The sequence below is a fragment of the Pseudoduganella sp. R-32 genome, from assembly GCF_049913245.1.
Taxonomy (GTDB): Bacteria; Pseudomonadota; Gammaproteobacteria; order Burkholderiales; family Burkholderiaceae_D; genus Rugamonas.
Map to the genome: position 1 here is coordinate 4,531,404 of NZ_CP183987.1, position 57,671 is coordinate 4,589,074.

At 62.3% G+C, this 57,671-nt stretch carries 36 protein-coding genes (2 of these 36 cut by a window edge); 10 read left to right on the forward strand and 26 right to left on the reverse strand.

Going from position 1 to position 57,671, the window contains the following annotated elements:
- Positions 1–540 (forward strand): IS3 family transposase gene (locus ACN9MU_RS20550; protein ID WP_426336026.1) (it extends 1,028 nt beyond the left edge of the window). Within the gene, positions 1–540 belong to an annotated coding region that runs on past the window's edge; the region does not span the whole gene.
- A gap of 51 nt (positions 541–591) precedes the next feature.
- Complete coding sequence (locus tag ACN9MU_RS20555) at positions 592–1,293, forward strand: integrase core domain-containing protein (protein ID WP_426343381.1); 702 nt, start codon at positions 592–594, stop codon at positions 1,291–1,293.
- 473 nt (positions 1,294–1,766) lie between these two features.
- Here the strand turns inward: ACN9MU_RS20555 and ACN9MU_RS20560 are convergent, their stop codons facing one another.
- The gene (locus ACN9MU_RS20560; protein WP_426318425.1) at positions 1,767–2,189 is read right to left on the reverse strand and encodes a hypothetical protein; all 423 of its coding nucleotides are present in this window, start codon (positions 2,187–2,189) and stop codon (positions 1,767–1,769) included.
- Between the two features lie 2 nt (positions 2,190–2,191).
- Positions 2,192–7,084, reverse strand: a complete 4,893-nt coding sequence (locus ACN9MU_RS20565) for a hemagglutinin repeat-containing protein (RefSeq protein WP_426343382.1) — start codon at positions 7,082–7,084, stop codon at positions 2,192–2,194.
- On the opposite strand from ACN9MU_RS20565, the gene ACN9MU_RS20570 reads away from it, so the two are divergent.
- Positions 6,989–7,405 (forward strand): integrase core domain-containing protein, encoded by a 417-nt coding sequence (locus ACN9MU_RS20570; RefSeq protein ID WP_426343383.1) that lies wholly within the window; start codon positions 6,989–6,991, stop codon positions 7,403–7,405. The genes ACN9MU_RS20565 and ACN9MU_RS20570 overlap by 96 nt on opposite strands.
- Positions 7,406–7,701: 296 nt before the next feature.
- On the opposite strand, the gene ACN9MU_RS20575 is transcribed toward ACN9MU_RS20570, so the two are convergent.
- The 4 genes from ACN9MU_RS20575 to ACN9MU_RS20590 form a co-directional block, all read right to left on the reverse strand.
- Positions 7,702–8,103, reverse strand: a complete 402-nt coding sequence (locus ACN9MU_RS20575) for a hypothetical protein (protein WP_426318428.1) — start codon at positions 8,101–8,103, stop codon at positions 7,702–7,704.
- Positions 8,100–23,159 (reverse strand): hemagglutinin repeat-containing protein, encoded by a 15,060-nt coding sequence (locus tag ACN9MU_RS20580; protein ID WP_426343384.1) that lies wholly within the window; start codon positions 23,157–23,159, stop codon positions 8,100–8,102. The genes ACN9MU_RS20575 and ACN9MU_RS20580 overlap by 4 nt, the downstream gene beginning before the upstream one ends.
- 5 nt (positions 23,160–23,164) lie before the next feature.
- Entirely contained in the window at positions 23,165–24,838 is a 1,674-nt protein-coding gene (locus ACN9MU_RS20585) for a ShlB/FhaC/HecB family hemolysin secretion/activation protein (RefSeq protein ID WP_426343385.1), read from the reverse strand.
- Between the two features lie 191 nt (positions 24,839–25,029).
- Positions 25,030–26,109: an alkene reductase gene (locus ACN9MU_RS20590; RefSeq protein WP_426343386.1), complete on the reverse strand. Its 1,080-nt coding sequence runs from the start codon at positions 26,107–26,109 to the stop codon at positions 25,030–25,032.
- 105 nt (positions 26,110–26,214) lie between these two features.
- On the opposite strand from ACN9MU_RS20590, the gene ACN9MU_RS20595 reads away from it, so the two are divergent.
- Positions 26,215–27,093: a LysR substrate-binding domain-containing protein gene (locus ACN9MU_RS20595; protein ID WP_426162282.1), complete on the forward strand. Its 879-nt coding sequence runs from the start codon at positions 26,215–26,217 to the stop codon at positions 27,091–27,093.
- On the opposite strand, the gene ACN9MU_RS20600 is transcribed toward ACN9MU_RS20595, so the two are convergent.
- From ACN9MU_RS20600 to ACN9MU_RS20625, 6 genes are read right to left on the reverse strand one after another with little or no spacing between them, the layout of a single operon-like run.
- Positions 27,053–30,220: an efflux RND transporter permease subunit gene (locus ACN9MU_RS20600; protein WP_426162283.1), complete on the reverse strand. Its 3,168-nt coding sequence runs from the start codon at positions 30,218–30,220 to the stop codon at positions 27,053–27,055. The genes ACN9MU_RS20595 and ACN9MU_RS20600 overlap by 41 nt on opposite strands.
- Positions 30,221–30,229: 9 nt before the next feature.
- A complete protein-coding gene (locus ACN9MU_RS20605; RefSeq protein ID WP_426162284.1) occupies positions 30,230–31,408 on the reverse strand; it encodes an efflux RND transporter periplasmic adaptor subunit in 1,179 nt (392 codons plus the stop codon).
- On the reverse strand, positions 31,405–32,634 hold the full coding sequence (locus ACN9MU_RS20610; protein WP_426343387.1) for a TolC family protein: 1,230 nt from the start codon (positions 32,632–32,634) through the stop codon (positions 31,405–31,407). The genes ACN9MU_RS20605 and ACN9MU_RS20610 overlap by 4 nt, the downstream gene beginning before the upstream one ends.
- A gap of 54 nt (positions 32,635–32,688) precedes the next feature.
- Entirely contained in the window at positions 32,689–33,009 is a 321-nt protein-coding gene (locus ACN9MU_RS20615) for a hypothetical protein (RefSeq protein WP_426343388.1), read from the reverse strand.
- Positions 33,010–33,018: 9 nt separating this feature from the next.
- Positions 33,019–33,513 (reverse strand): DinB family protein, encoded by a 495-nt coding sequence (locus ACN9MU_RS20620; protein ID WP_426343389.1) that lies wholly within the window; start codon positions 33,511–33,513, stop codon positions 33,019–33,021.
- Positions 33,514–33,528: 15 nt separating this feature from the next.
- Positions 33,529–34,212, reverse strand: coding sequence for a substrate-binding periplasmic protein (locus ACN9MU_RS20625; RefSeq protein ID WP_426162288.1), 684 nt, complete (start codon positions 34,210–34,212; stop codon positions 33,529–33,531).
- 135 nt (positions 34,213–34,347) lie between these two features.
- On the opposite strand from ACN9MU_RS20625, the gene ACN9MU_RS20630 reads away from it, so the two are divergent.
- Complete coding sequence (locus ACN9MU_RS20630) at positions 34,348–35,184, forward strand: universal stress protein (protein ID WP_426318435.1); 837 nt, start codon at positions 34,348–34,350, stop codon at positions 35,182–35,184.
- On the opposite strand, the gene hppD is transcribed toward ACN9MU_RS20630, so the two are convergent.
- Positions 35,185–36,252 carry a 4-hydroxyphenylpyruvate dioxygenase gene (gene hppD, locus ACN9MU_RS20635; RefSeq protein ID WP_426318436.1) on the reverse strand — a complete coding sequence of 356 codons (1,068 nt, stop codon included), beginning with the start codon at positions 36,250–36,252 and terminating at the stop codon, positions 35,185–35,187.
- A gap of 121 nt (positions 36,253–36,373) precedes the next feature.
- On the opposite strand from hppD, the gene ACN9MU_RS20640 reads away from it, so the two are divergent.
- Positions 36,374–36,892 carry an Lrp/AsnC family transcriptional regulator gene (locus ACN9MU_RS20640; RefSeq protein WP_426318437.1) on the forward strand — a complete coding sequence of 173 codons (519 nt, stop codon included), beginning with the start codon at positions 36,374–36,376 and terminating at the stop codon, positions 36,890–36,892.
- A 6-nt stretch (positions 36,893–36,898) separates the two neighbouring features.
- On the opposite strand, the gene ACN9MU_RS20645 is transcribed toward ACN9MU_RS20640, so the two are convergent.
- From ACN9MU_RS20645 to ACN9MU_RS20685, 9 genes are all read right to left on the reverse strand, one after another.
- Positions 36,899–38,611 carry an FAD-binding oxidoreductase gene (locus ACN9MU_RS20645; RefSeq protein WP_426318438.1) on the reverse strand — a complete coding sequence of 571 codons (1,713 nt, stop codon included), beginning with the start codon at positions 38,609–38,611 and terminating at the stop codon, positions 36,899–36,901.
- On the reverse strand, positions 38,608–39,300 hold the full coding sequence (locus ACN9MU_RS20650; protein WP_426318439.1) for a PepSY domain-containing protein: 693 nt from the start codon (positions 39,298–39,300) through the stop codon (positions 38,608–38,610). The genes ACN9MU_RS20645 and ACN9MU_RS20650 overlap by 4 nt, the downstream gene beginning before the upstream one ends.
- 94 nt (positions 39,301–39,394) lie before the next feature.
- Positions 39,395–39,748 (reverse strand): hypothetical protein, encoded by a 354-nt coding sequence (locus ACN9MU_RS20655; RefSeq protein ID WP_426162294.1) that lies wholly within the window; start codon positions 39,746–39,748, stop codon positions 39,395–39,397.
- Between the two features lie 6 nt (positions 39,749–39,754).
- Positions 39,755–40,102, reverse strand: a complete 348-nt coding sequence (locus tag ACN9MU_RS20660; RefSeq protein WP_426162295.1) for a copper-binding protein — start codon at positions 40,100–40,102, stop codon at positions 39,755–39,757.
- A gap of 1 nt (position 40,103) precedes the next feature.
- Positions 40,104–43,238: an efflux RND transporter permease subunit gene (locus ACN9MU_RS20665; protein WP_426343390.1), complete on the reverse strand. Its 3,135-nt coding sequence runs from the start codon at positions 43,236–43,238 to the stop codon at positions 40,104–40,106.
- Positions 43,235–44,716 carry an efflux RND transporter periplasmic adaptor subunit gene (locus ACN9MU_RS20670; RefSeq protein WP_426318441.1) on the reverse strand — a complete coding sequence of 494 codons (1,482 nt, stop codon included), beginning with the start codon at positions 44,714–44,716 and terminating at the stop codon, positions 43,235–43,237. The genes ACN9MU_RS20665 and ACN9MU_RS20670 overlap by 4 nt, the downstream gene beginning before the upstream one ends.
- Entirely contained in the window at positions 44,713–45,963 is a 1,251-nt protein-coding gene (locus ACN9MU_RS20675; RefSeq protein ID WP_426343391.1) for a TolC family protein, read from the reverse strand. Before ACN9MU_RS20675 ends, ACN9MU_RS20670 begins: the two co-directional genes overlap by 4 nt.
- Before the next feature lie 77 nt (positions 45,964–46,040).
- Positions 46,041–46,415 (reverse strand): hypothetical protein, encoded by a 375-nt coding sequence (locus ACN9MU_RS20680; RefSeq protein ID WP_426162300.1) that lies wholly within the window; start codon positions 46,413–46,415, stop codon positions 46,041–46,043.
- Between the two features lie 210 nt (positions 46,416–46,625).
- Positions 46,626–47,681, reverse strand: coding sequence for a LacI family DNA-binding transcriptional regulator (locus ACN9MU_RS20685; protein ID WP_426343392.1), 1,056 nt, complete (start codon positions 47,679–47,681; stop codon positions 46,626–46,628).
- A gap of 105 nt (positions 47,682–47,786) precedes the next feature.
- Here ACN9MU_RS20685 and ACN9MU_RS20690 point away from each other — a divergent pair, with 105 nt between their 5' ends.
- Positions 47,787–50,228: a family 20 glycosylhydrolase gene (locus ACN9MU_RS20690; RefSeq protein ID WP_426162302.1), complete on the forward strand. Its 2,442-nt coding sequence runs from the start codon at positions 47,787–47,789 to the stop codon at positions 50,226–50,228.
- A 103-nt stretch (positions 50,229–50,331) separates the two neighbouring features.
- Complete coding sequence (locus tag ACN9MU_RS20695; RefSeq protein ID WP_426343393.1) at positions 50,332–51,141, forward strand: pre-peptidase C-terminal domain-containing protein; 810 nt, start codon at positions 50,332–50,334, stop codon at positions 51,139–51,141.
- Positions 51,142–51,149: 8 nt separating this feature from the next.
- Here the strand turns inward: ACN9MU_RS20695 and ACN9MU_RS20700 are convergent, their stop codons facing one another.
- Both ACN9MU_RS20700 and ACN9MU_RS20705 read right to left on the reverse strand, forming a co-directional pair.
- Positions 51,150–52,685: a hybrid sensor histidine kinase/response regulator gene (locus tag ACN9MU_RS20700; protein WP_426336045.1), complete on the reverse strand. Its 1,536-nt coding sequence runs from the start codon at positions 52,683–52,685 to the stop codon at positions 51,150–51,152.
- Entirely contained in the window at positions 52,678–54,171 is a 1,494-nt protein-coding gene (locus ACN9MU_RS20705) for an ATPase domain-containing protein (protein ID WP_426343394.1), read from the reverse strand. Before ACN9MU_RS20705 ends, ACN9MU_RS20700 begins: the two co-directional genes overlap by 8 nt.
- Before the next feature lie 317 nt (positions 54,172–54,488).
- Here ACN9MU_RS20705 and ACN9MU_RS20710 point away from each other — a divergent pair, with 317 nt between their 5' ends.
- Entirely contained in the window at positions 54,489–55,664 is a 1,176-nt protein-coding gene (locus tag ACN9MU_RS20710) for an MFS transporter (RefSeq protein ID WP_426343395.1), read from the forward strand.
- 2 nt (positions 55,665–55,666) lie between these two features.
- Here ACN9MU_RS20710 and ACN9MU_RS20715 read toward each other — a convergent pair whose 3' ends face one another.
- Both ACN9MU_RS20715 and ACN9MU_RS20720 read right to left on the reverse strand, forming a co-directional pair.
- A complete protein-coding gene (locus tag ACN9MU_RS20715) occupies positions 55,667–56,356 on the reverse strand; it encodes a hypothetical protein (protein WP_426343396.1) in 690 nt (229 codons plus the stop codon).
- Positions 56,357–56,360: 4 nt separating this feature from the next.
- Entirely contained in the window at positions 56,361–56,975 is a 615-nt protein-coding gene (locus tag ACN9MU_RS20720) for a transglycosylase domain-containing protein (protein ID WP_426343397.1), read from the reverse strand.
- A 177-nt stretch (positions 56,976–57,152) separates the two neighbouring features.
- Here ACN9MU_RS20720 and ACN9MU_RS20725 point away from each other — a divergent pair, with 177 nt between their 5' ends.
- Positions 57,153–57,671 carry the start of a paraquat-inducible protein A gene (locus ACN9MU_RS20725; RefSeq protein ID WP_426162310.1) on the forward strand. 723 nt of this gene lie beyond the right edge of the window, so 519 of the gene's 1,242 nt are visible here — the first part of the coding sequence; its start codon is at positions 57,153–57,155; its stop codon lies beyond the right edge, outside the window.

Sequence of the window (57,671 nt, forward strand, 5' to 3'; positions counted from 1 at the left end):
GACCATGCCAGTCACTTGGTGCGCCGCACCGCATTGGCCGAAGGCGTCGCTATGAACCGCAACAAGCCAGTGCTGCATGGCGATAACGGTGCCACACTGAAGGCGACCACGGTGTTAGCCATGCTGCATTGGCTGGGCATCAAGCCTTCTTACTCGCGCCCGCGTGTGAGCGACGACAACGCGTTCGCCGAGGCACTGTTCCGCACCGCAAAGTATCGCCCGGAATTCCCATCGGGTGGCTTCGCCGATCTGGCCGCCACGCGCGACTGGGCCGCCCGCTTTGTGCAGTGGTACAACGTCGAACATCGACACAGCGGCATTCGCTATGTCAGCCCCGCACAGCGCCATGCTGGGCAAGACAAGGCTATTCTGGCAGCGCGGCATCAGCTCTATTTGGCTGCCCAGGCGCGCCATCCGGCCCGCTGGTCGGGCAATACGCGCAACTGGGCACCTTGTGGCGCCGTTACCTTGAACCCAGAGCGCGATCACGTCGTTTCCACCAGTGCAAAGGAGAGCCATACTCAGCAAATTGCTGCTTGAATCGGGCGACAACTACCTTGACACGCGCCGCCAAAGGCCAGCAACCGCGTGATGGCAGCCCAGTTCAACAGGTTCTATGCGGCATCGCGCCGCATGACCGTTTCCAGCTCCTATGTCCACTACACCGTGCGGGATAACCAGTTGGCCATTCTGCGAAAGCGCCGCGAAATCAAAGCGCAGATCCCATCTAACCAGCCCTGCAATGCGATCTGGGGTATCGACATGAGCGGCAAAGTCGACGCAGCGGGCACGCTTCACATGATGTTCGGCATTCTCGATCACGGCAGCAGAAAAGCACTGTCATTGGTCACCCTCCCTAACAAAACATCGTGGACGCTGCTTGGGTATCTTTGCCTGGCAATTGGACGCTATGGCAAGCCTCTTGCGATTCGCAGCGACAACGAGCGTGTTTTCACTTCGCGCGTGTTTCAGTGGGCGCTGCGCGTTGCCGGCATTCGTCATCAGCGCATCAAGGCTGGCTGTCCTTGGCAGAACGGCCGCATCGAGCGCTTCTTCGGCACACTGAAGCAATCACTCGATTGTTGGCAGGTGGAGAACCAGCGCCAATTGCAAAACGCGCTTGATGTCTTCCGCGATTGGTATTGTTGCATTCGTCCGCATGCACATTTGGACGGTGCGACGCCAGACGAGGTTTGGCAAGGGGTAGATCCGCATCGACGCATGCCAATGCGCGTGGAATGGTTCGCGGCGTGGGATGGCTTGCTGACTGGGTTTCAAATACGCCGACGGTGATGTAGTTCGCAGTTTCTAAGAGTGACGGCGCTGTCCACAGCCGCCAGGGAGGCGATCGTCAATTCATCGCGAACTATGGTGATCTGCTTAAAAAGTGGACAAAAAAATGGCGCGATCCTCGTGGGCGACCGGCTCGTGCCAGCCGGCGTCCACGAGAATCGCGCCTTATTTCTGAGAAAACGGACTATTCCATTGGCCCGCTTCCCTTATTGATCATTTGGACAGGACACGCAGCGGACTTGGAAGATGGCCGCCAACCAGTTTGCCATCCTGTTTGGGGAACGTTTTACCAACGCGATCAATTAACTAAACCGCGACCCCGGCACACAAAATTCCTGACAGGTCCCGTGGGCGACCGGCTCGTGCCAGCCGGCGTCCACGAGAATCGCGCCTTATTTCTGAGAAAACGGACTATTCCATTGGCCCGCTTCCCTTATTGATCATTTGGACAGGACAGGACAGCAAGCATTGAGCTAGCTCACTCCTTTTTCCTTCAAATGCAATTGATACAGAACGTCGGAAAGAAGAATTATGTCTCTTGCAGCGTCACGTTCCAGCGACGGAAGTTCGTTACGAATAATCTCCGTCGCCATTTGAAAATCATCGACCTCTCGCGCTTTCATCTCGAGCTGTGTCGGGTAAATGATAAATCTATTCTGCTGAAGTCGGTCAATTACCCATTTCGTCTCACCTCCATAGCAACGAATGCCTTCTTGCATCAGTAAGAAGATCCGGTCAGCATCCTCGGGGTGCATATGAAATGAGGCATACAACAATGCCATTCCATCATCTGCACTCGGCCCTGCTCCAAACCATCCTCTTCGTCCAACCTCACTAAGAAGATCCATAAAGATCCAAGCCGCCGACGTTCTCGCACTATATGGACGATCTCCCATTGTTAAAATCCTTTCTTTTGCAATTGCGGTACCTTGGGGTTTTCAAGATCTGGATGATAAGTCCTCCACGACACACCTTTCTCATTGAGTGATTTCAGCATTTGCAGGTACTCTGCTTGCGGAACCGGCGAATTAGAGAGCAGTGGATCGTAAAAGTAGCGACCATCAGTGTAGACCGTATGATATGAGAAGTTCAGAGTTCCATTCGCACCAGGTACATTGATTCCGTTACCCATTTGCCAATCGTACTCCTTTGGCCATTTGGCATCGCGGCCTGAGAACACAACGAGTTTTCCTTCTCCTCTGGCGGCCTTGCTTAACTCAAGTGCACAATCTGTGCAGTAATAATCCTTCTTCATAATCAGGCTGTTTGACGCCAATAGCTCGCTTGCACCCGCATTTGGCATTTTTGTAGGGCCGGATAGTTCAGCTAGCAACGAACTTGAGTCAAATGAGTAAGTAATCTCGACAGGAGCTACCCTCTTAGAGTTAGCTGCCGAAGCAATTGCTTCAATTGTTTTCGGAGCCGAGTAGTTAGGGACGGCAGTTGACTTTTGTGTTGCCTTAGCAACAACAGGCTCGCCAGTCGATACTTTCGGACCACTTCCCACCCATACCCCTGCTTTCGCTTCAGAAGTCGCGGCGCCAGTTGGAATTTCCCAGAACTGCGGTGCGGTGCCCAGTTCACGATCTAAGGCCATCCTTGCCATGCGCTGCTCGCCAAGGAATGCTTCTCCGAGGGTACCCAAGTATTTACTCCCACTCGCAGCAAACCTTGCAGGAATTAACACCGATACTTCACTCCCCAATCCGAGCAACAGCCCTTCCGAGGTGCTCTTGGACACCGTGTCGTGGAATGATTCAGGCCGCTGAACGGGCCCGATCACTGACATGTTCAAATCTCGAATCGGCCCTTTATCTGTGCTGATGGCATAGACCACGCCTCCATACGAACCGCTCACCAGATTACCCATTGCACTGGCTTGCCCGGCATAGAAGTTGCACTGCACCTGATTACCCGAAAGGCAAGCCTTCAGCAAGTTGTCATCACGCTGTCGCGAGCGCGAAGTCAGTTCATCGCGCGTCTTGCACGCATTGCTGTCACCCGAATTACAAGCTACAACTGCACGTTCGTAGCGTTCTTTCTCCGACAGAGTTACAAGGTTCGGTTTTTTGTGATCGAGGTAGTTGTTTTCGACAGCGTTTGTCGCAACTCTTCCGCCGACGGCTGCGTCATACATGCTGCCACCGGCGACTCCGGACAGCAACGCGCCGATCGCGCTGGACAGCGCCGTAACGTTGTTTGCTTGCTCCGGCGTGAGCTTGTCACGTTGCAGGACTCCGTTGGCATCGAATGCTTGCGGATACAGTTCCTTTGTCAGCACCTGGGCCGCGAGTTCGCCTCCGCCGCCGGCCAGCGCACCACCTCCAACGCTGCCGCCGTTCGCGTAGGCCAAGGCGGCGCCCAGCACCGCATGGCTCAAGTCCTGCAGCGTCTGGTTTTCGTTGCCCTCTTTCTTGAAATACTCGCCAATTTCAGCGGCAAGATATGGCGCGGCGGCATTCGCAGCGATCTGCGTAACGCTTTGCCCAGCAACCGATCCGACCAGGATGCCGGTGACGACATTCAGTGCGCGGCTCTTGTCGCCCCCGACGCCCCACTCCGCCTGGACCTGTTTAGCGGTATCAATTGTTTTTTCTGCTTCCGCTCTCTGCTCTGCCGTGATATTCGGTTTTTTCAGCGTTTCTTCCGCGTCCTTTTGCGCTTTCGCCGCACCGATTGCGATGTCACCGGCGATCTGCTTGCCGGTCGCAATCACGGTTCCCGTTGCGGCCGACATGGCCTGCTGATCTTTCAGGAGCTTCTGCAAGTCGGGCAGCTTGTCGAGCGCGGTGTTGGCCTTGCTCGCATCGGTGTTGATGCCCAGGTCCTTGACCGAATTGGTCGTCACGCCCCCGATGGTGATCTTGCCGTCGGTGACGGTGGCATACGTGGTGGAGCTGTCGCTGCCCTTCTCCACCATCGGCAATCCTGGCGCGACGTTGCCGTCCTTGGCCGTGCCGAAGGCCTGCGTCTGCTGGCTTACCGGCAGGATGTTGCCATCTTCACCCCTGAGCAACTTGCTGCCGCCGCCAGTGCCGCCAGCCACGCTGACGTTGCTGGCCGAGTAGGTCATCTTGTTTTCGATGTTGGACGTGGTCAGCTTGTTGGTCGTCAGCTCGGAAGCGGCTGCATTGGTGCTGGCGATGGCGCCGCCTTTCAGGTCGATCGTATCGGCCTTGACGTGGTAGCCGCCGTCACCTGCGAAAAGGCCCGATTGCTGGCCAACGCCGGCGTAGGTGCCTTTGCCGTTTTGTTGAGACACGTTGCCCGAAGCACTCCACGCGTTGCCGATCGCGACCTGCACGCGTACACCAACGTTGGTCTGCTTGCTGTCGAACGCACTGGTGTCCTGCAGGCTTTCCACGGCCAGCTTGCCGCCAACGTCGGTGTTGATCGTGCTGGCCGTTGCCGTTGCGCCTTTCAGCGTCGTGTCGCCCTTGCTGCGGATGTTGATCGTGTCGGCTTTAAGCTCGGTGTTGTTGTTGATCGTGCTGTCGTTCTTGTTGTGGCCCTTGCCCATGTTGGCTGCGGCGTAGACGTACACGCCGGTCTGTGCACCGACCTGGAAGCCAACACCCGCCTCAACGCCAGAGCTCTTGTTCTTGCCGTCGCTGTGCAGCGTGCTCTGGCTGGCGTCCAGCACAATGTTCTGTGCTGCGTCCAGGCTCAGGGTCTTGCCGGCATTGAGCGTGGCCCCGGTGGCGTGGATGTCGCCGCCCGTGGCCGTCAGGCTGACGTTGCGGCCGCCATTGATGGTGCTGCCCTGCGCGGTGCTGTCGCTGCCGTTGCTGGAGTTGCTGCTGCTGGCGAAGCCGATCCCGGCCTCGCCCTTGACCAGGATGCCGCTGCCGGCGCCACCGGTCATGCTGTTGATCGCGCTGGCTGCCTGGTAGGCGTTGGCGGTTGCCGCCATGCGCTGCATCTCTTTCAGTCGTCCGTCGGATTTGCGCGCTGCTTCCACGTTGTTGGCCAGGTCAATCAGCGGTGAGCTGATGCGGGCGAAGGTGCCGATCTTCAGGTCGCTGTTCGATTCCTGGTGGCTGCCGGTGTTTTGCAGCGCCGTGATGTCGATCGACTTGGCGGTGATGTTGACGTCATTGCCGGCCAGGACGTTGCTCGAGGCCTGGGTGTACTTCTTCCCTGCGCTCAGGTTCACGTCGCCGTTCAGGCTGGAGACGTTGGACGCCACCTGGGTCACCTGGTCGCTGTTGTCCTTGTGCTTTTCGTTGTGGTAGCCGGAGAAGCGCTCGGTGTCGGAAATGGCGACCTTGCCGATGGCCTTGTTGTCGCTCTGGTTGGCGTTGTGCAGCGTGTCCTGCGCGCTGGTGATGGTCAGGTCGCGTGCGGCGTTGATCGACAGGTTGCCGTCCGAGACCACGCTGGCGCCGGTCAGCGCGATGTCGCCGGTCTGCGTGGCCATGGTGGTGCTGCCGCCCACCGACAGCTTGGTGCCGGTCACGGTGTCGGTGGCGCCGTTGCCTTTGCCGTTGTTGTTGAGCGAACCAATCACCTGCGTCGAGCGCGTGTCAATACTGAAGCCCGACTTCTTGGTGTCCTGCGACCTGCTTTCCGTGTTGTGGGCCACGTCGAACTTGATGCTGTCCTTGGCCAGGATCAGGGCGTTGCCTTCGGCGCTGATCTGGGCGCCCTGGCTGGTGATCGAGCCGTCGGTAGCGAGGATCGTCAGGTCCTTGCCGGCAAGGAGGCTGCTGGTGCGCGCTTCGCTGGTGGCGTGGTTTTGCGTGCTGTTGGTCTTCTTCGTGCCGAACTGGGTGTTGACAACCGCCAGCGCAGCCGCGGCGCCTTCCGCCGCACCTTCCGCCTTGGCGAATTCCTTGCCGACGAAACTGCCGGACTTGGAGTTTTCGGTGCTGGTCTTGTAGGCATCCTTGAAGGCAGCCAGCGGGTTGACTGTGAAGCCTACGCCGAAGCCGGAGGATTTGCCTTGGGTATTAGCCTGGCTTTGCATGGTGTTCTGCGCTGCGGCCAGGTCGACGTTCTTGCCGATCAGGGTCAGGTTTTCCTTGGCGGCGATGTCGGAGGCGACCACTTGCAGCGTTTCGCCGGATTTGAGCTTGACGCTGCCGTCCAGCGCGCCGATGCTGGAGGCGTGCTGCCTTGCCGCCTCCGCGTCCAGCGAGGCTTTGGTCGTGGCAAGATCGCGCCTTTCCGATCTCGAAGTTCTGCAATGGATCTGCTTCTTGCGATTGCTCTGCCCTTGAACCTGGCACAATTGATTACAGGCTGGCATTTCCTTTGGATTCCAATGCTCGCTGTTCAGCGTCCAGAGAGTGTTGGCCGCTGCCACCGTCGAATCAAACCTGCACAGTCCAATCGACGCAAACCGCAATGGGTAGTGGACGCCATCATTCGCCTGAAAGCCTTGCAGCCAAAGGCCAGCAACCGCGTGATGGCAGCCCAGTTCAACAGGCTCTATGCGGCTTCGCGTCGCATGACCGTCTCCAGCTCCTACGTTCATTACACCGTGCGAGATAATCAGTTGGCCATTCTGCGAAAGCGCCGCGAGATCAAAGCGCAGATCCCTTCTGGCCAGCCCTGCAATGCGATCTGGGGCATCGATATGAGCGGCAAAGTCGACGTAGCAGGCACGCTGCACATGATGTTCGGCATTCTCGATCACGGCAGCAGGAAGGCACTGGCATTGGTCGCCCTCCCTAACAAAACATCGTGGACTTTGCTCGGCCATCTCTGCCTCGCAATTGGGCGCTATGGCAAGCCGCGCGCGATTCGCAGTGACAACGAGCGCGTCTTTACTTCGGGCGTATTTCAACTGGGACTACGCATCGCTGGCATCCGTCATCAGCGCATCAAGCCTGGCTGTCCTTGGCAGAACGGTCGCATCGAACGCTTCTTCGGCACGCTGAAGCAATCACTTGATTGTTGGCAGGTCGCGAACCAGCGCCAATTGCAAGCCGCGCTTGATGTTTTCCGCGATTGGTATTGCTGCATTCGGCCGCATGCACATTTGGACGGCGCGACGCCAGACGAGGTTTGGCAAGGGATAGATCCGCATCGACGAACGCCAATGCGCGTCGAGTGGTTCGAAGCGTGGGATGGCCTGCTGACTGGGTTTCGAATACGCCGGCGCTGATGTAGTTCGCAATTTCGAAGAGTGACGGCGCTGTCCACGGCCGCCGGGGCCGCGATCGTCAATTCATCGCGAACTATGGTGATCTGCTTAAAAAGTGGACAAAAAAATGGCGCGATCCTCTTGGGCGACCGGCTCGCATCAGCCGGCGTCCACGAAAATCGCGCCTCTTTTCTGAGAAAACGGGCTAGCCCGTACGCCCGCCTCCCTTATTGATCATTTGGACAGGACAGCGCGCCTTCCTACACAGCCTTTTTCACATTGCCCGAGTCAGAATTGCCGGTATTTCGAGGTGCCCATCATTTGGACAGGACAAATCGGAAGCAATCTTCTTCATCCTGCTCCAGTTGATTCACTCGCGTCACTTCACCTTGGCCATTCACGTAAATCCATTCATCCCATTGATCAACGGGTATAAAGCAACGAAATTTTTGCTCGATCGCTATTTCAATAATTCTATCCACGACATCTGAATTCGGAACGGTGTACCGATATAGTTGCAATAGTTGAGCAGCGTCACCTAATACGCGAGAATGTACACAAACACAATCCAGCATTGAACCATCTAACTCTTCCGTTAATCCGTTAAATTCGTCAATGCTAAATATTTTGATTCGTTCAATCGAACATTCGAACACTCTACTCAAATGGAGACTGAGCTGATCAGGAGTACATGCTTCGGCCAACAATAGATCAATCATTTATTTATTTCCTTATAAGCTTGAAGGGCGGCGGCTTTTGCCTCGGGGGTAATACCCATGTTTTTCATAATTTCACCTGCTCTTGGTGTGTCACCAAACTTATTCAAGACAGCATACGCTTTGTATCCACCGCGGTCCATTGGGTAAAGCCCAGGACCGGATTTCGGATAAAGAACACCGTCATGCGTACCATAGGTGCGGCCATTTACGATGTATGTATCGCCAACCTGTTGCGCACGATTTGCTCTAATTTCGGCAACGTCCGCTGCCACATCAACAACAGCTCGATCAATGAGCGTATTCTCATCTTTTGCAACGGAAGATTGCGTGACTTTATCAGCATAATGCCGGGCTACAGGAGATTTTAAATCGGCAGGTGATTTATTGGCAGACTTCTTTTCGGCCTTACCCGCGGCTGCAATGTTTTGCTCATCGATATCCGCTGTAACTGGCGACTTATCAGGCGCAACAGTTTTCACCTCATATAGTGGATCATTTGCCGCTATCTCACCTTTGCTGACTTGCTTAGTCTCCCCAGATACAAGCTTCTGCTTGTTAGTTTGCGATACAGCAACTCCTTTTGGCAGCGCAATGCCTTTCTGAATTCCCCTTGCAATTAAAGGTGCACCTTTTCCCACAATCAATGAAGTCAGCAGCATTCGCTCTTTACGAAGCCAAAGCGCGTCCCTAACAAGACTGTCGCAAGTGCTAGAGCTCACCCCTGCGCAATTCTGCTGCCGAAAATTCGCGATTTCCTCCGCCTTTTGAACGTCACTACCAAACAAAGAGGCGTCACCATAGACTGTCCCTAACCTGTTCACATTGTCTTGTCGGCCAAAGAAGATCTTGTATTCGTTGTAGTCCAATTCATTGCTGATTTCACGTGTCGATGCCGCTTGGCTTTCAAGGTCCCGCACGCACTGCACATCACCGGCAAGAGTACAGGACTCGATTTTCGCAATATTCGCGTTTGACTTGGCGATGTACTTGTTACGGATATCTCTATAGTCAGCATCCGGACAGCCTCCCTTTTGTTTGGTGCATTCCTCAAGCTCCTTATTCATCGCAGCCATTTCAGGGCGCTTCAAGAAGTTGTTCTCGACTGCGTTAGTCGCCACCTGACCACCTATTGCGGCATCGCGAACGTTTCCACCGGCCGCACCGGACATCAACGCGCCGATGGCGCTGGACAAGGCTGTGACGTTATTCACTTGCTCGGGCGTGAGCTTGTCACGTTGCAGCGCCCCATTTGCATCAAATGCCTGCGGATACAGCTCTTTCGTCAAGATTTGCGCGGCCAGTTCGCCGCCGCCGCCGGCCAGTGCACCACCAACTGCGCTCGAGTTGTTTGCAACCGCCAAAGCTGCGCCCAGCACTGCATGACTCAAGTCCTGCAGCGTCTGGTTTTCGTTGCCCTCTTTCTTGAAGTAGTCGCCAATTTCAGCGGCAAGGTATGGCGCGGCGGCATTCGCAGCGATCTGTGTGCTGCCCTGTCCCGCTACCGAGCCGACCAGAATGCCAGTGACGACATTCAGTGCGCGGCTCTTGTCGCCACCGACGCCCCACTCTGCCTGGACCTGTTTGGCGGCATCAATTGTTTTCTCTGCTTCCGCCCTCTGTTCAGCCGTGCTGTCCGCTTTGGCCAGGATTTTTTGCGCTTCTGCTTCCGCTTTGCGTGCTTCGTCCACGAACTCACTGGCGGCTTGCTTTGAGGTTGCGATCACCGTGCCGGCGGCGGCCGACATGGCTTGCTGATCCTTCAGGAGCTTCTGCAGGTCAGGCAGCTTATCCAACGCGGTGTTGGCCTTGCTCGCGTCGGTATTGATGCCCAGCTCCTTTACTGAACTGGTCGTCACGCCGCCAATGGTGATCTTGCCGTCGGTGACGGTGGCATAGGTGGTGGAGCTATCGCTGCCTTTCTCCATCATCGGCAAACCAGGGGTGGTATTCCCGCCCTTGCTACTGCCAAAGAGCTGCTTTTGCTCACTCCATGACTTGGTGCTGCCGTCTTCATTTTTCGCACCGAACTCGCTGCCGCCGCTAACGCCACCCGCCATGCTGACGTTGCTGGCCGAATAGGTCATCTTGTTTTCGATGTTGGACGTGGTCAGCTTGTTGGTCGTCATCTCGGAGGCTGCAGCATTGGTGCTGGCGATGGCGCCGCCTTTCAGGTCGATCGTATCGGCCTTGATATGGTAGCCGCCGTCACCGGCGAACAGGCCCGATTGCTGGCCGACGCCAGCGTAGGTGCCCTTGCCACTTTGCTGAGACACGTTGCCGTTGGCGCTCCAGACACCAAAGCCTACCTGCACGCGTACCCCTACGTTGGACTGCTTGCTGTCGAACGCACTGTTGTCCTGCAGGCTTTCCACGGCCAGCTTGCCGCCAACGTCGGTGTTGATCGTGTTGGCGGTTGCCGTTGCACCTTTCAGCGTGGTGTCGCCTTTGCTGTGGATGTTGATCGTGTCAGCTTTGAGCTCGGTGTTGTTGTTGATCGTGCTGTCGTTCTTGTTGTGGCCCTTGCCCATGTTGGCTGCGGCGTAGATGTACACGCCGGTCTGGGCTCCGACCTGGAAGCCAACGCCCGCTTCAACGCCAGAGCTCTTGTTCTTGCCGTCGCTGTGCAGCGTGCTCTGGCTGGCGTCCAGCACGATGTTCTGGGCTGCGTCCAGGCTCAGGGTCTTGCCGGCATTGAGCGTGGCGCCGGTGGCGTGGATGTCGCCGCCGGTGGCTGTCAGGTTGACGTTGCGGCCGCCATTGATGGTGCTGCCCTGCGCTGTGCTGTCGTTGCCGTTGCTGGAATTGCTGCTGCTGGTGAAGCCGATCCCGGCCTCGCCCTTGACCAGGATGCCGCTGCCGGCGCCACCGGTCATGCTGTTGATCGCGCTGGCTGCCTGGTAGGCGTTGGCGGTTGCCGCCATGCGCTGCATCTCTTTCAGGCGGCCGTCGGATTTGCGCGCTGCTTCCACGTTGTTGGCCAGGTCAATCAACGGGGAGCTGATGCGGGCGAAGGTGCCGATCTTCAAGTCGCTGTTCGATTCCTGGTGGCTGCCGGTGTTTTGCAGCGCCGTGATGTCGATCGACTTGGCGGTGATGTTGACGTCATTGCCGGCCAGGACGTTGCTCGACGCCTGGGTGTACTTCTGCCCTGCGGTCAGGTTCACGTCGCCGTTCAGGCTGGAGACGTTGGACGCCACCTGGGTCACCTGGTCGCTGTTGTCCTTGTGCTTTTCGTTGTGGTAGCCGGAGAAGCGCTCGGTGTCGGAAATGGCGACCTTGCCGATTGCCTTATTGTTGCTCTGGTTGGCGTTGTGCAGCGTGTCCTGCGCGCTGGTGATGGTCAGGTCGCGCGCGGCGTTGATCGACAGGTTGCCTTCCGAGACCACGCTGGCGCCGGTCAGTGCGATGTCGCCGGTCTGCGTGGCCATGGTGGTACTGCCGCCGACCGACAGCTTGGTGCCGGTCACGGTGTCGGTGGCGCCGTTGCCTTTGCCGTTGTTGTTGAGCGAACCAATCACCTGCGTTGAGCGCGTGTCGATGCTGAAGCCCGACTTTTTCGAGTCCTGCGACCTGCTTTCCGTGTTGTGGGCCACGTCGAACTTGATGCTGTCCTTGGCCAGGATCAGGGCATTGCCTTCGGCGCTGATCTGGGCGCCCTGGCTGGTGATCGAACCGTCGGTGGCGAGGATGGTCAGGTCTTTTCCGGCAAGGAGGCTGCTGGTGCGCGCTTCGCTGGTGGCGTGGTTTTGCGTGCTGTTGGTCTTCTTCGTTCCGAACTGGGTGTTGACGACCGCCAGCGCTGCCGCGGCGCCTTCTGCCGCACCTTCCGCCTTGGCGAACTCCTTGCCGACGAAACTGCCGGACTTGGAGTTTTCGGTGCTGGTCTTGTAGGCATCCTTGAAGGCAGCCAGCGGGTTGACTGTGAAGCCTACGCCGAAGCCGGAGGATTTGCCTTGGGTATTAGCCTGGCTTTGCATGGTGTTCTGCGCTGCGGCCAGGTCGACGTTCTTGCCGATCAGGGTCAGGTTTTCCTTGGCGGCGATGTCGGAGGCGACCACTTGCAGCGTTTCGCCGGATTTGAGCTTGACGCTGCCGTCCAGGGAGCCGATGCTGGAGGCGTGCTGCGTGACCGACTCCTGCGCGCTTTGCGAGGAAGTGTTCGACTTGCCATAGCCAGTACTGAGATTGCCCGACTTGAAGCTGACGCTGAAGCCGGATTTCTTCTCTTCCCTGGTGCTGGCGGACTTGCTGGCTTCCTCGGCGCTGACGATGCTCAGGCCACCTTTGGCGTCAATGCTGAGGTCTTTGTCGGCCAGCACGGCGCTGGCCTTGATCAGGGTGTCGCCGCCGCTGGTGACGACCACGTTGCCGCCTTTGATGGTGCTGCCGACTACCAGCGTGCTGGCGTTGTAGTCGGTGGCGGTGCTGCTGCGCTTCTTGGTGAGGCTACGCGATTCGCTGTGCATCGCAATATCGGACAAATGCGTCTCGCTCACGCTGGCAATATTCAAGTCGTTGCTGGCCTTGAGCGTCAGCGTGCCGCCTGCCGCAACGGTGCTGCCCATGACATTCAAGTCGCTGCTTTGACTAATACCTGCGCTAACCAGCAGGTCGCTGGAGGAAGAGATCTTTGCACCAACCACTGCTTGATTCTCGTGGATATCCCTGGACCAGTTCTTCCCTCGCTGCCCTTGTTCATTGGTCTTCACTTCGTCAGTAACGGCGCGAATGTTCACACTGCCGCCTGCCAGCAGCTTGCCTGCATCCATTGAAACCTGGGTACCGGTGAGGTTCAGGTTACCCGTCGCTGCCATCAGCAAGTCTCCGCCGACATTGACGCGGCTAAGCTGATTGTACGTGGCACTGTTGTTGATCGTGGTTCCGTCAATCTTCCCGTATTCGGTACTGCCGGTCTTGACGGTATCGAAGCTGATATTGTTGCCGGCGAAAATGGAAGCACTCGCGCCAGCGTTGATCGTGCCTGCCAGGTCGGTTAAGTTGCGGCCCGCGTCCATTATCAATCCACCGGTCGCACTAATCACGGCCTGGTTTGAGAGCGAAGTGTAGCTGCCGCCGTTCACTTTGGACGACCACTTGCTGTCCACAGTCAGGGTCTCGTTCTTGATGTCACGCCCAGCTTGCAGCGCCACATCGCCGCCTTTGATGGTTCCGCCGCGATTGATAATGTCTTCGCCAGCCAGCAGCAAGGTGCGGCCATTGCCGCCGTCAATCACGCCGCCCTGGTTCATGATGGTTTCGCTGACGTTGATCGTCACGCTAGCACCAGTAACGAGTGCGCCACTATGCTTGATTGCGTTAGCGTCGACGTGTGCGAGATAAACCTTCGGCACCAGCACAGTTTCGATGGAGCCGTCCGGCAGTTGCACGGCCTGGCTTTCCAGCCAAACGATATCGCTGGTCAGATGGCTGACTTGCTCAGGGCTCAGGGAAATTCCTGGACGCAAACCGAATTGCTGTGCGAAGCTAGCTGCGTTGTTCAGCATCTGCTTGTACAGGCTGTCATCGGCAGGGCCGGCACTTGGGGCCCGCCCGGTCAGCTCGGAGAGCTGCTCACGAACCAGTCGTTGTTCATAGAAGCCATCGCCCAATCGTTTCTGGGTAGTTGCATGATCAAGAGCCAGCTTATCGAGCAGGTAGTCGCTGCTGGTCCATTGGTCTTCTTTGGCGAATTGCGGGCGCGTTTCGAACAGGTATTGGCCGCTCGGGTTGGGGTTGCGCAGGAACAGTCCACCGGGCGAGATCTTTTTCACGCTGGTGATATTTTCGCCCTGCACTGCGCCGGCGGATTGGCCAATTGCAGTTCCCGCTGATGTATTGGTGTCGCCCAGCTTGCTGTGTTGGGCTTGGTTGGACATACGGCCGAAGAACGAACCCTGGCGCGCCGGCGCGACCGAGTGCGTGGATCCTTCAACGTTTAATCCACTGCCATCTCCACTACCGAAAACCGAGCCTCCGGCCAGGAGTTGATTGGACACGCCGCTATTGCCCGCGAGGCCCGCCCCGGAAAGATTGCCCCCCGTACCAGATGCACCGGCATTGCCAGCCACGTTGGCATGCGCACCCAATGCACTGCCGGAAAAGTGACCGCCGACTCCGCCGCCGAAACCTCCGCTAGCGCTGGCGTCGGTGCCTGCGCCATTGGCGCCATTGGCTCCGCTGCCGATCACATTCACGGAATCACGGATATTGCCAACCGTACCTGCGCTCACATCCACATTGCGGAAGCTGCGAGCGTTGATGAATACGCCCTGGCCACCTTGTATCGTCCCGGCGCCTGAACCGATTTCCGTCGGGATTACGGTATTGGTCCATGCTACGGTGCTGGAGCCTGTGTAGGTAGTAAAGGTACCGTCGAAAGTGTGCTTGCGTAGCAGTTTGGCCCCGCTGCTGACAATGGCAGGCAGGCCGTCAACTTTCAAGGTACCGACGGCTCTTATTTCGCTAAAGCTGTTGTCCAGTGTAGCGGTGACCGTCAAATGCATATTTCCGCCAGACAGGATCTGGCCAGCTTTACCGGTATCAGCTGAAATCTGGTCCTCCACGACAGTGTGGTGCGCCACACGCTTCTCTTCCAATTGATCATACGTCTGCGTCCCCGTATGCTTTTGTGTATCTCGCTTGATAGTGTGCTGTGGATCGTCATATCCTGGAATGGTCACCATCCGGATGCAGTTGGTACTGCAGCTGCCATATGCTGTCGAGAAGTCATATTCCTTCGTATTCCCCCAGTCAAGGTTGCCATCTGGTGGTCGCACATATGCATCGGTAGAAACCCCGCCCTGGTCAGGGTTAGTGATAGTCCGTCCGTCCCAGTAGTAGATAACCTTTGTGCCATCGCTCATTGGGATTCGGCTGCGCGAAGCCCACTTGCCAGCCAAACCACTAGTGGCGTTAAAGAAAGCCGAATCATTCGCGTGCGTTCGGATCTCGGCACGAGTAATCTCATATCCGTCGGGCGTGACGTACTTTTCCGATTTCAGAACATCATTCGGGTTGACGAAATAGACTTCGAACGGAAGATAGTTGGATGACCGCGGATCATACTGGTTGTGGTTTCCGCCGGGGTTGTACCAGCTCGGCATCGTCATATTCACCGTTTCGTCCATCGTCTTGACTTGGACGATCGATACGTTGTCCCGCACGTTCCTCAACGAGACGGTATTCAACGCCAAGTCGCCGTTCGCCTCGATGGTGGACGAGGAGTTATTCACCAGCGCGGTGCCGCCGCCATTGGTAGCACCAACAGCCATATTGGCGGCGCTATACAGCGTGCCGCCCTGGACGTTGTTCAGCGTTCCATCCACGCCCAGCGCCATGTTGCCGGTGGAGCCGATCAGCGCATTGGCGCCGGTGTTATTGAGGCTGCCGGTGCGGACGGTCACATTGCCGCCGACAATGCCGCTGGTGTTGCTGATGTTGGCGGCAACCAGGTCTACCGCGCTTTCGCCATTGATTTCGCCGGAGTTGGCCAGATCGCCGGCCGCACGGATCGCGACGGCGCCGCCCTCGATCACAGCACCGGCCTGGTTGGTCACCTGGTTGCCACTCAGCGCGAGCGTTCCCGCTGCGCCGAGGGTGCCGTTGTTGATGATGTTGCCGGTGACTGTCAGGCTCAGGTCGCGGTTCGAGTGAACTTGCTGTGTGCCCGCATTCTGGACGTAGTCGCCGTTCATGCTGATCGCGAGGTCGCGGCCGCCGAAGATTTCTCCCAGCGCGCCGACCGTGCCGGCCGAAACGAACAGATCGCGGTCGGTGGCGATGCGGCCACCGGAGTTGCTCAGTTGTGGCGTGTTCAGCGTCAGGTCGGCACCGGAACCGCCTGCGGTGCCCAGCGTGCCGCCGTCATTATTGACGTACAGCGCAGAGATGAAGGCATTACCGCCGGATAGCACCTGGCCGCTATTCACGAAACCTGCGCCGGCCTGGTTGAAGGTCAGCGTGCCGCCGCTATTGACCTTGCCTTGGTTGTTGAGCTGTTGGGTGATCGCCAGGTCCATGCCCTGGCCCGATGCGATGGTGCCGGAAACGCCATTCCACAGCGTGGTACCGGACAGCAGCAGGTTGCCCATGCCGGCAATCGTGCCGTTACTCGTGATCGCGCCGCGGCTCAGGAGCCTGGTGTCGCCCCTGCCTTTATTGGCGATACGGCCAGTGCCGTTGTCGATGGAATCGCTGTTGATGGTCAACGTGCTTCCCGCGCCGACTGCTTCGATCACGCCGCCATTGTTTTGCAGCGCGCTGCCCGAAGTCAGTTGCAGGTCGGTTCCTGCCTGCACAATGCCGCCAGCATTGTTCGCTACGCCCGCAATGGACAGAGTTGCTGTGCCGTCGGCCACGAGCTGGCCGCTGTTGGTGAAGGAGTTCGTTGTGATGGCCAGTTCGGCACCGTGGCCGGCAACCGTGGACACCTGGCCGCTATTGGTAAAGCCGGACGCCTTGACCAGCGCCCTGCCCTTTGCCGCAACCTGGCCGCTGTTGCTGAAGGTGGCCGCCGCTTCGTCGAAGGTCAATGTGCTGCCGCTGCCGATGGTGCCTTGGTTGTCCAGTTGCTGGTTCACGTCCAGCAGCATGGCCGTACCGGAGCCGAACTGGCCGCCGGCCTGGTTGAGCAACGTGTTGGCGTGCAGGTCCAGCGCGCCGTTGCCGGCGATGGTGCCGCTGTTGGCAATGCCGCCAGCACTGGAGATCGTGGTATTCCCGCTTCCCGAATTGACGATACGGCCGCCGCTGGCCACCGATTGGGCATTGACCGTCAGCTTTGATGCCGTGCCGGCGGCTTCAATCGTGCCGCTGCCGTTATTCAATGCACTGGCCGCATTCAGGGCCAGGTCGCCACCGGCGTGCAAAGTACCGCCATTGTTGGCAACGGTGCCGTTGATCGTTGCAAGCAGCATTCCGTCGGCGGAAACTGCGCCGCCGAGGTTGGACAGGCTGTTGGCTTGCAGCGTAACGCCTCGGCCAGTGCCGCTGACGGTGTACAGCTGGCCGCCATCGTTGGCGATGCTGGACGCGATGATGCTCATCTCGCCGCCGGAGCCCATGCGGCCACTGTTGGCGAACGTTGCGCCAGCCTGATTGAAGGTCAGCGCGCCGCCACTGCTGATCGTGCCGCCCTGGTTGTCCAGTTGCTGGCGGACGAGCAGGTCCAGCGTGGTGGCGGCGGAAACTACACCGTCAGCCTGGTTCTGCAAGGTCTGCGCATTGAGGACCAGTGCGCCGTTGCCGGCCATGGTGCCGCTGTTGATGATACTGCTCGCGCTCGTGATGCTGGTACGCGCGTTGCCAGCGTTGACAATTCGGCCTGCCAGGTTGTTGATCGAGCTTGCCTGCACGTCCAGCTTGGAGCGGGCTCCAAGTGCTTCCAGCGCTCCGCTGTTGTTCGTCAGCGCGCCGCTTGCGTTGACCGTCAGGTTAGCAGCCGCTTGCACCTGGCCTTGGGTATTGTCGAAACCTGCGCCAGATATCACGCTTGTGTTACCTGCAGCTGCAATCGCGCCGCTTCGGTTGCTCATGGCGCCAACGCTGTCCAGCGTAATGTTCGCGCCGCCTGCGGTGGCGGTTGCGATCTGGCCGCCGTTGTTATTGATGTTGGCGGCATGGATGTTGATGGCGCCTGCCGCAGCGATTTGGCCGCTGTTGCTGAATTGCGCTGCCGCCTGGTCGAAGGTCAGCGTGCCGCTGCTGCTGATCTTTCCTGCGTTGCTCAGGGACTGGCGCACTCCGAAGTTCAGGTTGGCGCCCGAGGAAATGCTGCCGGTGGTCGCGTTATCCAGCGTGGCTGCAGCAATATTGAGCGCGCCGTTGCCGGCAATTTGACCGCTGCTGGTCACTGCGCCGCCAGCGGTGAGCGTCGTTGCGCCGGTGCCAACGTTGACGATGCGCCCCGTTCCGTTGTCGATGGCGCCAGAGTTGATGTCCAGCGTGCCGGACGATGCGGACGTTTCGATCACGCCGCCCTGGTTGCCCAAGGTTCCGCGCGAAGTGATATTTGCGCTGCCATCGGCAACGATGGCGCCGCCGGTGTTGCTGACGCTATCTGCGTCCAGGTGCAAGTCGCCGCCGCCATCCTTGACGGTCACCAGTTGGCCGCCATCGTTGGTGAAGGCGCCAGTTGCAAGGCTTGCGTCCGTGCCGCTGACAAGCTGGCCGCTGTTGCGGACCGCTTTGCCCGCTGCGTTAAGCGTGAAGGTGGTACGGCTGCTGATGGCGCCCGCATTGTCCATGCCGTGGCCGACAGTCAGGTCCAGCTTGCCGCCAGATGCGGCGATGCTGCCGTCCGTGCGGTTGGCCAGGTCGGCAGCTGTCATGGCCAGGTTGCCATTACCGGCAATCAGGCCGGCATTGTCCAGCGTTGCGTCGACGTTCACCGTTGTGGCGTTGGAGCCCACATTGACGATGCGGCCGGTGCCATTTGCCAGCGAACCGGCGTGCAGGCCGAGGGTAGCGTTGTTGGCCAGGGCCTCCACCACGCCGCCGTTGTTGCTGATTGCGCCCGCGGCATCGATATCCAGCGAGCTGCCCGATTGGAGGGTTCCTTGCGTGTTATCGAGCTTGCCGTTGCTGTCGATGGTGGCTGCAGCATCGGACATGATCACGCCGCTGCGATTACTGATCGAGGCGGCATCAATAGTGATTGCTGCACCGGAGTTTTTGGCGGTGGCGAGCTGGCCACCGTCGTTGACCAGGTCTCCCGCATGCAGCGTAAGCTGGCCCTGCGACACAACCAGCTTGCTGTTGGTGACTGTCGCGCCATTGGCGTTGACTTGCAGCGTGCCGCCGCTGTTGATGGTGCCGGCGTTCGCCAGGGAGCCGGTCACGGTCGTGGTCATGCCTTGCGCCGACGCGATGGTACCGTTGGCCTTGTTCTCGAGCGTGGCGGCGGAGAGATCCACTACACCGTTGCCTGCGATCGTGCCGTTGCTCGTGATGCCGTGTACCGCGTCCACCGTAGTGCTGCCGGTACCGACGTTGACGATGCGGCCGGTGCCGTTGGCCAGGTCGCCGGCCTTCAGGTGCAAGCTGCTGGTGGAGGAAACCGTTTCGATATTGCCGCCGTCGTTTTTCACGGTGCCGCCGGCTTCCATTCCCATGTCCGAACGGGCCTGCAGCAGGCCATTGTTGTTGACGATGTCGCCAGCAACGTGCAGGTCCGCTTTATTGTCGGACATGATGGTGCCGCCCTGGTTGCTGATGCCCTGGGCGTTGAGGTTCACGCTGGCGTTGGAGCCTTGGGCCGTGGCGAGCTTGCCGCCGTCGTTGTTCAGGGTGGCGGTCGTGAGGTCCACGGCGCCCCCAGCAACGATGGTGCCGCTATTGCGCAGGTTCAGGCCGGCCTGGTTGGCCTGCAGCGTTCCGGCACTGCTGATGGTGCCGGCGTTATCCAGCGAAGCATGTACAGCGATCGCCATGTTGCCAGCGGCGCTGACGGCACCTTGCGCCTGGTTGCGCAAGCTGTCTGCGGAAAGCTCCAGATTGCCGTTGCCGGCGATCTGGCCGCTGTTTTCAATATGTCCGTTTGCGGCCAGGCTGGTTGTGCCGGTGCCGACGTTGACGATGCGGCCCGCCGTGTTGTCGATCGAAGCGGCGTTCAAGTGTACGGTGCTGCCAGCGCCGGATGCCTGAACCAGGCCGCCGGTGTTGGTGATCGCGCCGCCGGCGCCCAGCTGCAGGTCGTGCGCGGCCTGGATTTCGCCGGCGCCGTTGTCGATGGCTCCGGCAGAATTGATCGCAGTGTCTGCGCCGGAACTGATGATGCCACTGCGGTTATCCAGCTTGCCAACATTGGACGCGATGCCCGAGCCGCGGGCAGTGATGATCTGGCCGTCGCGGTTATCGAGCTCACGCGCGTTCAGGGTTGCCGCGCCTTTTGAAGTGATGGAGCCGCTGTTGCGCAGCAATGCGCCCAGCTGGTCGAAATTCAGCTTGCCCTGGGTGCTGATCTGGCCATCCAGGTTGACCAGCTCAGAACGCACTTTCAGGTCCAGGTCCGACATGGCGGTGATGGTGCCGGCGGCGCCATTGGTCAAGCTCTCCGTGCCAAGGGCCAGGCTGCCATTGCTGCCGATCAGGCCATTGTTGACGATGTAACGGCTGGCCGTGAGCGAGGATTGTCCCGTGCCGGTGGATACAATGCTGCCTGCCCGGTTGGCCAGGTAATCGCCGGACGCGGTCAATTCGTCGCGGCTTTCAATGCGGCCGCTATCGTTGTTGATGCCGCCGCCGGCGCGCAGGTCCAGTGCGCCGCCGGAACCGAGATAGCCGCCGACGTTGTTCACGTCACCTGCAATGCGCGCCGAAGCGCTGCCGTCTGCGCGGATGGTACCGGCGCCGTTCAGCAGCGAGCCCGAAGTGATGTCGATGCGGCTGGTGCTGCCTTCGGCGGTGGCAATAGTGCCGGCGCGGTTATCAATCGAGCCGTTCTCGATCTTCAGCGGGCCTTTTGCAAGGATCTCGCCGGAATTCACCAGCGCTGATTGGCTTTGCGACATGGTGAAACTGCTGCCGTTGCTGATGCTGCCCTCATTCTTCAGCAAGGAGGCGACGTTCATGTTGACGTCGCCCGTAGCAGTCATGCGGCCTTGCCTGGTGTTGGTCAGCGTCGCGGCGTCGACGTTCATCGCGCCGTTGCCGCCGATAATGCCGCTGTTGCCGATCGTCGCTGCATTCAGCGCCAGCGGGCCGGTGCCTGCATTGACGATACGGCCGGTGCTGTTCTCGATCCCAGCAGCTTTGACGGCGAGGCTGCTCTGACTGCCCAGCGTTTCGATGGAGCCGTCCTGATTGCGCACCGTTCCGTCGGCTTCCAGTGTCAGGCCTTTGCTGGCCTGGAGCTGGCCGGCAGTGTTATCCACGCCGCCTGCCACCTGCAAGCTTGCCTGGCCGCCGGTTGAAATCTGGCCATGCTGGTTGGCGAGCGCCGAGGATTTCAACGACAAGTCGCCGGCAGCGGCAATGGCGCCGGAAGTGTTGGTCAGCGCGCCGGTTTCCAGTTGCGCGCTGCCGCCGATGCGCCAGTCGCCCTGGTCGGTGGTGGTGGAGCTGCTGCTCAGGATAAGGTTGCCGCCGACATTCAATTTGCTGCCAGTGCCGGAGATCTCTCCGGCTCGCAAGGCCAGGTTGCCTGAGGTTTCCAGTTTACCGCCGGCTTGCCGGAGCTTTCCGCCGACATTGATCGCTGCATCGCTTGCGCCCAGGTGGAGCAAGTTGCCGCTATCGTTATTCAGGTAGCGGGCGACGTCGATGGACAGCTTGTTCGCTTGCAGCAGGCCGTTGCTGTTGTCGAATTCGCCGAGCGAGGCATTAAAACCGCCGCCGGCCAGCAAGCGGCCGCCCTGGTTGTGCAGGGCGGAGAGTCGCAGCGTCGCATCCTGCTGCACGCCGACCTGGCCCTGGCTGTTGTCGAGGACCCCGCCGTCGACTTTCAGGGTGCGCAGGTTGACCTGGCCGCGCTGGTTGGTCAGGGTTGCGGCGTCCAGGTTGATGCCGCCGGTGGCGGTGACCAGGCCGTGCTGGTTGTCCATTGCGGCGAATTTGAGTTCGCCCGCTGGCAACTCGGGAACGGCGGTGCCGCCAGTGCCGGCGCCCGTGCCCGTGCCGCCCGTGGTGCCGGCATCGGTCGTACCACCTGTGCCGCCGCCGGTTCCGGCGCCGCTGTCAGCGCTGCCGCCGCTGGTCGTGCCGCCCGTTGCGCTGGACGCTGCTTGTCCCAACACGCCGTCGGAGTTATTAGCGCTGCCCGTGGTCACATTCAGCGCGGACGAACCGCCTTGCACAATCTTGCCGTCTGCATTCAACAGGGTGCCGTTGGCGCTACCTAGCTCCACCCGGCGCGCCTCGATGCTGCCGCCGCGGTTATCGAAGTCGCCAGTCACCGCCGCAATCAATTGCCCGCCGGCGTTGATGCTGCCGCCGTTGGTCACGGATGCCGATTTGAGCGCCAGATCTTCACCCGCCTGGATCTTGCCCTTGTTCTCGATCGCGTCACGCATCGTCACCTGCATGCCTTTCGATGCCGCCAGCGTGCCGGTATTTTCAAGACGCCCCTCGGACGTGACGACCAGTTGTCCAGCCGCCGCGCCGATCTCGCCCGCGTTACGCACACCCACGCCTGCTTCGGTACCGACCAGGAAAATCTGGTTGGCGTACATGCCGCCCAGGCGCGAAGCGTCGATCGCGAACTGCGGCGCAGCATCGGCCGCCTTGCCAACCTCCGTCACAGTTGGCGATTCCCCCTCCGCCACCTTGTTCACGCCGGTGACCACATTCAGACGCTGCGCCCAGAGGGATGCATTCAGCACCAGGGAACGGCTGATCAGCGCTGTATAGTCGGTCTTGCTCGCATCCAGTCCCGCGCCGTCGATGGCGATCTGGCCGCGCTGCACGTCATAGCCGGTCAGGCGGCCGTCCATCATCAAGGGAGAACCCGTGGTGAGGGTCGCGCGGCTGACGTTGATAAAGCCGCCGCCGTCCACCGAAATACCGGACGGGTTGGCGATCACCACTTCCGCCTTCTGGCCCGCCACTTCGATATAGCCTCGCAGCGCGCTGGGGTTGCTGGAATTGACCTCGTTCAGGATCACCCGCGCGGAACCCGCTTTCAGCCATGGGTTGCCTTCGACCCAGCCGCCCAATTCAGTCTGCACGTTGACGCGCGAGTTGTTCAGGATGGCGCCACCCTTGGCCACGTCAAACTGCGAGTAGACGTTGCGCGACACGCCGGCCGCACTCGGCTCCCGTACGTTCACCTGCGGCACGCCGTTGGCGGCCTTCAGCACAATGGCCTGGTTCTGGCTTGGCGCCTTCGGATCGGCGATGATCTGCGCCTGAACGTGGCTGGCCCAGAGGAATCCGCCAAAGGCCGCGCCGAACAACAGGGTCAGCCGGCGCAGCGCTGGATGCCCGAACGCGGCCGGTACCGAACTATCGAGCGCACCGGTCTGGCCGGCGCCCTTGACGCAGCTGCGGGCACACTCTCCCACAGCCATCAGCATGCCACGTGCTTTATTGAAAACGATACGGTAGCGAAGTTTATTCATGATGCTCAGAATTCGACATTCAGGTTGAAGCCAGAGGCAACGCTGGCGGTGCGGAAGGCGTCCGGCTTGCTGACCGGTTTGCCCGCGAAGAAGTCGGCGCTCACGCCGCCGAACTGGCCGCGCCAGCCAAGGGCGGCGCCGGTCAGGTGGGTGCCGCGCAGCAGCGGCGCTGACGGGCCGGATACGACGCCGTGGTCCAGTGCGAAGTAAAGCTGGTGGCGGGTGGCGGGGATGCTCCAGCTCAGGTCATTGCGCAGCAGCCAGCCGCGTTCAGAGGACAGGCTGGCCTCGCCGTCGAAACCGCGCACGGTATAGCGGCCGCCGATGGAAAAGCGGTCTTGCGGAATCAGCTTGGTGCGGTTCCACTGGCGGCGCCAGGCGGCCTGGTAGGAAAGCGATTTGGTCAGGGGCCAGTTCAGCGTCACGTCGGCATTGAAGATGCGCGGGCGCGCAGTGCCTTCGTCGAAGGCTTCCTCCTGCGCCGGCAGGCTGCCGTAGGAACGCGTGCCCAGCTTCCAGGTAAGGTTGCTGTCGAGCGTGGCAGCGCCGATGAATTCCTTGTGCGCGATGCCCGCGACGAAACCGGCCATGCGGCGCCGCTGCACCTCGACTTCCATGTCGTCGATGTAATTGCGGCTGCCGCGCTGGTAGGTTTTCAGCGACAGCGTGGTCTTGCGCGTGGCATCGCGATACACCAGCCGCGAGAGCTTCAATTCGGCGGTATTGCTGGTGCCGCGATAGAGGTAGTCATGGAAGGCGCCGGCCACGGTCTGGCGATAGCGGTAATCGTTCAGTTGCAGCGAAAGCAGCCAGTAATCGAAAGGCACCGAGTAATGCAGGGCATAACCGCTGGTGCCATAGTCGCCTTCCGGGCTGTCGCCATGCAGGTTACGATTGAGGGTCAGGTAGAACAGGTCCTGCAGGCCAAAGGGATTGTCGACCGAGAGCGTGATGCCGCCCTGGTAGGTACCGGTCGAGCGGCTGCCGCTATCGTCCACCGATGCGCTGAAGCGATAGGCGCGGCCGCCCTTCCACTTCACCTGCAGGTCGCTCTCGCCTGGCTGCTCGCCGGGCACGATCTCGATGTCCGCTTGCGCACCCGGCACGCGCTTGAGGTTTTCCAGGCCCTGCTCGATATCGCGCAGGTTCAGCAGTTCGCCCGGCGCCATCGGCAGCGCGTTGTCGAACGATGGCTTCTGCTCCGGATAGCGCAGCGCGCGGATGCGGCCTGGGACCAGTTTCAGGTGCAGCTCGCCACCCAGCAAGTCCTGCGGCGCGGCCAGCACCCGGGCTGTGACATAGCCCTGCGCAACCAGCGCGTTCTGCACTTCGCCCACCAGGACGTTGATGCCGGCACTGCCCAGGCAGCGGCCCAGCGCGCCGTCTGCGGCTTTCAGCGCCCACTGGAACTGCTCGGCCATCTCGCCTTCCAGGAACACGCGGCGGATCGGGAAGCATGGCGACTCGTTTTCCGGCCAAGCGGCTTGCGTCGGCGTCACTTCGCGCTGCAGGCGCACGTCGGGCTTGGCCTCGTCCTGGCGCGCGCGTTCGCGCTCACGCTGTTCCTGCCGCTGCAGTTCCTGGTTTGCCAATGCAGGATCGACCTGCGCGAACGCGGGCAAAGCTGCGCCAAGGCCGAGTGCAAACTGCACGGCCACGCCTACTCTCTTGGACAACATTTATTTCTCGTGGGAATTTTTTCAGCCGGCAGTATACCTGCCAATTCAACACAACGAGATGATTTACTTATATAAATTTATTATTTGGTGAAGGTTTTATAGCAATATGGGGGGGTTTGGTGATAATTGGAGAGAATTAATCCAGTTAAAATCTCTCCAAAGCCACAGAGATAATCACATCTCCATCAAAATCAACGACTTGTGGTTATCGGAGCGACGAGGGTTGGATAGTCTGTGTACCCGGCCGCGCTGCCGCCAAAGAAGGTATGGCGGTCGGCAAGGTTGATCGGTGCGTTGGTCTTCAGGCGCGCAACGAAGTCTGGATTGGCGAGCACCATCTGGCCGTATGCCTCCACGTCCGCCAAGCCGGATTCGATGTCGGCGCCAATCTGCTCGCGCGGCCGGCCGGGGCGGTTCAGTACGAGGGAGCCTTTCCACAGTTTGCGGATGTCCGCCAGCAGCGCCTCGTCGCCCTGGTGCATGATGTGCAGGTAGGCCAGGCCAAGCTTGTCCAGCTCAGCCACCAGGTGGCGATAAAGCGCGGGGCCCTCCGTGCCTTCGTCGATGCCCCACAGCGTAGTGCCGGGCGACAAGCGGATGGCAGTGCGATCGGCGCCGATCTCGCCCGCAATGGCCTTCGCAACTTCAATTGCAAAGCGCGCGCGGTTGGCGATGGAGCCGCCGAATTCGTCGTCGCGCACGTTCGCACTCGGTGCGAAGAACTGCTGCACGAGGTAGGCATTGGCGCCGTGGATCTCGACGCCGTCGGCGCCGGCTTCGATTGCCCGGCGCGCTGCCATGCGAAAGTCGTCAACCGTCTGGCGCACTTCTTCGGTGCTGAGCGCACGCGGCACCGGGATGTCCTGCATGCCAGCGGGCGTGAACATCGGCGTATTCGGCGCAATGGCCGAAGGCGCCACGCCCTGCCGGTGGTGCGGCGTATTGTCCGGATGGGACATGCGGCCCGCATGCATCAACTGAATGAACAAGCGACTGCCTTTTGCATGCACCGCATCCGCGACTTTCTTCCAGCCCGCCACGTGGGCATCGGTATGGATGCCCGGCGTCGCCATATAACCCTGGCCGTCTTCCGAAGGCTGGGTGCCTTCGGTCACGATGAGGCCGACGTCGGCGCGCTGCGCATAATATTCGGCCGCCAGTTCGCCTGGCGTGCCGTCGTACTGCGCGCGGCTGCGCGTCATCGGCCCCATGGCGAGGCGGTTGGCCAGCGTATAGCGACCCACTTTGACGGTTTCAAACAGTTTGCTCACGACAGTATTCCTTGCAAGTGATTGGAGATACGCCATCATCCACCACCTTCCAAATGAGATAAATATGGTAAATTGCAGAACATTGATCCATAGATGGAGCAATCAGTGGAGTATCTGAACGACATGGCCTTGTTCGTGGAGGTGGTGAAGGCCAAGGGTTTTCGCGGTGCCGGGGACGTGCTGGGGATTCCGAATTCAACGATTTCGCGCCGGATCGCGGCGCTGGAAAAAGCCATCGGCCTGCGGCTTCTGCATCGCACGACCCGCAAGATCGAGCTGACGGAGGCGGGCCAGGTCTATTTCGAGCGCTGCAAGCGCATCATCGATGAAGCGCGGCTGGCGCATGAACAACTGGGCGGCATGCTGGCGCAGCCGACAGGCGTGCTGCGGGCTTCGCTGCCGGTCGATTTCGCACAGACCTACCTTGCGCCCTTGATCGCTGAATTCGCGCAACGCTATCCCGGCATCACTTTTGAGCTGGACCTGACGCCCCGCCTGGTGGACCTGGTCAGCGAACCATTTGATGTGGCGATACGCATGGGTGAGCTGGTGGATTCGCAGCTGATTGCGCGCCAGTTGGCGCTGCTCACGCCCAAGCTGTATGCCTCGCCGGGCTACCTTGCGCAGCACGGCGAGCCGCACGAACCTGCGGACCTGGAACGGCATGCCTGTCTCGGCTTGGCGAAATCCACCACCTGGACCCTGCTACGCGATGGGCACAGCGAGCCAGTTGCGGTGAGCGGCCGCTTTGCAGTCAACAACGTGGGCATGTTCCGGCGCCTTGCTGCGCTCGACATGGGCGTCATCCTGTTGCCGGAAGAAGTCGTAGCAGACGATCTTGCGGCAGGCCGCTTGCAACGCATCCTGCCGCAATGGCATGGCAAGCCAACACCGGTGTATGCCTTGACCGAAACACGCCTGGTTCCGGCCAAGACGGCGCGCTTTATTGAGTTCCTGCGAGAGCACCTGGGGCAAGCGGGCTGACCTCTTCCTTGCGGCTGTAGGCCAGGCGGTACAGCAAGGGCAACAGCAGCAGCGTCAGCGCGGTGGAGGACAGCACGCCGCCGATCACCACGGTAGCCAAGGGGCGCTGGACTTCCGCACCGGTGCCGGTCGCAATCGCCATCGGCACAAAGCCAAGCGATGCCACCAGAGCCGTCATCAGCACTGGCCGCAAACGCACCAGCGCGCCGTTGCGCACGGCGTCGGCCAGCGGCTGCCCCTGCTCACGCAGGCTGCGGATGAAGGAGATCATCACCAGGCCGTTCAGCACAGCGACGCCGGACAGCGCAATGAAGCCGACTGCTGCCGATATCGACATCGGAATTCCCCGCATCCAGAGCGCGAAGATGCCGCCGGTCAGCGCAAATGGAATGCCGGTAAACACCAGCGCGCCATCGCGGGCGTTGTTAAACATCAGGAACAGCAGCGCGAACACCAGCGCAAGCGATGCCGGCACCACCACCTTCAGGCGTTGCGCAGCATTCTGCAGGTTTTCGAACTGCCCGCCCCAAGCCAGCCAGTAGCCGGCCGGCAGCTGCACGCCTTTCAGGATCGCTTGCTGCGCTTCTTCGACGAAGGAGCCGATGTCGCGGTCCTGCATATTGACGGTCACCACCACGCGGCGCTTGCCCTGTTCGCGGCTTAGCTGGTTCGGGCCGGGCGCCGTGTCGAAGGTCGCAATCTCGGCCAGGGTGACGTAGGCCGGACGTGCGCCCTCCTTCTTCGGCAGCGGCACCGGCAGGCGCTTCAGCAGTTCGATGTCCGAGCGCAGCGCTTCCGGCAAACGCACCACGATGTCGAAGCGGCGGTCTCCCTCGAACATGGCGCCCGCCTCGCGGCCTGCGGTCGCAGTGGCGATCAGCTCCTGCACTTCGGCGATATTCAGGCCAAGGCGCGCGGCCCGTTCCCGGTCGACCTGTATCTGCAGCATGGGCAGGCCGGTGGTTTGTTCGACCTTGACTCCGGAGGCGCCCGGAATCCTGCCAAGGATGGCGCCGATTTCGGCAGCCTTCGCATTCAGCACATCGAGGTCGTCGCCAAACACCTTCACCGCAACATCGCTGCGAACGCCGGAAATCAGCTCATTCACGCGGAGCTGGATCGGCTGGCTGAATTCGTAGCTATTGCCGGGCAATTGCTCCAGCGTTTCCCGGATGGCGGCCAGCAGTTCCTCGCGGCTGCGCTTCGGCTTTGGCCATTCCTTTTCCGGCTTGAGCATGATGTATCCGTCCGAAATACTTGGCGGCATCGGGTCCGACGCGATTTCCGCCGTGCCGGTGCGGGCGAAGACGTTGGCAATTTCGGGGAATTTTGCCACCAGCGTCTTCTCGATCTGTTGCTGCATCTGGACCGATTGACCCAATCCGGTACCGGGAATGCGCACGGTCAGCACAGCGAAGTCGCCTTCGTTCAGGTTCGGCACAAACTCGGTGCCAAGGCGCGTCGCCAGCAACGTGGACAGGGCCAGCACCAGCCCCGCCGCGGTAAACACTACCGGGCGGTTGGCCATGACATAGTCCAGCAGCTCGCCGTAACGGCGTTTGGCTGCCAGCATCAGGCGACCTTCTTCCTCGCGCACCGATTTGTTCATGAACAGCGCCACGGCGGCCGGCACGAAGGTAATCGACAGCAGCATGGCGCCAAGCAAGGCCGTCACGACGGTGAAGGCCATCGGGTGGAACATCTTGCCTTCAATCCCGGACAGCACGAAGATCGGCAGGTACACGATCATGATGATCAACTGCCCGAACAGCAGCGGCCTGCGCGCCTCGTGTGCGGCGGCGAAGACTTCCGCAAAGCGTTCTTCGCGCGTCAGCGGCCGTCCGGCATGCTGTTGCGCGTGCGCCAGGCGTCGCACGCAGTTCTCCACGATCACCACGGCGCCATCGACGATGATGCCGAAGTCGAGCGCGCCGAGGCTTAGCAGGTTGGCGCTAACGTTATTGGCCACCATGCCGGTGAAGGTAAACAGCATTGACAGCGGAATCACCATCGCCGTAATCAGCGCCGCTCGCATATTGCCGAGGAAGAGGAACAGCACGCCGATCACCAGCACCGCGCCTTCCAACAGGTTTCGCTTGACGGTATCGATCGCCTTTTCCACCAGCACCGTGCGGTTATATACCGGCGTCGCCGATACTCCGGCCGGCAGGCTGCGGTTGATCTCGACCATCTTCTTGTCGACCGCCAGCGCCACCGCACGGCTGTTCTCGCCGATCAGCATGAACACGGTGCCCAGCACCACCTCGCGCCCGTTGCGGGTGGCGGCCCCGGTGCGCAGTTCAGCGCCGACGCCCACGGTTGCGACGTCGGCGATGCGCACGGCCACGCCGTCGATGGTGGAGACCACGATATTGCCGATGTCGGCCACGGACTTGAGCTGGCCTGGTGCGCGCAGCAGGTATTGCTCGCCTTCCTTCTCGATATAGCCTGCACCGACATTGCCGTTGTTGCGCTCCAGCGCCGTCACCACGTCCGACAGGTTCAGGCCATACGACGCCAGCTTGGCCGGCGTTGGCGCGACCAGGTATTCCTTGTCGTAGCCGCCGATCGAATTGATCTCGGTGACACCGGGCACGTTGCGCAGTTGGGGCTTGATGATCCAGTCCTGGATTTCGCGCAGGTCGGTCGGCGTGTAGGGCGTGCCGTCCGGCTTGCGTGCATTCGGCGCCGCATCCACCGTCCACAGGTAGATTTCAGACAGGCCGGTGGCGATGGGGCTCATGGTCGGCGTCAGTCCGGCCGGAAGCTGGGAACGCGCATCCTGGATGCGCTGGCTGATCAACTGGCGGGCAAAGTGGATGTCCGTGCCATCCTTGAATACCACCGTGATCTGCGACAGGCCATAACGCGACAAGGACCTGGTCTGCTCAAGGCGCGGCAGGCCGGCCATCAGCGATTCGATCGGGAAGGTGATGCGCTGTTCCACTTCCAGCGGCGAGTAGCCGGCGGCGGCGGTATTGATCTGCACCTGGACGTTGGTGATGTCCGGCACGGCGTCGATCGGCAGCTTCTTGTAATTGACCGCGCCCAGCACGGCCATCGCCAGTACGGCGAACATGACCATCCATCGGTGGCCGATGCAGGCCTGGATAATTCGGCTTAACATGGCGGCTCCTTAGTCTTCATGCTCGGCAGCGCCCTTGCCCTGCTCCGCCTTGATGGTGAAACTGTGGGCGGCGGCATACTGCGCAGCCTTGCGCAGGCCGGCAGTGATCTCCACCAGCTTGCCGTCGGAACGGCCGACCGTGACCGGCACCGGCGTGAACGCCTGGCCATCGCGCTGGAAGACGACCTGCGTGCCGTTCAGCACTTGCAGCGCTTCCTTTTCCACCGCGACCGGCACTTCGGCTGAACCGGTGATCACGTCGACATCCACGAACAGGCCGGGCCGCCATGCCAACTCTGGATTGTCCAGCACAACGCGGGCGCGGGCGGCGCGGGTCTGTTCGCCGATCAGGGCGCTGACAAAACTCACCCTGCCCTTGACCGCGGCATTCGAGGCGGCCGAGTGCAACACGGCTTCCGTGCCGACCTTGACGATCTCGAGGTCCTTCGCAGGCACCACGACCTCCGCCCATACCCGGCGCAAGTCGGAAACCGTGAATACCTTGGTTTCCGCGCCGACCGCCTCGCCAACTGCGATGTGCTTGTCGACGATCAGGCCATCGAACGGCGCCCGGATTTCAAGGCGGTTGTATGGCCCCTTGCCGGAACCGCCCGCGCCGATGGCCACCAGCTTCTGGCGCGCGTTCTGCACGGCGATGCTGGCTTCATGCCACTCCTGCTCCGCCTTCAGGTAGTCCTGGCGTGCCGAGACCTTGTCTTCCCACAGCTTCTTTTCGGCCTCGTAGACCGAGTGGGCCAGCACTGCACGCTTTTCGGCGGCGGCCAGGCTGCTGCGCTGCTCGGATACGTCGGCGCTGGCCAGCACCGCCAGTAGCTCGCCCCTGCGTACCTGCTGGCCGAGATTGGCCTGCACTTCCTGCACAATGCCGTCCACGCGCGGCGTGACGTGCGCAGTGCGATCCTCGTTCAGTTTGACTTCGCCCGGCAGGCGGACGAAGGTTTCCAGGCGCGCCGCGCCGGCCGTACGCACTTGGATATCGGCCGCCGCAACCTGCGCGTCGGTGAACGGGATTGACTGCGTGCCGGCAGGATGTTCCTCGTGGTGTTCGCTCGCCTCGGCACCGGCTTTCGCGGCCGGCGCGATGCGCTCCCAGCCCAGAACTGCGCCCGCAAACAGGGCGGCAACGGCCACCATGGCCGCAATGGTGATTTTTTGACGCTTGTTCATTTTGAATCCTTGATGTCCAGGTTGCCAACCAGCTTGGCCAGGTCGGCCCGGGCGCGATAGAAGTCCGAAATGGCCCGCAGGTGCTGGCCCTGCGCCTGCACCCAGGTGCGCTGGGCATCGAGCACTTCGACGTAATTGAATTTGCCGGCTTCGAAGCCTTTCATCGCCGCATCGGCAGCATATTGGGCGCCGGGCAGCACGTCTTCGCGCACCAGGCGTTCCTGCTGCACGGCCGCCTGCATGCGAGCATGGGCCTGCATGGCCTCTGTGCGAATACGCTGGCGAGTCGCTTCCAGCTCCGCGCCGGCCTTGTCGGCACGGCGTTGCGCTGCCAGGATCGCGCCCTGGTTGCGATTAAACAGCGGCAGTGGGACGGACAGTCCGATGATGTTCTGGCGGACGCGGTCGCGCTCCGGACCTTCGCTGCGCTTGCTGCCGACGATCAGCGAAACGTCCGGCATGCGTGCGGCGCGCTCCATACGCAGGGACGCCTTGCCCGCCTCGACTTCGGCAATGGCCCGCTCGATGGCTGGCGCGGAATCAATCAGGTCTTCCAGCTGTCCGGCGGGGAGGCCGGCTTCGGCTGGCGAGGCAGGCGCCGCCAGCACCCCGATTTCGCTACCGGTGTTGCCGAGCAGGCTGGCCAGCCTGATACGCGCCTCGTCCAGTTCGCGCTGCGCTGTCACGCCCTCGATGCGCCAGTTGGCTTCCGCCACGCGGGCTCGAGCCTCTTCCACCGGCGACACCTTGCCCGCCAATACGCGGCGCGCGGCGGCTTCGCTGGAGCGGCGCCCGCTTTCGCTGACCTGCATAGCCAACGCAACATGCTGCTGCGCGAGCCATGTTTGCTGGTAGGCGGCGACCACTTCCGCCTCGATTCGCGCCCGGCCGACGGCCAGATCCAGTGCCGCCGTACGGCTGCCAGCCTGCGCCGCCTCCATGCGCGCGGCGCGCTTGCCGCCCAGTTCAAGCGGGATTGATAGCTGGACGGTCGAAGAACCGCCCTCGCTGGTTTTCCCTTCGCGCAGGTAGTCCAGCGAAGGATTGGGCAGCAAAGCTGCCTGCCGTCCGGCCGCGTCGACGGCTGCGACTTCCAGCGCCAGCGCCCGCAGCTCGGGATTGCCTTGCCGCGCACGTTCCAGCGCTTCGGCAAGCGTCAATGATGGTTGCGCCCACGCGGGGGCCAGGCAAATGGCCGCCAGCAAGGGCACGTAAATGGCTTTCACGATGTTGCTCCTTGATGATTGATGGGGAACGGCTGCATGCGGCAGCCGGATCAATCAGCGGAGCCTGTCGGGACGCGGAGGAATATCCGGGATGAAGGAATGGAAAGGCGGCTCCGGCGAAGGCACCGGAGCGATCGAATCGACTTGCTGGCGCCCGTCAACCAGGTTGGCGACAAACGGCGCATGCGAGTGATGGCAGAAGTCGCACTGCGTGCAACAGGCACTATCCGAGCCTGGCGAATCAGTCGCCGCAGCCACATGCTCGTCGAGCTGCGACACATTGATTTTCAGGCAGCAGCTATCCGTCGCCGCCAGGGTCGCCTGGAGCGGCAGCACTAGTAACAGCAGGATAACGAGGAAGCGCCGGATATTCATTTGGCCAGATTATAGCAAGCGGCGCCCCGGTTCGCTGACGTGCAGGAATTTCGTCAGGATATCGCGCGGCGGCGCCACCGAGATATTCTTGAGCACCTGCCCCACGTTGCCGCGGTGATAACCGCCATGGGTAATCACGTGCATCAGCATTTCTTCGCGAGACATCTGGCCGGTGTCGCCGTCGGTGAACCTGAACTGAAGCCTTGCGGACAGCGCAGCTTCATCCAGGCTGGCGACGTACTGCTGGTACCAGCCGTCCGTTTCGATGACCGCGGCGCGCAGCTCCGCCAAAGCCGGCGTGGCCTTGGTGTTGGTGGCCTCGTAGCCATGCGCCTCCCCGAGCAGGTGCGCGCGGAAGATGCGGTCGACGACGTAGATGTGATTCAGGGTACGGATGGCGGTGTGCAGGTCTGCTTCCGAAGTAACGCTCGCCAGCACGTCGAACAGTTCGATATTGGCCCAGGCCTTGTAGTCGAACAGTGTTTTGAGAATGGGCAATGACATGGTTTTCAAGTGTAGTTAGCGATAGCGGCGCAGCAGCCGGTCGATGCTGCCATCGGAGACCAGGCCGCCGATGGCGCGCTGGACATCGTCGAACGGGATTGCAGACTTTTTCGAGAACGCACATTGCGCCTTGAAGGGATCAAACTCGAAGTCGATCCGCAGCTTGTGCTGCGGCTCTGCGCGCATCAGGTATTCCGCGGTCATGCGGCCCATGATGGCGTATTGCATGCGGCCATGCTGGATCTTCGAGATATTCAGCTCCATCGAAGGCGCATCCTCGCGCACGAACGCACGTCCCAGCGCGGCATCGATCATCGAATAGGAATACCCCAGCACCGTGCCGACCGGCTTGTTGGCCAGGTCGGATAGTGCCCGTACCGCAGGCGCTTCCGGCCGTGACACCAGCACGCCCGCATCGGGCATCAGCGGCTGGCTCCAGTTGAACGTGCCGGGCAACCAGCGCGGCAGCACGTAGCAGACGCCATCGGCCCGTCCGCTGGCGAGGTATTCGGCAACCCGCTTGGCGGGAACGCTGACGTAACGCGCCTGCCGCCCCATTCGATGCGCAATGCCGTCGCCAAGGTCCTTCAGCAAGCCATCGACCATTTCCCCGTCCTGGAAACGGGACAAGGGCATATTGTGGTTGGTCGCGGCGACAAACACCACCTCCCCCTGGCCGGCAACTGCTGCAGGGCTCAAGGCAAGCAACAGGCAGGAGGGCGCAAGACAAGAACGTAACATAAAGACATGATATCAGACGAGCTTGACCCAAGTCATGGATCATGCGCGGCAATCGGGCGCACACTTGTACCAACATCAACACAGGAGGACATCATGTCTTACCGCACCATCGTAGTCCATGCCGACCGGGCGGCGAACGCCGAAGCCCGCATCGCGCTGGCGGCAGCCATCGCCGCGCGTGAAGAAGCCCACCTGGTCGGCGCCGCGATGACCGGCATGCCACGCTCGATGTTGGCAGGCCGCAGTTACGAAGGCAGCGGCGTATTCCTCGCCGACTACCTGCGCCGTGCCGAGGAGCGCGTGCAACTGGCGCTGGAGCAATTCAAGTCCCAGGCCGATCGCCTTGGCGTCCAGTCTTTCGAAGCGCGCAGCAGCAACGACGACGAATATGCCGGCCTGTGCATGCAAGCGCGCTACGCCGACCTCGTGGTACTGGGACAGGCTGCAGCCGCCGACGACAATCAGGATAGCCTGCTGCCGGACCTGCCGGATTACGTGCTATTGAATTGCGGCCGCCCGGTACTGCTGGTGCCGCGTACGGGACGCTTCCCGACCATCGGCAAGCGCGTGATGGTGGCCTGGAACGGCAGCGTGGAGGCGGCAAAGGCCGTCACCGCCGCCCTGCCCCTGTTGCGCGGTGCGGAACAGGTCACGCTGGCAGTGCTGGGCAACAGCGCCGATACCCTGGGCGAATCGCCGGGAGCCGATATCGCCCTCTACCTGGCGCGGCACGGCGTGAATGTGGAAGTCCTGCGCAGGCCAGAGCCGGCCGATCCCGGCAAGGCCATCCTGTCGCTGGCAGCCGACTTCAATGTCGACCTGCTGGTGATGGGCGCCTACGGCCATAGCCGCTTCCGTGAAATGATGCTGGGCGGCGCCACGCGCACCATACTGGCAACGGCGACGCTGCCAGTATTGATGGCGCATTGATTACGCGGTCAGCACGCCGCGGCGCATCTGGTCCAGCTCAATCGACTCGAACAGGGCTTTGAAGTTGCCTTCGCCGAAGCCCTGGTTGCCCTTGCGCTGGATGAACTCGAAGAACACCGGGCCAAGCTGGTTTTCGGAGAAGATCTGCAGCAGCAGGTCGCCTGGCTTGCCGTCAATCAGGATCTTGCGCTCGCGCAGGGCCTGCAGCTGCTCGCCATGGCCGGGGATGCGCCGGTCGACCAGTTCGTAGTAAGTGTCGATGGTGTCGAGCAGCTTCACACCGGCGCCGCGCAGGCTGTCCACGGTCGCGTACAGGTTGTCGCTGCCCATGGCAATGTGCTGGATGCCTTCGCCGCGATACGCATCGAGGTATTCCTGGATCTGGCCGGGGCGGTCGGTGCCTTCCTCGTTGATCGGGATGCGCAGCTTGCCGCAAGGGCTAGTCATGGCCTTCGACTTCACGCCGGTGACCTGGCCTTCGATATCGAAATAGCGCACTTCGCGGAAGTTGAACAGGCGCTCGTAGAACTCGGCCCATTCGCCCATGCGGCCTCGGTGCACGTTGTGGGTCAGGTGGTCGATGTAGGTCAGGCCATGGCCTTTCGGGTTCTGGTCGACACCCGGAATCGGCTCGAAATCGACGTCGTAAATGCTGATATTGCCGTTGCCCGGCCAGCGGTCCACCAGGTAGATCAGCGAATCGCCGATGCCTTTGATGGCCGGCAGGTTCAGTTCCATCGGGCCGGCCTTGCTCTCAAAGCCCCAGGCGCCAAGTCGCAGCGCGCGCTTGTAGGCATAGGCGGCATCTTTCACGCGGAAGCCGATGGCGCAGACCGATGGGCCGTGCAGTTCGGCGAAGCGCTGTGCGAAGGAATCCTTTTCAGCGTTCAGCAGGAAGTTGACTTCGCCCTGGCGGTACAGGGTCACATCCTTGCTGCGATGGCGCGCCACCGCGGTAAAGCCCATGGCTTCGAAAGTCTTGCCCATTGCGACTGGGTCCGGCGCCGCGTATTCGATGAATTCGAAGCCGTCGGTGCCCATCGGGTTGTCCCACAGTGAGTCGGTCATTTGCTGTCTCCGGAAAGGTGTGTAGATAACGGATATACTACGCACTGCTTCTGGATTTTTGCGCATTATGAGCACTTGACGACGCTATATATGCGCATTTTGCGCACCAACAAAGGAACTGATGATGATTACCGTCGACCGCCACGACCTGTCCCTGCTGAACGAGCTTCAGCGCAATGGGGAGGCGACCAACGCCGCCCTGGCTGAAGTGCTGCATTTATCGGTGTCGCAGGTTGGGCGGCGCGTGCAGCGCCTGCGCGAGGCAGGGATCATCGACCATTATGCAGCCGTGCTGGAACCGACCACGGTGGGATTGGACGTAATGGCCTTCGTCCATATCACACTGGACCGCCACGGCGAGAAGCGCGGCGACGCCTTCGAAAAGGCGATCCGCGATGTGCCTGAAGTGATGGAGTGCTTCTCCGTGACCGGTGAAGCAGACTACGTGGCGCGCGTCGTATCGCACGACCTGGCATCCTTCGCCGACCTGATGATGAAGGAAATCCTGCTGCTGCCCGGCGTGGTCAACGTCAAATCCAACATCGCGCTGAAGAAGATCAAGCAGTCCACCGTGCTGCCGCTGGAGCACATCGTGCGGCCGAACCCGCGCAAGCAGCGCATCGAGTTCGCCCGCACTTGACGACAGCTAGATCTTGAAGTCGTCGAACGACACCCGCTGCGCGCCCTGCTCCTTCAGCATTTCGCGCGTGGCATGCAGCATCGCGGGCGGCCCGCAAACATAGAAGTCGCAATCGCGGGCCTGCGGCTGCTGCGCAAGAAACTCGTCGCGCACCACTTCATGCACCTTGCGGCCATTGTCGGACAGCACCACGTGCCAGCTGAAATGCGGGTAGCGCAGCGCCAGTTCGTCAAATTCTTCACGATACGGCACTTCGTCCGCAGCACGCGCCCCATACCAGAAGCGCACGGCCTCCTTCGCGCCGGATTCCAGCTGCGCGCGAATCATTGAGCGTAACGGCGCCATGCCGGCCCCGCCGCCGATGAAGACTTTTTCGTTCCGGCCCCGGCGCAAGGCGAATTCGCCAAACGGTCCATTGAACGCGACTTGCTCCCCCTCTTTCAGCGCGTGCACGTACGACGAGCCGATACCACCGGCGACGTGCCGCACCAGCAGCGTCACGCAGCCGCCGGCCTGTGCGACCGGCAGCGACAGCGAATAAGACCGGCGCAAGGACTTGCGGGGCCCGAACAGCCCGCGCGCACGGGGAATGTGAAGCTGCACATAGCTGCCGGGGCGGAAATCGGCGCCCGCTTTCTGGTCCGGGCGCAGCACCACTTCACGCAGGGTCGGCGTGATCTCGCGCACGCGCTCCACCGTTGCCGTGCGGCTGACCATCAGTGCCGCACCATGGCTGACCGCGATTTCCATATCGGAGGTCACCGCCATGCCGCAGGCCAGCCGGTGGCCTCGGCGCAGGCGCTGGTCCGGAATGTGATCGCCATCGGACGACGATGCCGGCGGCGCGTTATGGCAGGCGCGCACCTCGCACAGCCCGCAGCTTTGGCCGCCGCCGCAGTTGGACGGCAGCCGTATCCCCGCGCGCGCCAGCGCATCGAACACCGAATCGCCGTGGCGGGATTTGACGATGCCGATGCGCTTTCCGCCCTCATCGAGCACGGTCACCTGCCGCGCCGGCAGCAGGCGTGCCGGGACGAAATCGTGCAGGCGCAGGCTGGTGCACAGCAGCCATATGCCACTCAGCGCCATCCACAAGCCGCCCAATGCAGCCATCAGCAGCAGCGAATTGTTGAAATCTTCACGGCCACCATAGTCCATGATGTGCAGCATCCATGCGATGTCGAACAGGCGCCACGTGGCGTTGCGCCGCTCCAGGATGCGGCCATCGACGGCGGACACGTAAATCGTCGTGGCGTCCGCGTCATCGAAATCAACACGCCAGCTTGCCCCGCGATGCTTGCGAATCTCCAGCGTCGGTTTCGCCACCCATTGCGGCTGCCCGGCCTTTCCTTCGCCAACATAATCGGCACGCGCCACTTCCAGCGCCTGGTCAGCGCCGACCGCAAGCGGCGCGCCGTTGCGCGCATCCAGCAGCCAGCTACCCTCGCCGTTCTTCAGCAGGTAAGCCGGCACTTGCAGCAGCCAGCGGCTGTCGATCGATTCCACCGGCTTGCGCGAAGCCGCCAGCACGTCGGCCGGCGCCACCAGGCCGGTTCTCGGCCACTCCGCAGCCGCCTTCAGCGGCGCCCGATGGGCCATGCCTTCGACCACGTCCTGGTCCAGCAGGCTCATGACCATGCCGCTCACCAGCCAGAGCAGGAACTGCAGTCCGACGACCAGCCCGACCCATTTATGCATTTTCCGCAGTAACGGCGTCATTTCGCGGCCCTCCTGCGCACGGTGAACCACAGCAGCCAGATCCCGCTCAACGCGAACAGGGTGCCGGCAATGGAAACGCTGCGCAACAGCGTGTTGTTGACGTTGCTGCGCTTGTCGTAATCCATGATGTGCAGCATCCACAGGAAATCATAGGCCCGCCACAGGGAATGACGCTGCGCCACCACTTCCCCTGTGGATGGAGACACGTAAAGGCTGCTGCCATTGGAGTCGTCAAAGTCGACGCGCCATAACGGCGCGCGGCGCGTAGCGACCTCTTTCGGCAATTCCCGGAGTAATTGAATGCCGCTCACGCTGCCATCGCCCATGTACGCTTGTTGCGCCAGTTTCAGTGCCTGCGCCTGGTCCAGCGGATCCAGTTGCTTGCCGCTGGCCGCGTCCACCAGGCCGATGCCGCCGGCGAACTTCACCTCATACACTTCCCGCTCCAGCAAATGCTTCAGGCGAAAGCCTGTCATGCCGGGGAATTGCGCCGCCAGCTGCGACGGCTGCAGCGCGACGGCTTTCGCCTCCACTGCAGGCCGCTCCACGTGCGACAGGTGGTCGCCGTGGATAATGTCGATCGAAATTGCGGCCATATACACGCCGCTCGCCATCCAGAACAAAGCCTGGATGCCGACCAGCAGGCCAAGCCACTTGTGTAGCCGGCGTGACCAGAATGCCTGTTTCATAAAGTCCTCTTTCTTTGCCCGCCGCACGCAACCATGGCGTGCAGCCTATCCTCCGCCGCGCAAGGCGGCGCCTCTTGTGGAAAATCCTGGAAACTCAGGAAGCGTGGTGGCGCGGGGGGCGTTCCGGGCCATCGGGGATATGGCTGGCATGGCAAGCCGGCAGCAAGCCAAAGTGCGGGTCGGTGCCGTCCCAGGACGCCGACGCGACGTTCGGGTCCGGCAATGCGGCCGAAGCGCAGCAGCAAGTGACGCAGGCGCCGCAAGCCGTATGGCCCACGTCCTGCAGCACGCTGGCGCCCTTCTTTACCGCTTTGACGTCATGGCGCAGCGACTGCCTGGGCTGGTGCTCGCCGATTTCGCAAGACAGTTGCACGACGCTGGCCAGCGCTTGCAGGGGCAAGGCCAGCATCAGCAGCCACAGCATCCATGTCCTGACGAATCGGTTCATGCTTTTTTACTTCGCAACTTCGATGGCGGTGACCGTCATGGCGCCATTGGCATTTTCAACGGTGAAGCGCACCTTGTCGCCGGCTTTCACCTTGTCCAGCATGGCGGCGTCCTTGACGCGGAATACCATCGTCATCGCACCCATGCCGAGGTTTTTCAGTTCGCCGTGCTTGATGGTCAGCTTGCCGGATGGCTTGTCGACTTTCTTGATTTCGCCATCGGTGGTATCGGCCACGGCGCTTGTCGCCTGCTGGTCATGGTCGGCGTGTCCGCCATGGTCGGCCATCGCTGGCACGCCGGCCATGACGGCTGCCGCCAGGATTGCTGCTTGCAGGGTGGTGTGGATTGCTTTCATATTAATTCTCCATAGATTGTTTGCGCCGCCGAAGCAGCAAGTATGCCGCAGGTACGACAAATAACGATAGCAGGGGCGCGGACAACATTCCCCCCACCATCGGTGCAGCAATGCGCTGCATGATTTCAGACCCCGTACCGGCTCCCACCATGATCGGCACCAGGCCAGCCACGATGACCGTCACCGTCATGGCTTTCGGCCGCACCCGCAACACCGCGCCTTCACGAATGGCGTCCAGCAGCTCCGCCTCGCCGTGGCGCCCTGCCGCTTCGCGCGCTTCCCACGCATGTTTGAGATAAAGCAGCATGATCACGCCGAATTCGGCCGCCACGCCGGCCAGGGCGATAAAACCAACGCCGGTAGCCACCGACAGGTTATGGCCGAGCCCCCACAGGAGCCATACCCCACCAGCCAATGCAAACGGCAGCGTGGCCATGATCAGCGCTGCCTCGTCGGCGCGGCGGAACGTCAGGTACAGCAGCACGAAGATAATCAGCAGCGTAGCGGGCACCACCACCTGCAGGCGCGCCGTTGCGCGCTCCAGGTACTCGAACTGGCCCGACCACGACACCGAATAGCCAGGCGGCAGCTTGACGCCGGCTGCGACGGCTCGCTGCATTTCCTGCACGGCAGAGCGCAAGTCGCGGCCATGGATGTCCACGTACACCCAGCCCGAGAGCCGCGCATTTTCGCTGCGCAGCATCGGCGGGCCATCGCTGATGCGCACCGTGGCCACGTCGGCAAGACGCAGCTGTGCGCCACGCTCCGTCAGCAGCGGCAAGGCGCGCAGGCTCTCCAGCGAATCGCGCAGTTCGCGCGGGTAGCGTACGTTGATGGGAAAGCGCTGCAGGCCTTCAACGGTTTCGCCGACGTTGTCGCCGCCCACCGCGCTGGCGATAATGCTTTGCACTTCATCGATATTCAGGCCGTAGCGCCCCGCTGCCGCTCGGTCGATTGCCACATCAATGTAGCGCCCTCCGTTCAGGCGTTCCGCCAGCGCCGACGACACGCCCGCCACCGGCCGCACCACGCGCTCGATCTCGGCGGCGATGCGGTCGATCTCCTGCAGGCTGGCGCCCGACACCTTGATGCCGACCGGGCTCTTGATGCCGGTCGCGAGCATGTCGATCCGGTTGCGGATCGGCGGCACCCAGATGTTGGCCAGGCCCGGCACCTTGACGATGCGGTCCAGCTCCGCCACCAGCTTGTCCGGTGTCATGCCCGGCCGCCACTGGTCGCGCGGCTTGAACTGGATGGTGGTCTCGAACATTTCCAGCGGCGCCGGGTCGGTGGCCGACTCCGCGCGGCCTGCCTTGCCGAAGACGCTTTGTACTTCCGGCACTGTCTTGATCATCCGGTCGGTCTGCTGCAGCAGCTGCTGCACCTTGCCCGCGCCAATGCCCGGCAAGGCCGAAGGCATGTACAGCAAATCGCCTTCGTCCAGCGGCGGCATGAATTCGCCGCCCATGTGCGCCAGCGGCCAGAGCGACAGCACCGCCACCGCAGCCGCCACGGCCAGCGTGGCCTTCGGCCATTGCAGCACGCGCTCGAGCAAGGGCCGGTACACCGCAATCAGCCAGCGATTAAGGGGATTGGCATGTTCGTCGGGAATTCGGCCCCGAATCAGATAGCCCATGAGGACCGGAATCAGCGTCACTGCCAGCCCCGCTGCCGCCGCCATCGCATACGTCTTGGTGAAGGCGAGCGGGGCGAACAGGCGCCCTTCCTGCGCTTCCAGTGTGAACACCGGGATGAAGGACAGCACGATGATCAGCAGCGAGAAGAACAGCGCCGGCCCCACTTCCGCAGCCGCCGCGGCAATCACCTGCCAGTGTTCTTCGCCTTCCAGCGACCTGCCGGGATGGGCATGGCGCCATGCTTCGATATGCTTGTGGGCGTTCTCGATCATCACCACCGCCGCATCGACCATGGCGCCGATGGCAATCGCGATCCCGCCCAGGGACATGATGTTGGCATTGACGCCTTGGTAATGCATGATCAGGTAGGCAGCCAGCACGCCCAGCGGCAGCGAGACGATGGCCACCAGTGCGGAGCGCAGGTGGAACAGGAACACGGCGCAGACCAGGGCCACGACGACGAATTCCTCCGCCAGCTTGGTCTCGAGGTTGCTGACCGCACGCCGTATCAGGTTGGAGCGGTCGTACACCGGCACGATTTCCACACCCGGCGGCAGGCTGGCCTTGAGCGCCGCCAGGCGTGCCTTGACGGCATCAATCGTCTGCAAAGCGTTTTTACCGGAACGCATGACGATCACGCCGCCCGCCACTTCGCCCTCGCCATTCAAGTCGGCGATGCCGCGCCGCATTTCCGGGCCGAGCTGGATGGTTGCCACGTCGCCCAGGCGCACCGCCACGCCGCCCTCGCTGGCCGTCAGGGGAATCTGGCGGAAGTCTTCCAGCGAGCGCAGGTAGCCCGATGCGCGCACCATATACTCCGCTTCCGCCAGTTCCAGCACCGAGCCGCCGGTCTCCTGGTTGGCGCGGCGGATCGCGTCGATCGCCTTGCCGTGCGTGATATTGAAAGCGCGCAGCCGCGCCGGGTCAAGCAGCACCTGGTACTGCTTGACCATGCCGCCAAGGCTGGCCACCTCCGCCACGTTCGGTACCGCCTTCAGTTCGTACTTGAGGAACCAGTCCTGCAAGGCGCGCAGCTGCGCCAGGTCATGCTTGCCGCTGCGGTCGACCAGGGCATACTCGAACACCCAGCCCACGCCCGTCGCATCTGGCCCCAGCGAGGCGCGCGCCTGCGGCGGCAGTCGTGACTGCACCTGGTTCAGGTACTCCAGCACGCGCGAACGCGCCCAGTAGGGGTCGGTGCCGTCCTCGAACAGCACGTAGACAAAGGAATCGCCGAAAAAGGAATAGCCGCGCACCGTGCGCGCGCCCGGCACCGACAGCATCTGCGTGGTCAGGGGGTAAGTGACCTGGTTTTCGACGATCTGCGGCGCCTGCCCGGGGAAGCTGGTGCGAATGATGACCTGCACGTCCGACAGGTCCGGAATCGCATCGAGCGGCGTGCGCTGCAGCGCCCATGCGCCCCATCCTGCCAGCAGCACGGACGCCAGCAGCACGAGGAATCGGTTACGGATCGACCACAGGATCAGCTTCGCGATCATTTCTGCTCCCCGTGCTGATGCGTTGGAGCGGAAGCCGGCGCCATCGACGTAACCTGGAAGCTGCCGTCCGCCTGCTGCACGAACTCGAAGCTCACATGGTCGCCCGCCGCGACACGCAGCGGCAAGCCGCCTTGCGGCAGCTTGAAGGCCATCGTCATGGCGGGCCACTTGAGCGTGGCGATCGGGCCATGCGACAAGGTGATCTCGTCCTTATCCACAGCTTCCACAGTCGCCTCGCCGCGATGCGCCAGCGGCGCCGGGCCGGCCATGCGCTGGCCGCTGCCTTTCAGGCTCGCTTCCGAGTCGACCAGGAACTGCCCGGAGACCGCCACTTTCTGCCCAGCCTGCAAACCGGCGCGGATTTCCACTTGCCCGCTGCTCTCGGCGCCCAGCTCCACCTGCACCGGGGCGAACTTGCCAGCCCCCTCTTCCACCATCACGACGTTGCGCGTACCGGTGCGGATCACCGCTTCCGAAGGCACCAGCAAGGCTGTCTGCCGCCGGCCCGGCGCAAACGACATCGTCACGAACATGCCCGGCGCCAGCCGCCCGCCCGGATTGGACAACTCGATGCGTGCGCGAATGGTGCGCGTCGCCGCATCCACCTGCGGCAGGATCGCCGCCACCTTGCCGTGCAACTCCTTGTCCGGCAAGGCCGCGGCACGTGCCGTGACATCGGAGCCGACCGGTACCTGCGCCACCGCATTTTCCGGCAACTCCGCATTCACCCACACCGTCTCCAGGCCATTGATGCTGTATAGCGGCGCCCCGGCGGCGACGGCCATGCCTTCGCGCGCGGCCAGTTCCGTCACCACGCCGGCACGCGGCGCGACCAGCACCTGGCGCGCCAGCACGCGGCCGCCCGCCTCCACCTGTTGCACCTGCTGTTCGCTCATGCCCGCCAGGCGCATGCGCTGGCGCGCAGCATCCAGCAGCCCCGGCGCAGCGCCAGCCTGCATGCGGCGCACGGCCAGGAATTCTTCCTGCGCCGCCACCCAGTCCGGCATGGTGACCTCGGCCAGCGGCTGGCCGCGCCGCACCGCCTCCAGCGGCGCGCGTACCATCACGCGTTCCACAAAACCGTTCGAGCGGGACTGGACAACCGCCACTTCCCGCTCGTCAAAAGCCACGTTGCCGACCGCCGACACGGCCAGCGGCAACGGGGCGCTGGAAACCAGCGCCGTGCGTACGCCAAGGTTTTGCTGCACGCGCGGGCTGATGCTGACCGTGCCGGCGTCGCCGCCCTCGTCGGCGTAAACCGGCACCAGGGCCATGTCCATATACGGCGACTTGCCCGGCTTGTCGAATTTCTGTCCAGGCACCATTGGATCGTGCCAGTACAAGGGCTTGCGGCCCACCACAACTGGAGCCTGTGCCGGCGCCGCCTGTCGCTTGCCCAACTGGTAGCCGCCGATGGCACCCACGGCGCCCAGCGCGCCTGCCGCCACAATGGCGGCGATCATTGCGTTCTTCTTCATGGGTGGCCTTTCGCCGGCTGGATGTACGTCAGTTGCGCCCAGGTGCGCGCATTGTCGCGTTCGAGCTGCAATGCCTGCAGGCGCTGCTCGCTCTCCGAGCGGCGCGCCGCCATTACCTCCACCAGGCCAGCCTTGCCCCCACGGTAGGCGGCAAGGACCGCCTCCGTGCGCGCACTCGCCAACGGCAGTACCTCCTTCTCGTAGCGCGCGATGCGCTCGCGGCCAGTCTGCCAGTCGGCCAACTGGCTGCGTATCTCCGCCACGTGTTCGCGCAGCGCTTCGTCGCGCTCGGCCTGCGCCTGCCCAGCCATCGACAGCCGGGCCGACAGCTCGCGCTCCTGGCGTTGGTCGCGATCCCACTGCAGCGGTACCGACACGCCAAACGACACCATGCCCGGATAGCCGGGCCCGCGCTGCTGCAGCGCCACTTCAACGGTCCAGTCGGCACTGCGGTTGGCGCGCGCCAGTCCCGCTTCCGCCTGCGCCAGTTCGGCCTGGCGCGTCAGCACCGCCACCTGCGGGTGATGCTCGAGCGTCGCTTCCAGGTTCGCCGGATCAAGGGCAATGCTGCCGGTATCGACGCTGCCATCGAGCGCCACGTCCACCGGCTCGCCGGTCCAGCGCGCGAGCATGATGGCGGCATTGCGCGCCTGCTGCCCCAGCTCCGTTGCACGATCCTCCAGCACCAGCAAGGCCGCGCGCGCATCGAGCAGGCCGGACTGGGTGCCGCGGCCGCCACGATAAGCCGCTTCCGCCGCCGCGATTTCGTCGCGCGCCAGGGCGGCTTGCCGGGCCAGTTCCGCTTTCATGCGCTCGAGATGGTAGCGGTCGAGCCAGGCGATCGCGGTATCGCGCTGGATGTTCGCCGCCAGCGCCTCGGCCGCGGCCTTGCTGCGCGCCGCTTCGCTCTCGAAGCGGGCAGCCCGCCAGCGGCGCTTGTCGCTGCTGGTCAGCTCCTGCATGACGCCAATGCGGCGCATGGTCATCGAATCCGCGCCGATGCGGTAGCGATCCGCACCGCTGACGGGAAGGTTGTCGACGCCGGCTTTCAGCACCGGGTCGGGCAATTGCGCCGCTGCGACAGCCATGTCGCGTGCAGCATCGGCAGCATGGCCTTGCGCCGCCAGTTGGCGCGAACGCTCAACGGCGCGTTGCTGCGCCTGCGCCAGCGTCAGCGCAGGAGCCTCGGCGGCGAACGCCAGGGCGCAGCCAAACGCAAGGCAGCGCCAGATAAATGGGGAAAACATGAAACCTCCAGAGTGCAAAGGAAACCACGCGCAGGCCACGCAGGCAGGCGCGAGACGTCATCAGGCAATCTGGAAGGTCAATGTCGGAAGCAGCAATGCTCTATGGAGTGAGGCGGAGATAGACTGCGCGTCATATCTGGCGGCGCGGCAGCCCCTTCGCTGGACTCGAGGGCCCAAGCGTCGGCAACCACGGTCCCTGCCAGGTCGGCAGCGATGAATGGCAGCACGGGCGGCAAATCGGGCTTGTCCAGCGATTGCTTGGCGGCCAGGTTGCTCGCCTTCGCCTTGCACAGGCTGGGCTGCGCCGGGTCCATGCCGGCGCACTGGGCGCCGGTGGCGACCGGGTTTCCGGCGGTCGGACAGGCATAGGACGCCACGGCAAGCTGCATGAACAGCATGCTGAACAGCGCCACCACAGCGGCCACGATCCTGGAAGTCCGGCGGAATTTCATGGGGGCGATAATAGACCGTTTCTCTCAATCGATCAATGACTTCACCATTATTCTGCCGTCCGTCGCCCGCGGAAGCGCTGGTGCATGGGCGGACTGGCAGCGCTGCCATTTAATTACGCAGCGCGATTTTTCTTTTTCAAATCATCGCCTTAACGCGCAGCCCCGGTGCTTGTTAACAGGCTTTTCCACAGAAAGCGTTAACAAGTTCGCTCAGGAGCGGCGCTTCCGGGCGCGCGCCGAAGCAGCGGAGCCTGGCGCAGGCCCGGTCGACTCGCGCACCACGAACTCGCTCGGGAATTCGATGCGCTGGCGGCGTCCGGATTCGCCGCGGATGCGGCGCACCAGCTCCTGCACGGTGGCCTGTGCCATGGCTTCAAACGGATGCCGCAAGGTGGTCAGCGGCGGCTGCATCATCGATGCGGATGGAATATCGTCGAACCCGATGATCGATATGTCTTCGGGAATCCGCAGGCCCTTTTCGCGGATGGCGTTCATCGCCCCCTGCGCCATCGCATCGTTGGCAGCGAAGATGGCAGTCGGCGGTTCGGCCAGTTCCAGCAACCGCCTGCCGCCTTCCAGCCCCGACTGCTCGTTGAAATCGCCTGGGTAGACCAGGGCCGGATCGGTCTTGATGCCGGCATCGGCCAACGCTGCGAGATAGCCGCGCTCACGCACATCGCTCTGTCCCGTGTATGAACTGCCGCGTATGAAGCCGATACGGCGGTGGCCCAGTTCAAGCAGGTGCGTTACCGCATCGTGCGCACCGTTGAGGTTATCGCCGCGTACCACCGGCAAGCTGGTCTCATGCCGGAAATAGTTCACCAGGATGATGGGGCTGGCACTCTTCTCCAGCGTTTCCAGGTAATCGTCGCTCATGCGCGGCAGCACATAGACCAGGCCATCCCACAGGCCATGCAGCAACTGGCTGACGCGCTTGCCTTTGCCGCCCCCCATGTCGCCCAGCGAGTTATAGATGAAAAGATCCATGTCGAACTTGCGCACTTCCTCGCTGAGCGCCGTCACGAAGCAATTGACGACTGCCGACGACAAGTCGTTCACGACCACGCCAATGACATTGGTTTTCCCGCCCTTCATCATGCGCGCCAGGGCATTGGGCGTGTAGCCGAGCTGCCTGGCTGCCGCCTGCACCTTGGCCCTGGTTTCGTCCGAGGCATAACCATCGCCACTCAGTGCGCGCGAAGCAGTCATCACCGATACGCCGGCAACCTTGGCCACATCGGCCAGCGTCACACCCGCTTTTTTCATTTTCACCTGCCGTCCGTTAACGTTATCCGTATTGTAGCGAGAGATGTAGCAGGTAAGGCAACTTTATGCTAGCGTTACCAATTCTCAACGAAACAAGCTGATCCCATGACTTCAAAACGTTTGCTTGTTAGCCTCGCGCTGCTGCTGGCGCTCCCCGCCGCCATGGCGGCGTCACCCACCGCTAACGGCGAACGCCTGCAAGTACGCTGGGAGCTGCAGGACGGAGGCAAAGGCGGCCGGCTTGAAGTCAGGAACCTGGACCACCATCCCCTGCCGGCGCAAGGCTGGGCGCTCTACTTCAACTGCATCGAATGCGCCGTGGCAGGGCCGCTGGCTGGCCAGTTGGCGATCGACGCGCTGGATGGCACCCTGTACCGCCTGCGCCCGCAACCGGGCTTTCGCGGCCTCGCACCGGGACAGTCGCTGAACGCGGTCTACCGCGCTCCCAGCGCCGACGCCAAGGCCTACCGCGCCCCTTCCGGCCTGTACCTGGTCTATGAGGCGGCGCCGGACAAGTCGCAAGCCGTTGCCGATTACCGCATGCTGCCGCTGCCGCGCCCGGACCAGCTGGGAAAAGGCCAGGCGGTAACAGCCCAGGACCTGTACCAGCGCAACGCAGGAACCGATGTGCTGCCTGCCGGCGCCCTGCCGCCAGTCTTTCCCACTCCGCTGCACCTGCAGCAAGGTGCCGGCACGCTGCACCTGGCGGCGGCGCCCGCCCTCGTGGTCGCCGACGGGCTCGAACCGGAAGCCGCCCTTGCCGCCAGCCTGCTCAAGCAATACTGGCCCGCCGGCGCACGCGCGCCATCCAGCGCCACCTTGCGGCTCTCAGTCGGCGCCGTCGCCGGCCAGTCGTCGCCGGAGGCCTATACCCTGGCCGTAACGTCCGATGGCATTGCCATCACCGGCAACAGCGCCGCCGGGGTGGCGCACGGCCTGCAATCGCTGCGCGACCTGTTGCCGCTGCCCGGCGCCGGCCGGCAGCAAGCAGTAGAGCTGCCGCTGCTGGCGGTGACCGACGCTCCGCGCTTCGGCTATCGTGGCCTGATGCTGGACGTCAGCCGCAATTTCCAGCCCCGGCAAACCGTCTTCCGCCTGCTCGACCTGATGGCGCGCTTCAAGCTCAACGCCTTCCACTTCCATCTGACGGACGACGAGGGATGGCGCCTTGAAATCGCCGGCCTGCCGGAACTGACCGGCATCGGCGCGGTGCGTGGTCACAGCGCAAAACCTGGCGTGCGCCTGCAACCCGACTACGGTTCCGGCCCCAGCGCCAGCGATCCGCACGGCAGCGGCTACTACTCGCGCGCCGACTACATCGAGATCCTGCGCTATGCGGCAGCCCGTCACATCGAGGTCATCCCGGAAATTGAAATGCCCGGCCATGCGCGCGCCGCAGTCAAGGCCATGGAGGCGCGCTATCGGCGCATGAAGGCCGCCGGCCAGGCCGGTGCCGGCAAATACCTGCTGAACGACCTGGACGACCGTTCGCAATACAAATCAGCACAGAACTTCCATGACAACGTGATCAATCCGGGCCTGGAGTCCAGCTATGCCTTCATCGAGCACGTGGTGGGCCAGGTCGCAGCCATGCACCGCGAAGCGGGCGTCCCCTTGCGCACCCTGCACGTCGGCGGCGACGAACTCGCGGCGGGCGCCTGGGAAAAATCCCCCGCCAGCCGCAGCCTGATGGCGCGCCGCAAAATGCAGTCCACCGCCGACCTGTGGGATTACTTCTACGACCGGGTCGACGCCATCGTGCGCCGGCAAGGCGTGGCAACCGCGGGGTGGGAAGAACTGGGCACGCGCAAGCTGATACCGAACCCGCATTTCGCCCAGCGCGGTTTCCGGCTGCACGTCTGGAACAACGTCGGCGCCGCGGCCGACCTGGGCTACCGGCTAGCCAATGCCGGCTACGACGTGATCCTCGCGCCCGCCACCAGGCAATACCTGGACATGAGCCACAACCTCAATCCCGACGAGCCGGGCGTGAACTGGGCCGCCTATATCGAGCTCGATGACGTCTACAACTTCATCCCGTTCGACAAGAGCTTGAGCGACGCCGGCAGGCAGCGCATCCGCGGCCTGGAAGCTGCGCTGTGGACCGAAACCATCCGTGATCCTGCACTGATCGACTACCTGCTGGTGCCGCGCCTGCTGGCCATGGCCGAACGCGCCTGGGCCGCCGATCCTGCATGGGCCACCGAATCCGATTTCGCCCGGGCCTCCGCCTTGCACCGAGCCGAATGGTCGCGCTTCGTCAATGCACTGGGCCAGCGCGTGCTGCCGCGCCTCGACCTGGAGCCTGCCCCGCTTGGGCCCGTCCATTACCGCATCGCACCGCCCGGGCTGTCGAGGGATGGCGGCAAGGTCCACGCCAATCACGCCCTGCCCGGCCTGGCGCTGCGCTACACCAGCGACGGCACCGAACCGCATGCCGCCAGCCCGCTGGTAGCGGGGCCCATCGCCGATCGCGGCCTGATCCAGGTGGCCGCCTTCGACCGCAACGGCAGGCGCGGCGCCGTATCGCGCATCGACAATCCCTGATCGTTTCGTGCGCCGCGTGACGCGCAGGCCGAATTGCCGTATCCTCCCGGAGCAGTATTGCCTTAAATACAACATTGTGAAATTATTTATTCCGGGAGACTACATGAAGAGCATATTGGGCGCCCTGGCGCTGGCATTTTGCGCAGCGCAGGTTTCGGCAAACGCCAACACGATTTACCTGACCCGCCACGCCGAGAAATCGGCCACCGGCACCGACCCTGTGCTGACCGCGGAAGGCCAGGTCCGCGCCACCAACATCGCCGCCACGCTGAAGGACGCCCAGGTCAGGCACATCTACTCGACGGCATACCAGCGCACGCAGCAGACTGCGCACCCCCTGGCCGCCTACCTGAACCTGCCGGTCACCACGTACGATGGCGGCCAACTGGCGACGTTCGCGCAGCAATTGCGCGCCTTGCCCGACAACGCGCTGGTAGTCGGCCATTCCGACACCACGCCCGAGCTGATCCGGCAACTAGGCGGCGATCCGGGCAGCGCCATCGCGGAAACGGAGTTCGACCGCCTGTACCAGATGACGTTTGGCGCGGACGGATCGGTCACCACCACCCTGCTGCATTCGATGCCAAGCACCCTGAACCTGCCTTGCGCCAGCGTGACGCTGAACCAGTCCAACCTGTCCGCCACGGCCGGCAACTGGCTGTACTTCAGCATCAACGTGCCGGAATGCGCGAATACCCTGAACGTGAACATGAGCGGCGGCAGCGGCGACGGCGACCTGTACGTCCGCTTTGGCGCGCAGCCGACTGCCAACGATTATGCTTGCCGCCCCTACAAGACCGGCAATGCCGAATCCTGCGCGCTGGCCAACCCGCAAGCCGGGACCTGGTACGTTGGCATCCGCTCCTACGCCACTTTCAGCGGCGTCTCGCTGAACGCCAGCGCGGCCCAGTAAGCACGCGGTCAGGCGCGCTGCAAGGCCTGATCCCGGATCTCGGACAGGTATTTGCGCAGCACATTCAAATCCACCGGCTTGACCAGGTAATGCTGCATGCCGGCGTCGGATGCGTGGCGGCGCGCCTCGTCGTGTCCCCAGCCGGTCATGGCGATGAAGACAATGTCTTCGCCGCCTTCCATCTCATGGATGCGCCGCGCCGCTTCATGGCCCTGCATGTCGGGCAGGCCGATATCCATCAGAATGGCATGAGGACGAAATCGTCCAGCCAGGGCGATCGCGGCCTGCCCGTCGTTGGCTTTGGCGACCGTGCAGCCCTCCATTTCCAGCATCACCTGCAGCATGTCCGCGCCATCTTCATTGTCGTCCACAACCATGATACGCAGCGAGTCATCGGAATGCGCCGAGGATGGTCCCGCAGCAGAGCGCTCCTTGCTGCGGCGCTCAGGCACCACGATCGGCATGCGCAGTACGAACTCGCACCCCTTGCCGACGCCCGCGCTGGCGACCGAGACGCTGCCACCATGCATGTTCGTGAAGCGCTGGGTCAGGCTAAGCCCGATCCCCAGGCCGCCGAGTGAATGCGAGCGCCCAGCCCGTCCCTGGACGAACAGGTCGAAGATGCGCGAGCACGCCTCCGGTTCAAGCCCGGCGCCATGGTCACGCACAGTGAACACGATATCCTTGTCGTCCACGTCGGCGTACAGGTGGATGGTCGAGCGTGGCGGCGAGAACTTGGCGGCGTTGCCCAGCACATTGGCCAGGCTTTGCACCAGGCGCGCACGGTCGCCGAACAACAGCACGCTGCCCGCCGGCTGGCGCAGGTCCAGCGTATGGCCCGCCGCGTCGATCTGCTGGCGGCAAATTTCCACCGCATGTTGCAGCACTGTCGCCAGGCTGACGCGCTCGCGTTGCAGTGCAACTTTGTCGTTGGTGATGCGGGCCACGTCGAGCAGGTCGTCCACCAGGCGCGTCAGGTGGCGCACCTGTCGTTCAACCACCTGGCTGATGCTGCGCACTTTGGGATCGGTGCCCGGTATGGTATTCAGCACATCCATCGCCGTGCGGATCGGCGCCAGCGGATTGCGCAACTCATGGCCAAGGATAGCCAGGAATTCATCCTTGCGGCGGTCGACCTCGCGCATTTCATACTGGCGGCGGCGGGCACGCCCAGCCGAGAGCGCCGCGCTCACCAACGTTGCCCTGCGCACCGGGCGCTCCAGCAGCGTAACGTTGCCGACTTGCTCAAAGATCCTCTGCACTCCAGGCGAATCGAGCCCCTCCTTGCTCAATACCAGCACCGGCAAGTCGGACCAGGCCGGCTGGACAGCGAGGAAGCCCGTGATCTCGCGCAGGAATGCATCGTTGAAGGCCTCTTCGACCACGAACAAGCCTGCCGCCCCCTGCTGCAGTTCTTTCACCACATCGCCCAGTTCAGTGCAAATATGGCAGGCCAGGCGCGCCTGGCCCAGCACCTGGCCGATCAGGCGAGCATCCTTGCCGACCGGGGCAAATATGACGATACGATGCTCCAGCTCACTCATGCCCTGCTTCCTTCTTCCCGTTGGATATGCTCACGGGCACCCCGGTCAGGATGCCGCGGAAGCCTTTCAGCACGAGTCCCACTTCGATCCCCTTTTCGCCGATCGAGAAGGCGCGCAAGGTGGTTTCATGCTTGCTGCCGCGTTTCTTGAAGACCGACACGGCCTTGTGGATTGTGCCGTCGGCTTCGTAGTAGCGCAGCAGCAGCACATTATCAGCGAGGTAGCTGACGTCCACATTGGTGCCCGTCGGGCCGATCACGCCCTGTTGCACGCCGACCAGCATGGTCGCCACCCCACGCCGCCCCAGGTAGGTCAGCACTTCGCGCAATTGAATGGTGAGGAAGCGTGCTTCCGGCATCGCATTCATATAGCCATTCAAGCTATCGATCACGATCACCTTTGCCCCGTCGTCGGCAGCTTTGCAGACCGTGTGCGCAAACTGTCCCGGCGACAGTTCAGCCGGATCGATCTGGTTGACGGTCAGCAATCCCGCAGCCAGCGGCGTGCGCAAATCCATGCCGATGCCATCTGCGCGGTTCAGCAAGGTACTAAAATCCTCCTCGAAGACGAACATGGCTGCCTTCTGCCGGCGGTCCGTGACGGCCTTGACGAATTGGGCCGCAAGGCTCGACTTGCCGGTGCCAGGCGGGCCCGAAATCAGGGTGCTGGAACCCTCTTCAATTCCGCCGCCAAGCAAGGCATCAAGGGACGGCAGCCCGCTTCTCACCTGGCCCCGCTGTACCAGCTCGCGTGAGTCTGCCGCCACAATGCGCGGATAGGCAACCGCGCCGCCGGAAATGATCACGTAGTCATGTGGCCCGCGCCGGAAGTCGATGCCGCGGTACTTCAGCACACGCAGCACGCGGCGTTCGGCCCCATAGCCCGATTCAAGCTGCTGCAGCGAAATCACGCCGTGCGCGATGCTGCGCACCTGTTGGTCGCCGCCCACGGCCGCTTTGTCGTCGAGGAACAGCGCGGTGCAGGCGCGCTTGGCGAAATACTGCTTCAGCGCCAGCACATGCCGCCGATAGCGCAAGGGATTGCCAGCCAGTAGCTGCAGTTCCGACAAGGAGTCGAGTACCACCCGGGTAGGACAGAGCCGCTCAATCTGCGCCAGGATCAAGCGGTTGGTCTCGCCCAGCTCGATCTCAGAGGGATGAAACACGGTATATTGTTCGTCAGGATCAAGCACGCCTTCGGCTGGGATGATTTCGTACACGGTGATGCCGTCCATCCGGAAGCCGTGCGATTGCGCCACCGCACGCAGTTCTACTTCGTTCTCCGCCAACGTAATGTATAGCACCGTTTCGCCGCGCTGGGCTCCCTCGATCAGGAACTGCAGCGCCATCGTGGTCTTGCCCGTTCCGGGATCGCCTTCCAGCAGGTACAGGCGCTCCTTGGTCAGCCCACCGGCCAGGATGGTGTCCAGGCCAGCAATGCCGGTCGAGATGAAGGCATCCGTCTGCTTGTTCTGCGGCTGGAGCATGGCTGTCCTGCACTAAGATTGTCGATAAAACACTATAGCAGGTGTTGCCGAACGGCTCGTTTCGATTGCCCTTTATTTGCGCACGATAACTTTCCTCAATTGAATCAATTACTTGCCTGGCCGTGCGCAGCCTTGTTAACAGGGTTTTCCACAGAAACCGTTAACAACTTCCGGTCGCCGAGCAACCATTGCAGGCAGCGGCAAGGCAAGAGAATTGTTGAATTCAAATCAAAAGTGTTTGGCAAATCCTGGGCTTAATCCGCAAATATTGCCCCGGTACACTGCGATCCATTGAAAAACTCCAGGAGTGTCTTCCAATGCGATCCTCTACCGCCCTGTTAGCCCTTGCCACTGGCGCCTTCGCCATCGGCACCACCGAATTTACCCCCATGGGCTTGCTGCCCGTGATCGCCGACGGCGTCAATGTCAGCATTCCCACCGCCGGCATGCTGGTTTCGGCCTATGCTGTCGGCGTCATGGCCGGCGCGCCGGTGATGACCTTGCTGTTCAGCCGCTTCGGCAAGCGTGCCGCCCTGATGGCGCTGATGCTGATCTTCACTGTCGGCAACGTGCTGTCGGCCTTTGCGCCGAGCTATACCACCCTGCTGCTGTCGCGCCTGATCACCAGCCTCAACCATGGCGCCTTCTTCGGCATCGGCGCCGTGGTGGCCGCCAGCGTCGTGCCGAAGGAGAAACAGGCCAGTGCCATTGCGGCCATGTTCATGGGCCTGACGGTCGCCAATATCGGCGGCGTGCCGGCCGCCACCTGGATCGGCCAACAGGTCGGCTGGCGCGTCGCCTTTGGCGGCACCGCCGTGCTGGGGCTGGTCACCATCGCCGCGCTGTGGCTGGCCTTGCCCAAAGGAGAACCCGGCACGCCGCCCGACCTGCGCCGCGAACTGAAAGTGCTGGTGCGTCCCGAAGTGCTGCTGGCGATGGGCACGACCGTGATGGGTTCCGGCGCCATGTTTGCGCTCTATACCTATGTGGCGCCAATCCTGGCCGAGATCACCCACGCCGGCCCTGGCTTCGTCGCCTTTGCCCTGGTGCTGATCGGTGTCGGTTTCACGCTCGGCAACAGCCTGGGCGGCCGCCTGGCCGACTGGTCGCTCGATGGCGCCACCAAGCTGATTCTCGCCGCGCTCGCCGTTACCATGGCGGTACTGCCGCTGGTCATGCAGACCGAGGCCGGCGCTGCCATCGGCCTCGTGATCTGGGGCGCTGCGGCTTTTGGCATCGTGCCGCCCGTGCAGATGCGCGTGATGCATGCGGCGGCGCAGGCTCCTGGCCTGGCCTCCTCCGTGAACGTCGGCGCATTCAACCTGGGTAACGCGCTTGGCGCGGCGCTGGGCGGCGTGGTGATCAGCCAGGGCCTGGGCTATGGCGCGGTACCGCTGGTTGGCGCCGCGCTGGCTGCCGGCGGCCTGGCACTGGTCTGGCTTGGCAATGCCGGCCGCCGCGATGCGTCGGCCTCCGCCGCTTCCTCGGCTTGAACCTAGCCCGGTGCCTTGAACGGCATGTCTTTCATGGGTGGGCACTTCTTGCGAGGTGCCCAGTCCCACCAGCCATGGTTCTTAACGAGTTTCATTTTCCATTGACGCTTCTGGTCCGAAGCGCAGGTCGCGGTTGCAACCAGTTCGCCATTGGGCATCCAGGTCGGCATGCCGAGGTCGACGTACCGGGACCTTTTATCGGGGTCCGAAATGAAGTTGTAGCCAGACCAGGACATCTCGCCGTTCACGGCATATACGGCCCACGCGTCGCCACCGAGCCCGCCCCCGTGTGAAGCGGCGAGATAGGCGCGGCGGTCTTCCGAGAACAGGACACTGGTCCCGCCTTCCGTGACAGCGCCGGTCTGTTCGTTAATCAGCTTGCCGGTGAATTCGTAGGCATCTTCGACATTGACCAGGACGAAGCCTTCCTTGCGGTCGCAAAAGTAGTAGTGGACGCCGTCCATCGGCTCGTCATAAGGCGGTTCGTCCTTGAACGATTGAACGCCCGCCTTGGTGCTGACCTTCAGCAGGTGCGCGCCTTTGCGCACCACCACGCCCGCGCCAAGCTTGCTGATGCGCGCTTGATCGCTTCCCGTACGGCTCGCGCATTCCAGTTCCAGGGGAGCTGCGTGCAGCGTGGTGCCGGCAAGCGCCAGCGAAGCGAGGAAGATCGATCGGGCGAGTTTTTTCATTGGTCTATTGATTCCGGAGCTGAACGTTCACCTGCATCAGGCGCTGGACAAACTGTGCAGGATTCCTGACCGGGTGGTACAGGTTAGGCGCCTTGATCATGGCAACCAGGCCCACGAATTCCTGCTCCGAAAGCCGGTCCAGTGGCTTGCCGTAGTAGCTGAGGGCCGCCGCGCCGAAGCCGCGCACCTGCCTGCCCTCCTGGGTGCCCATATAGACCAGGGCCGAATAGGCGGCGAGCTGCTGGGGCTTGCCCAGCTTGCGGTCCAGCACCAGAGCCATCACGTCGCGCCCGATATCGATCTTTTTGCAGCAATCGAAGACGCCGCGGTAAAAGCGCTGGAACGCGCCTGTGGCGCCGTCAAACTGCGCCTCTCCGAGGTACACGCTGCGTGCCAGCGAAGACGTGATGGTCGCCAGTCCCTGCCCGGCAAGGACGCTCAGGCCCGAATGATGGTAAAAGTCCGGGTCTTCGACCTGCAGCAGGATCTCCACCTGGCGCGGCGACAGCGGCACGGCGGATGCCTGCGGCAGGTTCTGGACGGCCGCTGGAAAAGCCGCCCAGGCCCAGGCTGCCGCAACGGCGAGGTAGCCGGCCAGCGCAAGCAGCAATGCCAGCAAAGCCCTTTGTGCTAGTCGTGCTAATCGTGCCAGTTTCAATGCGTGTCCCGGTTCGTCTTTCGAATGGCCGCAGACTGTAGCCGAACTCGGGACCCGAAAGTCTATCGAATAGTCACAGTGCCGGCTTTCATGGCAAATGTCGTATCATGCTGGCATATTTCAGTTCCCGCCCAACGAGTGCATCGATACGACCTGATTAGCTGCCATGACTGCGGCGTGCTGCATCGCCGGCGCCCGGTGCGCCCGCGCGAAAAAGCGCGCTGCGTGCGCTGCCGCTCGATCATGTATCGGGGCATACATTCCGACGCCAGCCGCATGGCGGCCATCATCCTGACCGCCCTGATCGTGTATGTCATCGCCCAGTGCTTCCCGATCGTTGAACTGGAGGTGAACGGCAATGTCTCGCGCGCCACGCTGCTGGGAGCCATCGTGGTGCTGTGGCAGGGGCATATGCCGCTGGTAGCCGCGGCGGTCTTCCTGTTTACCATCCTGCTGCCGGCGGTCGAACTGCTGTCGCTGCTGCACGTCACGCTGTCGCTGGCGGGCGGCCACAAGCCAAAACTGTTCAATGTCCTGCTGTATGCCGTCCACCTGGCGCGGCGCTGGGGCATGACGGAAGTGCTGATGATCGGCATCCTCATCACCATCGTCAAGATGACCAGCCTGGCCACGGTGGTGCTGGAGCCGGGCCTGTTC

Bases quoted from the DNA above. Each gene is read 5' to 3' on its own strand.
- ACN9MU_RS20560 (WP_426318425.1), bottom strand. From the start codon at position 2,189: ATGGGAGATCGTCCATATAGTGCGAGAACGTCGGCGGCTTGGATCTTT.
- ACN9MU_RS20645 (WP_426318438.1), bottom strand. From the start codon at position 38,611: ATGACGCCGTTACTGCGGAAAATGCATAAATGGGTCGGGCTGGTCGTC.
- ACN9MU_RS20665 (WP_426343390.1), bottom strand. From the start codon at position 43,238: ATGATCGCGAAGCTGATCCTGTGGTCGATCCGTAACCGATTCCTCGTG.
- ACN9MU_RS20715 (WP_426343396.1), bottom strand. From the start codon at position 56,356: ATGAAAAAACTCGCCCGATCGATCTTCCTCGCTTCGCTGGCGCTTGCC.
- ACN9MU_RS20605 (WP_426162284.1), bottom strand. From the start codon at position 31,408: ATGAACAAGCGTCAAAAAATCACCATTGCGGCCATGGTGGCCGTTGCC.
- ACN9MU_RS20580 (WP_426343384.1), bottom strand. From the start codon at position 23,159: ATGAATAAACTTCGCTACCGTATCGTTTTCAATAAAGCACGTGGCATG.
- ACN9MU_RS20680 (WP_426162300.1), bottom strand. From the start codon at position 46,415: ATGAAATTCCGCCGGACTTCCAGGATCGTGGCCGCTGTGGTGGCGCTG.
- ACN9MU_RS20700 (WP_426336045.1), bottom strand. From the start codon at position 52,685: ATGAGTGAGCTGGAGCATCGTATCGTCATATTTGCCCCGGTCGGCAAG.
- ACN9MU_RS20620 (WP_426343389.1), bottom strand. From the start codon at position 33,513: ATGTCATTGCCCATTCTCAAAACACTGTTCGACTACAAGGCCTGGGCC.
- ACN9MU_RS20655 (WP_426162294.1), bottom strand. From the start codon at position 39,748: ATGAACCGATTCGTCAGGACATGGATGCTGTGGCTGCTGATGCTGGCC.
- ACN9MU_RS20615 (WP_426343388.1), bottom strand. From the start codon at position 33,009: ATGAATATCCGGCGCTTCCTCGTTATCCTGCTGTTACTAGTGCTGCCG.
- ACN9MU_RS20575 (WP_426318428.1), bottom strand. From the start codon at position 8,103: ATGATTGATCTATTGTTGGCCGAAGCATGTACTCCTGATCAGCTCAGT.
- ACN9MU_RS20600 (WP_426162283.1), bottom strand. From the start codon at position 30,220: ATGTTAAGCCGAATTATCCAGGCCTGCATCGGCCACCGATGGATGGTC.
- ACN9MU_RS20675 (WP_426343391.1), bottom strand. From the start codon at position 45,963: ATGTTTTCCCCATTTATCTGGCGCTGCCTTGCGTTTGGCTGCGCCCTG.
- ACN9MU_RS20670 (WP_426318441.1), bottom strand. From the start codon at position 44,716: ATGAAGAAGAACGCAATGATCGCCGCCATTGTGGCGGCAGGCGCGCTG.
- ACN9MU_RS20710 (WP_426343395.1), top strand. From the start codon at position 54,489: ATGCGATCCTCTACCGCCCTGTTAGCCCTTGCCACTGGCGCCTTCGCC.
- ACN9MU_RS20695 (WP_426343393.1), top strand. From the start codon at position 50,332: ATGAAGAGCATATTGGGCGCCCTGGCGCTGGCATTTTGCGCAGCGCAG.
- ACN9MU_RS20660 (WP_426162295.1), bottom strand. From the start codon at position 40,102: ATGAAAGCAATCCACACCACCCTGCAAGCAGCAATCCTGGCGGCAGCC.
- ACN9MU_RS20650 (WP_426318439.1), bottom strand. From the start codon at position 39,300: ATGAAACAGGCATTCTGGTCACGCCGGCTACACAAGTGGCTTGGCCTG.
- ACN9MU_RS20690 (WP_426162302.1), top strand. From the start codon at position 47,787: ATGACTTCAAAACGTTTGCTTGTTAGCCTCGCGCTGCTGCTGGCGCTC.
- hppD (WP_426318436.1), bottom strand. From the start codon at position 36,252: ATGACCGACTCACTGTGGGACAACCCGATGGGCACCGACGGCTTCGAA.
- ACN9MU_RS20685 (WP_426343392.1), bottom strand. From the start codon at position 47,681: ATGAAAAAAGCGGGTGTGACGCTGGCCGATGTGGCCAAGGTTGCCGGC.
- ACN9MU_RS20555 (WP_426343381.1), top strand. From the start codon at position 592: ATGGCAGCCCAGTTCAACAGGTTCTATGCGGCATCGCGCCGCATGACC.
- ACN9MU_RS20640 (WP_426318437.1), top strand. From the start codon at position 36,374: ATGATGATTACCGTCGACCGCCACGACCTGTCCCTGCTGAACGAGCTT.
- ACN9MU_RS20585 (WP_426343385.1), bottom strand. From the start codon at position 24,838: ATGTTGTCCAAGAGAGTAGGCGTGGCCGTGCAGTTTGCACTCGGCCTT.
- ACN9MU_RS20705 (WP_426343394.1), bottom strand. From the start codon at position 54,171: ATGCTCCAGCCGCAGAACAAGCAGACGGATGCCTTCATCTCGACCGGC.
- ACN9MU_RS20630 (WP_426318435.1), top strand. From the start codon at position 34,348: ATGTCTTACCGCACCATCGTAGTCCATGCCGACCGGGCGGCGAACGCC.